Origin of the sequence: Thalassolituus sp. ST750PaO-4 (assembly GCF_020320405.1) — a bacterium.
GTDB lineage: Bacteria > Pseudomonadota > Gammaproteobacteria > Pseudomonadales > Oceanobacteraceae > Venatoribacter > Venatoribacter alkanivorans.
In genome coordinates, this window is the sequence record NZ_JABVCB010000005.1 from 46265 (window position 1) to 103935 (window position 57671).

Consider the following 57671-nt stretch of genomic DNA (forward strand, 5'->3'; position numbering starts at 1 on the left):
ACCACACTCTCAGCGCCTTGTCTGAGGAATTTTTATCCGATAACAGGCCTGTTTAATTAGTGTCAACAGGCCCTAATTCAATAATGCACCCAAAGGCATTACACGAACCTGCTCGCCCGGCGCGACATGACCGCGCTCCGCTTCAAGTACGGCATACCCCTGAGCATCAGCAAAACCATGCAACAGGCCAGAACCCTGACTGCCACACGGCGAGGCCATTAATACACCCGCTTCAGAGTCCAGACGGATGCGCTGAAAGTCCTGCCTTCCCGGTTGTTTTCTGAAGGCTTCAGCAGCGGTTGCCAGCAGCGGCAGTGCCGCCTGAACACGTTCGCCACACAACTGGCGCAATACCGGCTGAGCCAGTTGATCCAGGGTTACGATGGCCGATACCGGATTGCCCGGCAGACCAAAAAACCAGCTGTTTTTTACGCGTCCGAAGGCGAAAGGTTTCCCCGGCTTCATGGCAACCCGCCAGAAATTAACCTCGCCCAGTTCATCCAGCACCTGACGGGTATAATCGGCATCACCGACTGAAACACCGGCGCTGGTGATAATAACGTCGGCTTCCTGTGCTGCTGCAGCAATGGCAGAACGCATGGCCTCAAGGGTATCCGGCAGCCAGGCAAAGTGGATAATTTCAACCGGCATGCGCTCCAGCATCGCCCGTAAAGCAAAGCGATTGCTGTCATAAATCTGATGTGCCTGGCGGGAGTCGCCCGGCTGGCATAATTCATCGCCACTGGAGAACAGGGCAACCCGTAATTTACGGAAGACTTCAGCCTGCGCCAGACCGACGCTGGCTAATAAGCCAATATGCAGCGGAGTTAAACGTTGTCCGGCGGCCAGCATTACCTCACCGCGACGGATATCTTCGCCGGCATGACGCACATGGCTGCCGGGGTGGAGTGGTGCCTGCGAAACAATACGCTCGCCATCTGCCTGCACATCGACCTGCACATCTTCCTGCATGATGACGGTATCGGCGCCGGCCGGCATTTCGGCGCCGGTCATAATCCGTAACGCCTGTCCCGGTTGCAGCACACCACGGAAGGGATGCCCCGCCAGTGCGGCACCAGCCAGCGTTAAACCGGTGCTGCAGAGCAGCTCTGCATCGCGGCTGTGCAGCGCATAGCCATCCATCGCCGAATTATCAAACGCCGGCACGGTTTCCGGTGCATAAAGAGGTTTTGCCAGAATGCGTCCGTCCAGTTGCTGCAGAGCGACACTCTCTTCACCCAGGGCATATCCGGATGTCGCCGCCAGCATCCCGGCAACAGCATCGGCGACAGACTGCATACTCACCCCTTATCTTCACCCTGCTGGTTCACCATCCAGACCGCCGCTTCCACACGGGAGCGCAGTCCGAGTTTTTTCAGCAAATGCTTCACATGAACCTTGACCGTACCGTCGGAAATATCCAGCTCGCGGGCAATAACTTTGTTGCTCATACCCTTGGCAATGCATTCCAGAATTTCAACTTCACGTCCGGTCAGGGCATCCAGTTCAGATGCAGGACGCACCGCCGGACGGCGAATAGCAGCAGCCAGAACCTTGGTCACCGCCTCACTCAACACCATCTTGCCGCCGACAGCCTGCTTAATCTGCTCCAGCAGCATATCCGGGTCGGTATCTTTCAGCAGATAACCATCAGCCCCCTGACCAATGGCGGTAAGCACATCGTCATCAGCATCCGAGACAGTAAGCATAACGATTCTCGAGGTAATGCCCCGGTCGCGTAATTTAGTCAGTGTCTGCAGACCATCCATACCCTGCATATGAAGATCCAGAATAATAAGATCCGGCTCATCTTCAACAGCAAGATCAATTGCTTCTGCACCGCTGCTGGCTTCGGCGATAACCTCAAGGTCATCTTCAAATGCAAGCAGCTGCTTTAGTCCTTTACGCAACAGGGGATGATCATCAACCAACATGATTGTCGATTTTTTGCTATCCATTTTTTTAACCGTTTTCGCTGATTATCGTTCCATACTAAGGCGCACCCAATCAAAGTCAATTGAGATTAAATCGGGTGAAAATCGTTATACCCTTTATGAGGTATGCGTTCTTTAGTATTGCCTGTGCATAGTATCCGGCCCAATATCACCGTCAGGTCAGAGGCATTCGACATGGCGGGAAATAATAAAAACATTCTTATCATCGGCGACAACAACACTTCACACCGGCTGCAGGACAAACTCTCAGCCAGTAATTGTTTCAGCCATATTCACCTGCTGTCACAATCCGACCACCGGTATTTCCCTCGTCACTGCCTTCCTCAGCTGCTTGCCGGTATATTGCCGATAGCAGAAATGGAAACTCCGCCAGAGTGGTATCACGCACGGAAAATCCGCTATATCTGCCGCCATACAGAACCCGACATAAATTATGCTGCCGTCGTCGATACACGTCCTGATGCCAGGCATGTATCGGTACTGAAAACGGCCGGTGACCGGAGTCTGTATATTCCACTGCACACACCTGAAAATATTCAGCTCGCCCAGAACCATTTACAGAAATCCGGCGGTATCACCATCATCGGCAGCTCTGAACTGGCAATCCAATATGCAACCAGTGTTGCCCGTGCAGGATTTCCGGCATATCTGGTTGCCGACAAAGCCGCCCTTATAAACCCCGGGTTTGACAAACATATTCAGCGGCTGATTTACAGAGAGATAAAAAACTCTGGCGTTAAAATAATTCCGCTTGAAGAAAAAAACACCATCCCCAAAACCATACCTGTAATTTACATGCCGCTGAGCAGCAGAAATAAAGAAATCCGTCATGCTCAGATACAAACCCGGAACATAAAAATCTCTTCAACTGACAGTCTGGATCTGCCCGATGGCGGAGATCATTTCACACCGCCTGAATCAATTCTTAATATGTTTGCCTCCCGCTGCTGGCGAAAAACGAACGAGCATTCCGATCAGTTTTCGTTATTGCGGGAACTCTGGCTTGGCAAACCAGATCTGCCACACCGGATTTCGGTAAATAAATTCGCCATTCATTATGCCGGAAGCCTGAATGCCGAAAAGAACAATCAGTGCCTCACAATGCATATTCCGGAGTGTGGCATCTACCGCAAGATCATCATTGCCGGAGATCGCATTATCGGTTTTATTCTTGCCGGTGATGTGCGCGGCAGCGAAACCCTTGCGGATATGATGCTGACACACCGGGACATCCGTTACTGCCGGGATCAGCTGCTTTTCAGCGGACATCAGGCCGCAGTGACCTACCCATAAAGAGGCATGTCACTATCCCGGGAAGCGGATAGTAGCAGCCTACTCATACCGCTATATTCAACTGACGCCGAGCTGATCTGCCTAATGCTCACTCCCCTCATCGGTGAGTTATGGCAGCTCAGCCGTGGCAATACTGCCACCGGGATTCAGGGGAAACCCAGCTTCCTCCCATGCTTGGAAAGGTGTCTTATGCTGACCGACCGTTTTGCCCGGCGCTTTACTTACCTGCGCCTGTCGTTGACTGAACGCTGTAATTTCCGTTGTACCTACTGCCTGCCAGAAGGTAATGATTGTGATACAGCTGAGTCTGATCTGAATATCCATGAAGTCCGCCGCCTGCTGACCGCCTTCGCCCGTCTGGGTACCCGTAAGGTTCGCCTGACCGGAGGAGAGCCGGCACTGCGCCGCGACCTCAGCGAAATTATCAGCTTATGCAAATCAGTACCGGGTATAGAACAGGTTGCCCTGACCACCAATGGCTACAATCTGCAGAAAGAAATATCCGACTGGAAAAAAGCCGGACTGGACGCCCTGAACATCAGCGTCGACAGCCTTGACCCTGCCATTTTTTCACGCATAACCGGGGCCGATCGTCTGCATTATATTTTGCAGGGGATCGATCAGGCCCTGCAGCTGAATTTTCAGAAAGTAAAACTGAACACCGTATTATTGCGCCAGCACAATACCGACTCTCTGCCTGGCTTTTTGCGCTTTATAAAAGACCGTCCTGTATCACTGCGTTTTATTGAATTAATGCGGACCAACGATAATGCCGGCTTCTATCAGGAACAGCATTTAAGCGGTGAATTTATCCGTCAGCAGCTGACCGAGGATGGCTGGCAACTGCAGCCTAAGGCAACCACCGATGGTCCGGCGCTGGAATATGCCCATCCGGATTATGCAGGCCGGGTCGGACTCATCATGCCTTACAGTAAAGATTTCTGCAGCAGCTGCAATCGCCTGCGCGTATCCAGTAAAGGGGAATTATTTCTCTGCTTATTTGCCGACGAGCATCAAAGTCTGCGTGAGCTGCTGCAAAGCGACGATCCCGCACCGGTCGAAGCATTTTTACAACGGGCCATTGGCGGAAAAGAAGAAAGCCACTATCTGCATCAGCAACGCAGTGGCCAGACCCGTCATCTGGCCATGATCGGGGGGTGAGATATGTTCAGTGCCATTATTCTTGCCGGTGGACGCTCTTCACGTATGGGGACCGATAAAGCGCAGTTGCCGATGAACGGCCTGCCGCTATGGCTGTTACAGCAGGTACGGCTGCAACAGGCAGGTTGTGACGATATTCAGCTCAGCCATCCGCAACTGGGCACTCCCGACCAGCAGGCAGGGCATGGGCCCCTGTCTGGCCTGCATACTCTGCTGCCATTCTGCAAACATGAGCGTGTACTGGTACTGGCTGTCGATATGCCCTGGATGACGGCAGCACTTTTGCGCACTCTGATACGTCATTCACAGGAACAGCCGGTTTTCTTTAAAGATCATTATCTGCCCTGCGTGCTGCATAACAGCAGCGATTTACAGTCTTATATTGCAAAACAACTGCATGAAAAAGGACGGCGTTCTGTTGGTGCCCTGCTGTCTTATTGTGCGGCCAGAGCAATTCCCTGCCCATCACCACAGCTGTTGCTGAATACAAATACTCCCGAAGACTGGCAGCTGGCCTGCCATGCTTCGCAAGGCGGTCATTAATATGAGTAAACATACCAGCAAAGAATTTTTCCGCTTAAACATTGCCATTCTGACGCTGTCGGATCATCGCACTCCGGCCGAAGACAGCAGTGGCAATCTGCTGCTGGCACTGGCTCAGGAAAGCGGCCACACAATCCGCGCCCGCGCCCTGTTAAAGCATAACCGTTATGACATTCGCGCCTGCATCAGCGACTGGATTGCCAGCCAGGATATTCAGGTCATTATTATTAATGGCGGCACCGGTTTCTCTGAGGGCAACTGCACACCAGAAGCCATCCGCCCTTTATTTGATGCAGAGGTCGAGGGCTTCGGCGAGCAATTCCGGCAGTTAAGTTTTACCGATATTGGCAGCAGCAGTATGCAGTCCCGGGCACTGGCCGGGATTGCCAATAAAACCCTTATTTTTGCTGTTCCCGGTTCTGGCGGCGCCTGCCGTCAGGCCTGGGAAGCGCTGATCGCACCACAGCTGGACAGCCGCACCGGGCCATGTAATTTCGTTGCCCATGTTAAAAACAGCCCTGTTAATGCCTGTCGTTAGGCCCTAACAGACCCTGGAGAATTTTATGTCAGATCTGACCCATATTGATCAGCACGGTCATGCTCACATGGTCGATGTGTCGGCCAAGGAAAGCAGTCTGCGCAGCGCTTATGCCAGCGCCAGAATCATCACCCGCCCGGATGTTATCGCCCGTATTCAGCAGGCTGAAATTAAAAAAGGTGACGTACTGGCAACGGCACGCATCGCCGGCATTATGGCGGCCAAACGTACCAGCGATTTAATTCCGCTTTGCCACCCACTGGCCCTGAGCAAAGTCAGCGTAGATTTTGTTCTTTCAGAACAGGAAATTCATATCACGACCCTGTGCCGTCTGCGTGGCCAGACCGGCGTGGAAATGGAAGCACTCACGGCGGCATCCGTTGCAGCCCTGACCATTTACGATATGTGCAAAGCGGTTGATCCGGCCATGGTCATCAGTGATATCCGCCTGCAGGAAAAGCAAGGCGGTAAAAGCGGCCACTGGCTGCGTAGCGGAGAATCTGATCATGTTTAATATTGTTTTTTTTGCCGCCCTGCGCGAAACCCTTGGTTGCGGGCAACTTAACTGGCAAAGCGAAGCCAGAAGTATTGCCGGTTTAATACAGGAATTACGCGCCCAGGGAGAGAACTGGGACTCAGCACTGGCCAGGCCCGATCTGCTCTGTGCCCGTAATCAGCAACTGTGTACACCTGACGAAGCAATTACTGCCGGTGATGAAATTGCTTTTTTCCCTCCGGTAACCGGTGGCTGATATGGAACATTTAACCCGGATAAAAGTGCAGCAGGAAGATTTTAATCTGGCCGACGAATACGCAGCGCTGGGTAATCAGGCTGGCTGCGGAGCCATCGTCAGTTTTATCGGCAGTGTTCGCGAGCTGGCCGGCGACTCGTTATTAAGCATGACGCTGGAGCATTATCCGGGCATGACCGAAAAATCATTATTGCAGATCACCGAACAGGCACGGCAACGCTGGCTCCTCGGCAATATCACCATTATTCATCGCATTGGTACATTAAGCGTTAACGAGCAGATTGTGCTGGTACTGGTCAGCAGTGCTCACCGTGAAGCCGCTTTCCGCGCCTGTGAATTTATTATGGATTTTCTGAAAACCCGCGCGCCGTTCTGGAAAAAAGAACAGACAACAGCAGCCGGCTATTGGGTGGAGGCAAAAGACAGTGACAACCAGGCCGCTCAGCGCTGGTCGTCGCCGGAATCATAAAGGCTCCGGAATAACATGGTAGGGGTTGCCGCGCCCATCAATCGCCCGCCACTCTTCTTCGGTCAGCCACAGCGTTGGTTTCTGACCACATAATTCTGCCAGTGCTGCCAGAGCATGAGCCCAGGTGCAGCCGTTTACAAATAACAGCGACTGAGTATCCAGTGTGCCGCCACGGTTGATATACCCCAATGCCCGGGTTCGTTGCGCGCCCAGATCCAGTTGCCGGCAGGTTGCCAGCAGCACCTCAGCCCGGCCATGGGTGAGAAAAACCCGGTAACGCACTCTGGCAGGAAACAATGCGCGCACAACTGCCGGATCAGCCAGCGCTGATTTTTCCCAACGGTCGCGCGCCTGACGGAAACGTCCAGGCTCTAATAAATAAATCAGTGAATGCGCTACACGCTGCTGACGTAAGCGGTCGGAGGCTTTCAGCATTTGCTGCAGTTGCACGGCACCGCAGGCAACCAGCTGCAATTCAGCGCCGCAATGTCCGCGCAGACAGACAGCACCATCCTGAACCAGTTGGGTAGCTTGCCGGGCAGAAAAAAACTGTGGCATCACACTGCGCGTAACCACCAGATTCCAGACCACTCCTAAATCGCCATAGCAGGTGCGCAGGCAGGCCATCGCACTGTTGGCATCAGCAGGAAATACGACCCGTGCCATATCGGCCATTTTAAGCATCAGTCCTTCCGATAAACTGGAGTCCTGATGGCTCTGGTCATGCTCGCCGTTTTCCCAGATCAGCGAGGTTGTCACAACCGGGAAGCCAAGCCAGCCTGCTGCATCACCCGCTTCTTTTTGTTGGCGTGAAAAAATAATGGCCTGCCGCAAAGCACACAGCATTTTTATGGCAAAGGCTTCATAGGCAACGACCAGATTAATACCCGCCTGATTCGCCAGACAGGCACTGACAACGGCCTCTTCATTCAAAGCCGTAATAACACAGCCATCGATAGCTTCTGCGGCGGTAATTTCCGGGCGGGTAACGCGGTGACGGAACTGATCCAGCGTCTGGCTCATACCATTGCCGCGCAGCTCATCAGGATTACCAACCCGGACCCGCAAGCGCGGATTAACTTCGGTTAATTCAATAAAATAACGATCAATAGCCGCCATAGCGGATTCCCGCCGGTCAGCCCATTCCGGTTCAGGGCAATTAACGGCCAGCATAGGCGTGCTTTTTTGTTTAGGTTGCCCCAATAAAGAAGCGGCTTCGCGCCATTGCGCATCCGGTTGCAATAATGCTTTTGCTCCCCGATGAAAAAAGGCCAGCGCTTCCGGATTTTCTGCCGGATAGGCTCCCAGCGGCAAACCATACGCGGCGCCAGTGCCGGCCGCAGGAAAGCCAAACCCTTTTACCGTTTCAGCAATACAGTAAGGCAAGGCAACCGGATATTGCGCTTCGCCCTGACGGATACGTTCAAACGCCTGGGACAGCTGAATTTCCATATAATAAATGGCGCACATAAAGGCCGCAGGGTCCCGCCCATCAATCACAAAAGGCGCGAAGCCCTGATTACGTAAATGACTGACAAACCAGCTGCAGCCGCCCTGTTGGGCAATGGTCGTGCGCTGATCAATACGCCGGCCATTGGCAATCATTACCGGCGCAATCAGGCCGGTGTCTTCTCCACGCCACCAGCGCGCGGCCCAGTCGGTACCGCGCTGTTCTTCAAATGCTCCGTCACTTAAAAAAGCGACCAGACGCTCTCCCGGCAGCGGCATATGCGCATATTGCATTCCGGCAAAGCCCAGATAACCACCCTCCATTCGCGCACCGGCTGTATGCACGTTAACGTGAGCGCCCAGTGTTGATATCCGCTGCCCGGTATTATCGAGGCGGGTGTCATAACAATCGGCGACAAAGCGACTCAGGCCTTCATCATTTAATGGATACTGCTGACGGCGTTCAGATGCTGCGGTGCCGGTCAGCAATTGCAAAGCATCAATGGCAGCAACACAGTGGCCCTGCCCCATCAGCCAATCCCGCGGCTGGCCGGTAAAATGATTTAACGCCAGCAAACCGGCATAGGCCGGCACCATATTCAGAGCGCCGCCGGTATGTCCGCGTGGGTGGGTTTTAAAATCCTGAGGCGTGAGATTACGGCCATCGGTATAGACTCGGCGGGCATAGGTCATATGCACCACCAGCCACATCGCCTGCTGGGTCAGGCAATCCAGAGCACGCAAACGCTGAAAAAAATATCCGGTATCAGCAATTAATCCTTTTTGCAGCAATGACTCAGCCATCAGGTGTGCCTGAATCTGAGTAGCCGGGCGGTGTTCAATCACTCCCAGACCTGCAGCCCAGAGCGCCAGTTCCGGATTCTGATCACGCAGATTCTGCGCTTCATGATCCAGATATTCCGGAGTCATCGGGTGACTGGTTTGCTGGTATAAATTAAGCGTCATAGCAACTCCGTGTCAGGAGTCTCTGATGAAACGCGTTTTGACATCGCCGATCTATACCCCGCAGGGGATAGACCGGCGCAGACCATGACACAGATCAGCTGACAGCCTGTAAACGCTGACGATTACCCGGATTTTCCTGACGTTGCTGACGGTGATAGTGACGGATGGAATGTTCCTTACGGCGCCCGGCACTGAACGCAGAGGTACGTTTCAGGTAACCGATAACCCGGGTGCCATAGTCAATATCGTCAGAACCACAGGCCGGGCAATATTCCAGCGTCCGCTTATCAATTTTTTCACATTCGTTACAGATGGTGATTTTGACGTTTACGCAGAAATAATTACAGCCGGTACGGGCCGCAATATTCAGTAAGGCCAGATAACCGTCTTCACTCAGTTTTTCTTCCAGATTCAGATGCAGTGCCGATCCACCATCCAGATAATCAAGTAACTCACGACCATGCAACTGGAACTTATCCAGCACATTGGTTTGCTCATCTTCGACCTGATAAAAATAGGAGTTGTAGCAATCCCGCTGCACACGATAGCCATCGGATTTATCCCAGCGGGCATTTTTGATGCCCAGATTTTCAGCCGGAACAAACTCTGTATTAAACATATAACCATACTCAAGCTTAGCGGCCTTATTGGCCTCATAAATCACTTTCAGATGATCTCTGACAAAGTTTTTATACGCCTGATTATTACCGGCAACCAACCCCTGCGATTCAGCAGCCTCGACCATACCGTTAATGCCGATAGTCAGGAATTGCTTGTCCAGATTAATAAATCCGGCGTTGTAAACCGTCAGCATTCCGGCCTGAAGGTACTCTTCCATTAAGCGACGATAGGCCACCTGATAACGCTGCACCTTACTGATTTCTTCGGCAAGATCACGGCCATCCTGAACCAGTCGGTTCATATTAACTGTAATTACATTAATAGAACCGGTTGCCACACCACCGGCTCCCAGCGAGTAGGAAAATGTATTGTCGCTGATTTCACTGCGTAAGCGGCAGCAGGATGCCAGGCTGTCTGCACTGTCGGAAAGATAAACGAAGAAAGAGCTGCCCCGGTTCAGATGAGCGGCCATACTGCGGGCAAAGTCCTGATCTTTACACTGCCCTTTTTCGGTCAGCATGGCCACGGTGACAACCGGAAAGGTGAGGATGCTTTTGCTGCGCTCAGCATTAAACCAATCCAGGAAAAAATGCTGAAGTTTATCCAGCGTCTTCCAGCAGGGCTTGCTGAAATCAGGGAAGACGAACTCACCAAACATGCTATCGAAATAGTTTTTGTCGTATAGCGAAAGATTCCAGAACACACTCTGATAACCCCGGGCAGCGGCGGGCTGATTGATGGCATACACAACATGCTGAAGATGGTTGGCAATCTGCTGACGGTGGGTATTCAGATAATCATCGCCATAATCTTTGCGGGCAAAATAGTCGAAGTAAGTTAAAAATTCGACCGTAGCCACCGCGCCAGCGAACTGGCTGCTGACAGCGAAGACAAAATTTACGAATGAACCACAGAACGATTCAATATGCTTCGGTGCCTGAGATTCGCCACCAAGCTTAGTCAGCCCGTCCAGTAAAAACGGATACATAGTTACCGATACACAATAGGGCTTCAGGCTGGTTTCATCATGTACATAAATCTCATGGTTCTCTATCTGGCGGATATATTCCTGTGCCAGATCATCCCCGAATAAATCGGCAATTTTTGCTGAAACCTGCGCACGGTTAATCTGCACAAAATAATCTTTCATCATCTCCGCTTCGAGCGTGGCGATATTCTTTTCGGTCACATTGGCATTGGCATCCATCCGTGAGCCGTCGGCGGCATTTTGTGCAGCCAGATAATGTTCAATAAAATCCAGCTTATGCTTAATGTGCTCTGCGCTCAGTTTCAGCATGATTCCGCTCCTTCAGAGTAGGCAATTGTTATTGATGAAATTTATGATTCAGGCAGCGATTGCTGCGTAAATCCATAAAACGCTGATTTGTTAAGGGAGACTCCAGCCCCCCGAGATCCCGTAACCAGGGACCGGTTTTCAGATAGGTCAGCTCAGCCTGCAGGCACGGAGCAACTGTATCGAGCCCGGTATAAAGACAGGTATTCAGTCCTTGCCGGCGGGCCAGCTTCAGCAACAGTAACAGCTGCGCTTCATGCCACTCTCCACCCATAAACAGCACGCAGCTGATCAGACCGGCGTATGTCTCCAGACGCTGCCGGAAGTACTCTTCGGACAGCGGTTCACCCGCCATCGCGGGCCAGGTATCTGCACTGTGGCAACCGGGACAACGCAGCGGACAACCGCTGATGGTGTAGGCCAGAGAGACTTCTCCCGGCACTTCCTGGAAGACCACCTGTTCACGACTGAAATACATAAAACCCCATATGTAGTGCCTTAAACAATAAACAGACACAAGATATGGACAGAGACTAACGAGAGACGGCCGAATAAAATTGATCCATATCAATTTTATTTGCAAACTACTCCGACATGGGTATCCGATACAGAGAACGGATGATCAGGAAAAGAGCCGTCAGCGCAATGGCCATTTATGGCGCAGTGGCAATGCAGAAAGAAAAAAGCCGGGTTATTACCCGGCTAAAGAATATTGGCACAATGACTTAGCCCGCGCGGCCGTCCGGCCGTGGACCAAGCAAAATGCGCGCATAACAAAAGACGAAGAGTATAAAAGCGCTACTCCACAACAAGGCCGACAGGCTGTAAAACAGCAAAGACTGCTGTGGCCAGATAATCACTCCCAGAGAACGCAGCAGCGCAGCCAGCAGCAGCAGCGCAAACGACAGTGACATTAACGGCCTTGGCTGCAGTGGCCGGCCGGAGTGCCCCAATGACACGCGGGCAATCATGGCCAGAATCATTCCGCCAACCGCTCCGGCGGTCAGTGCATGCAAAGCCGCACTGAAGGTGACCGGCCAGCCAAGGTAGTGCATCGCCAGCAACAAGAGGCCAAGTGGAATAAACCAATAGGCAAGATGTAATGACCACAGCAAGGGGATTTTCCAGGTAACCCCGATACGTAAGCGGGCAATCCGCAGCGCCTGACTGGCTGCCGTCAGCACCAGCAGCAACGCCAGCACAAAGGGTGGTAATAACAGATCAAGACGCAGCAGATAAATCACAAGCAACAACCAACTCGCCCCCAGCACCAGTTTTTCCAGCCAGGGAAGCGCTTCTGTTTTCGGCGTCATACTGCCATTGGCGGTAAACATCGGCATTACCCGACCGCCAATCACTGTAATCATTAATATCAGCATCCAGCTGACACTGTGACTACCCCACTGCACCAGTGACATATCCTGCACCGCATTGCCCCAATGCATCACCGCATTGGCAAAGGTCATCAGCAACAACACAGGTACAAAGAAATAATTCCGCTGTTGTTTAACAGCAAACAGCAGTCGCCAGAAAAACCAGGCGACCAGCGGCATAAATGCCATATCAACCAGGGCGGTAAACCACCAGGGCAAAAGATCACCGGCTAACATACACAGCCGGCCAGCGAGCCATAAAAGTGTCAGCAATAACAGTGGCCGGCCATGGGTTGCCCGCTGCCCGGTCCAGTTTTGTACGGCGGTCAGTAAAAACCCTGCGACGATGGCCAGGGCAAAACCAAACAGCATTTCATGGCTGTGCCAGAAAATACTGCCGCTACCCGGCAGCAGAATAATCCCCTGTAACGCCAGCCCCCAGAGCAGAATGGCCAGAGCACTGAATGCCGCCCCCAGCAGAAACATCGGCCGGAACGCCTGGCCCCACAAAGGGTGGGCGGGTACAGAGGATATATTCATAACACTCCTTAGAGCTTTGGCTTTCAGGCCTTCAGTTCCTGCTCAATCTGCCTGTCGACTGACGATACATAGTATTCGTCAGAGAAAGCGGATTCCGGTTCTTTCAGCCACATCAGGCAAACAAGCCAGCTGATAAAACCACCGGCAGCGATAATAAAGAAGAACTGATTCGCATCCACAAAGGTATAGATGGTCAGATAAAACACTGCCCCCACATTACCATAAGCACCCGCCATACCGGAGATCTGTCCGGTCAGACGACGTTTAATGGATGGAATAATACCGAAAGTGGCACCTTCTGCTCCCTGTACGAAAAATGAAGTAAATACCGTAATCGCAACGGCAATAACCAACGGCCAGGAAGAATTCAACAGCCCCATCAGTGCAAAGCCTATCGCAATGCCCAGCATATAACTCAGCATCACAAAGCGACGGTTACCCAGACGGTCGGAAACCAGCCCACCCATAGGCCGGGCAACCAGATTAACGAAGGCAAAAGAAGCGGCAATTAAACCCGCAGCGGTCGGAGACAGACTCCAGGTTTTTTCAAAGAACATCGGCAGCATAGAAACAACCGCCAGTTCTGCACCAAAATTAGCGAAATAGGTACTGTTCAGGGCTGCCACACTGTTAAACGGATATTTATCGTCTTCCGGTACACCCTTTTTCAGAATCGGTACATTTACCCGCAGAATCTGCACAATCTGATAAACCACAATGGCAGCAATAACGGCATACGCAATAGCCGCACCTGTCGCATCCAGATAACCCAGTTTCTGGATACGCCATACCAGCACAGCCAGAATACCCACCAGAGGAATGGTCCACAGAATCAACTTAACCATGTCACCCCAGCTGCTGACCTCGAGTGCAGCGGTTTTCCGCGGTTTACGATGCACGGTTCCGACCGGACCATCGGTAATGGCAAACCAGTAATAAACGCCGTAAGCCGCCATCACAAATGCACTCTGTGCAATTGCCCAGCGCCAGCCGTCATCACCGCCATACATAGTGATGGCAATCGTTGGCAAGGTCATAGCTGCTGCAGCCGAACCAAAGTTACCCCAGCCGGCATAAAAGCCTTCGGCAAAACCAATATCTTTAGGTTTGAACCACATTGCAGTCATATGAATACCAACCACAAAACTGGCACCAATAGAACTCAGCACCAGACGGCTAACCAGTAATTGGGTACGGGTTTCGCCAAAAGCAAACGCCAGCGCCGGAATGGCCATGGTTACCAGCAGCACAGAGAACACCCGCCGCGGGCCAAAACGATCCAGCGCCATGCCAACAATAATCCGTGCAGGAATGGTCAGCGCTACGTTACAGATAGCAAAAAGTTTCAGGTCTTCTGCGGTCAGCCAGTTAACGCTTTTCAGCATGCTGCTGGCCAGCGGAGCCATATTGAACCAGACGTAGAAGGTGATAAAAAACGCAATCCAGGTCAGGTGCAGTGCTTTTATTTCAGGATTTTTAAATTTAAAGACGTCTGCAACTTGCATAACGATCTCCTGTAATGATTTCTACATGCTGGGCAGAATGAGTAATGGACACTGCGCCCGTCTGGTTAAAAATGAACTGACGCTGCCAAAGGTCATATAATCGAGTTCATCCACAAAGTAGGTCAGTGAGCGGGCGATAAAGCCGCCGTCCGGTTCATGACTGTGACGGGCAATAACAAGGAGATCCGGGCGTAACTTCTCTGTCGCCGCGAGTAACATTTTCCGCGCGTCACCATCCAGAAGCAGAGTTTCAGCGCTTATTTTCTCGTTCTGACATAACGTCTGAGCCTCAGCCAGAAAGCCTTTCAGCTCATCAACTTCGTCATTAAACAGCGCTTCGTTGTTCTCGGTGATATCGCGGGGATTCTCGGCAACCGCAACCAGAATAAGCTGCGGTTTAAGCTCCCCAAACATGGTAATGGTTCGTGCCAGCGCCAGCTTCGCATTACGCGAACCATCATAAGCAATCATGATTTTCATACCATGCACTCCCGTTCATCAGCGCAGAATTCTGCGCTTCTGTGAAACACAAACCGGATCAGGTCCATGGCGGTTATGACCCCCGCGACATTGCCATCACGGGTAACAAACACGCGGTGAATATGTTTTTCAAGAATGGTATCAGCAACGACTTTGATATCGTCATCGACATCAATGGTAATAACATCGGGAGTCATGATCTGATAAACCATGCATGACTTATTAATGTCTTTTACCCAGTTTTTCAGATCCTCTTCCGGCACTTTCATATCGTATTCGCGCCGGTAAAGACGACTCAGTGCAGCTTCCTTCTCATTAATATCAAGACTATTAAAGCGAAAGACATCACTGACGCTGACAACGCCAACAAGTTTATGGTCATCAGCAACAACAGGAACAGCAGAGATATCATGGCTAACGAAGAAGTCAGCAAGACGCTGTATAGTCCATCCTTCATGGGCAACAAAAACTTCACCATTGATAAGATCTCCGGCTTTTAAACTCTTATTTCTCATAAAGTCACCTGAATTAAATGTTTAATATTGAAATCAGAGGTCTTAAGGGTTATAGATTTCTGAGCTTTTTCTCAGATAGAACCACCAGTTAATAACCAGACAAAGTGCATAGAAGACAGCAAAGCCATACATTGCCAGCTCAGGAGTTCCGGCTTTAATCTGAGCACCCATCACTTTAGGAGCAATAAAGGCACCATAAGCAGCAACCGCAGAGGTCCAGCCAAGAACAGGGCCTTTCATTTGCTGATCAAAAATCACACCGATACTGCGGAATGTTGAGCCGTTACCAATGCCGCTGGCTGCAAACAACACAATAAACAGCAGCATAAACACCATGAAGTAGTCATTAGGGTTGGAAGAATTGTAGGCCTGCATCATTACATAACCTGTTGCAACCGAGGCTGCCACCATTACAGCGGAGATAATCTGCGTAACAATAGAGCCACCGACTTTATCGGAAATCCAACCACCAACCGGGCGGATTAATGCACCAACAAAAGGTCCGATCCACGCCCAGGTAAGAGCGCTCGGAGCGTCAGGATTTACCACACGGATCATTTCGCCATCCACGCCGGCCTGCATCATTTTTCCGAAGATAACGGTAATAGACAGAGGTAAAGCAGCAGAGAAACCGATAAAAGAACCGAAGGTGAGGATGTAGAGCACGGTCATTGACCATGTATGTTTGTTGCGGAAAATTTTGAACTGGTTTTTGATATTAGGCTGAATACTTCCGGGAATCATACGCAGAAGGATCAGAGTCAGAATGATAGTGAATGGCAGAGCCAGCCACATACCAATCATTCCCATCATGTAGATACCAACCGCTGCAGTAAAAAGAGCAATGGCATACAAGCCAATAATTTTTCCGAAGGCAGCTAAAGGATGTCCTGGTTCAGGAGTCACCACGTTCAGATTATTCATACCGAACCAACCGGCAAAGGCCAGTGGAATCAACATTAACAGCCAGATAAAGCCGGCATTCTGAATCCAGGTTTCTGAACCTGCCTCAATACGACCGACCAGAGTTCCGCTGGCAGATTGCAGAACCATAGGGTCACCAGCCAGAGGACCAAACAGACCGACAGTCATCACCAGCGGAATCAATATCTGCATAGTGGTCACACCGAAATTACCCAGCCCGGCATTCATGCCCAGACCGTAGCCCTGCTGGCTTTTCGGAAAAAAGGTACTGATATTACTCATGGAACAGGCGAAGTTGCCGCCGCCAATACCAGACAGCAATGCCATTAACTGAAACACCCAGTAAGGGGTTCCGGGTTCCATCAGCGCCATACCGGTACCCAGCGCCGGAACCATCAGCAATGCTGTAGTCAGAAAGACGGTGTTACGGCCACCGGCAATGCGGATCATAAAGGATGCCGGAATCCTCAGCGTTGCCCCGGATAAGCCAGCAATGGCAACCAGAGAAAATAACTGCTCGGTACTGAAATCAAAACCGAGATTTTTCATCTGCGTGGTGATCATTCCCCACATCAGCCAGACGGCAAAGCCAATCAAAAGGCTGGGAATTGAAATCCACAGATTCCGGCTGGCAACCTGCTTCCCCTCCTGCTCCCAGAACGCCTTGTCCTCCACGTCCCATTTTTCAATGTAAGCTGAACCTTTAGTCGCCATGATATTCCCCTGTTAATCAGATCATGACTTCATAATCACCCTGTCTTAATAAGGCAGCAATAGGCGGAAAAACTGCAAAAAAAGCGCTTATTAAAAGCTCTACCCATAAGGGGATTGGGGATTTATGACACAGATCAATCAGATCCGGAGAGTTGATGCTGAAAGCTGATTATCGACAGTATTCAAGGGCATAGGGAGTACCTACTTTGGGCAATATCTACCCAAAAAAAACGCCTGCAGAGCAGGCGTAAAGGAGGAGGCTTCACCTAAAAAGAAAGGCCGCACCAGAGCCAGAACTTATCAATATCAGAATTATTTCCAGAAGCATCATAGCCTGCATACTTAAGCCCGCTACTAATGTTTTTATTAAAGGAGTAGAGAAGCTGAAGATTCAACTCTGAACCAAGATCGTCCCCACCTTTATCAGTTGAATATTCATGATATGCAACCAGAGCTTTGATTCCATTAACATTTCCAGAAACCCGAACATAAGAATCAGAAAGACCATCATCCTTTGTAAGCAGGAATCCATCCGCCCAGCCATTAAAAGCATGCTTGGTTGCCAGCGGAGTCTGGAAACCGTACTCACCATCGTCACTTCCCAGGGTTTCATTACCAAGAGTAAGGTTGACGCCCTGCAGGGTTGCTCCGGCTTCAACATGATAATAAATCGCGTCTTTATCACCGTTTTTATATGCCGATTGAGTAGCAATCTCAGCCAGATAATTGACCTTGATATCATCCAGCGATTTCTGACCAGCCAGGCTGACGCCATAGGTATCGTAATAAAGATCGGAATCGTCAATATCAACCAGATAGGCATAAGTCACCAGTTTACCGGCCGATAGTTTGTCAAAGGCAAGATTCAGTGCATGCCCGGTGATATCCCTCTCTGAAAAATTGATATCATTGACCTGATTAATATAAGCGTAGGTAACCCCAAGACCGTCTTTTTTATACTGCAGAAGCGCAGCGTCATAAGTCTGCTCATTCTGCCGCCAGCCTACGTTGCCGATAAACCGGGCGTTATCCAGAATAATACGCTGACGGCCAACAACAGCCGTTAACGCTTCTTTTGTGTAAGACAGCTGTGCCCGGTTGATTTCGGTATTGACCGGATCAGCCACAGGATCATAACCGCTGCTCTCAGGTGCATAGTCGTCAATAATGCTTCTGACATCCTCGATTTCAGCAAGAGCCTTCAGCCCACTGTAGTTATCTGTCTCATAACCAATGCGGCTTCTCAGTGTTAATGCGGTGGCCGACTTTGTCAGGTTGTCCGTATCATTTGTCTCATAGCGAAGGCGAAAATCGGCCGGAAAGTTTCCGGGAACACCGTCGATGCTCTGAGACAAAACCACGGGGGAAGCCAGTAATAAAGCACTGGCCAAAGAACTTAGTTTAAAGATCATCGTGCTCTCCTTTTGCAAATGAGCACTGAGTACCATTTTATCACTGCATCAATGGCGAATCTGATACAGAGAAATCGAAACCTTCTAACTGGGTTTCTTGAATAAGGGATTGAATGTACTGAGCCGTTGCTTTTGCTTTTACTTTGTCATTCAAATACTGTCGTATACGGGCCTCGACCTGCTCATAAGGCAATGGATTTCCCGCAATTTTACGTTCAATAAATACCACATGAAAACCATAACGGCTTTCAACAGGTGCAGGTAACAAGCCTTCGTTTGCAGTAAATACCTGACGTTCAAATTCCGGAACGGTTTGTCCGGTACTGATCTGCCCAAGGCTGCCACCCGTTTCTTTCGACGGACAGGCTGAGAACTGTCTGGCCAGGTCAGAAAAATTTTCTCCGGCGCGTAATTTATGCACCAGTGTTTCTGCCAGCGTTTTACTGTCAACACGCTGTACTTCATCATCCGGGGCAGCAGCCAGAAGGATGTGGCGCAATTCCAGCAAAGGTGACGTGGTAAAACGCATGGGATTTTTTTCAAAATACAGACGGCACTCATCCTCCGTTGCTTCCGGAAGATAAACATCCTGATCAAATAGTTTCTCAATGAAATCGTCCTGGCCGGCCTGACTGCCACTGTCAGAAACAGGCAAACCCAGAGAGCTTGCCCGCTGACGGAGAATTTCACCAATAACCAGAGATTCTGCTGCTTTCAGCATCGCCTGGCGCTTGCTTTCGGCCGGGTGATACTGCATTTCTTCCAGAATGGCCGACTCAGGAATAGTAACATCATTTACTTTAATCATTACTGACTCCGCGTGGCCCGTATTCGTTGTTTTAACAGCGAATACGGACCTTATCTCATGTATTAACGGGCAAAACGCTTACGTACAATCTGGTGCTGACGGGTGACATATTGCACCGGTGCGCTGAGCATGTGCACCAGACGGCTGAACGGAAAGACAACAAACAGTGTCATCCCCAGCATAATATGCATTTTGAAAATCCAGTGTACGCTGGAAATATTTTCCACAGCGTCAACCAGATCCAGTGTCATAATATTTTGTGCCCACATCATCAGTTTCATCATTTCATGACCGTCGAGATGACCCGCAGAAACACCGATCGAAATCAGCCCAAGAATCAGCTGTGCATACAGTAAGAACAGAATAACAATATCCATTTTTTTACTGGTCGCACGGATACGGGGATTGAACAACCGGCGCTGAATCAGAATGGTAAGACCGATAAAGCAGATCAGACCAAAAAGGCCGCCAGCCCCCATTGCCACAAGCTGCTTCATTGGCGCGGTCACACCAATAGCATGCCAGATTTCAACCGGTGTCAGCAGACCAAATAAATGGCCAAAGAAAATGCCTAATACACCTACGTGAAACAGAATACTGCCCATGCGCAGCTTTTCTTTTTCCAGCAATTGACTGGAGCTGGCTTTCCAGGAGTATTGCTCCCGGTCATAGCGGATCCAGCTGCCGATAAACAGAATTGCCATTGCGACATATGGATAAACACCGAATGCCAATGTATTGAAATAGCTCATAGTTGACTCCTTTACACCTGGCCCGCTGAAGATGTTTTTAGCAGTTCGGTATTCAGCGGAATATACTGATCCCGCCGCTGCCCCTCTGCCGGACGATTGTTACTGCTGCAGGAGGATTCTGCGTTATCCATAAAGTTGACCATTTCCTCTTCCCAGACTTTATCCAGCGCCTTAGGCGTATTGTCCGGAACTTCCCCGGCAATCTGGCCACGCAGATCATTGAGATCCAGTGCCACTTCACTGAGACCAACCAGAGCATGGAATAAAGAAGCGTAATCAGATTCCCGCTGCTCCAGACGACAGGCCAGCAATGCCAGAATATGAGAAACCTCCTGTAAGCCCAGGCGGGCATTGTCATTGCCCTGGGTGCTGAGAAAATCAAGGTACAAAGGGATGTAATCCGGAAGCTCTTTTGTACTGATTTCCAGACCGGCTTCTTTGTATTGATTCATCAGGTCAACCATCGCCTGACCACGATCACGGGACTCGCCATGTACGTGTTCAAACAACAATAAGGACAGTGAACGACCACGCTCAAACAGGCCGTCATACTCTTCCTGCCAGTCAACAATGTCATCGCGGCAACGGTTTTCAATAAAAGCCGATAATGACTCAGCATGTTCCGCCGGCAGTTCGGAGCTGGCCACCACGGCCAGCAACGCATCCTTTTCCGCAATCAGTTCTGCGGTCGGATAATCAATCAGTAATGAAATCAGGCGAAGTATTTTCATGTTTATTCCTCTACCACAACCGGGATAACCTGACGCACACCGGCAGATTGAGATCCGAACAGGTTCACACTGTTGTTACCATCACCACAGCCATTACCGAAGCTGAAACCGCAACTGCTTTTCAGGTCATAAGCGTTTTCGGCATAGGTGGTATGGCTGCTCGGGATAACGAAGCGGTCTTCGTAATTAGCCAGCGCCATATAGCGGTACATTTCTTCCACCTGAACGGCTGTCAGCCCTACCTGTTGCAGCACATCCAGATCTTCCACACCGTCCACCTGCTGTGAACGCTTGAAAGCACGCATAGCGATCATGCGCTCCAGTGCCCGCTCAACCGGTTTTTCATCACCGGCTGTCAGTAAATTAGCCAGATAGCGCAGTGGAATACGCAGTGATTTCAGATCCGGAATCACACCATTCATACCGACATGACCTGCCTGGGCAGCGGTCTGAATCGGAGACAGTGGCGGTACATACCAAACCATTGGCAGAGTGCGGTATTCCGGATGCAGTGGCAGAGCCACTTTCCAGTCCATTGCCATTTTATAAACCGGAGAGCGCTGGGCCGCCTTAATCCAGTTGTCACTGATGCCTTCTTTACGGGCAGCTTCAATAACTTGCGGATCTTCCGGATCAAGAAACAGATCAATCTGTGACTGATACAGATCTTTTTCATTCGGTGTCATGGCTGCCGCTTCGATTTTGTCAGCGTCGTACAGCAATACACCAAGATAACGGATACGACCTACACAGGTTTCCGAGCAGACGGTCGGCTGACCGGCTTCAATGCGCGGGAAGCAGAAAATACACTTCTCGGACTTACCGGATTTCCAGTTGTAATAAATCTTTTTATACGGGCAGGCCGATACACACATGCGCCAGCCGCGGCATTTTTCCTGGTCGATCAGAACGATACCGTCTTCTTCACGCTTGTAGATGGCACCCGATGGACAGGCCGCAACACAGGCAGGATTCAGACAGTGTTCACACAGACGTGGCAGATACATCATGAACGTTTTTTCAAACTGTCCGTAAATATCTTTCTGCACAACATCATCAAAGTTTTTATCCGCTTTACGCTTTTCGAATTCGGTACCGAGAATTTCTTCCCAGTTCGGACCCCATTCGATTTTCTCCATACGCTGACCGGTAATCAGCGAGCGTGGACGGGCCACAGGCTGATGCTTTTTATCCGGCGCGTTATGCAGATACTGGTAATCAAAATCGAACGGCTCGTAGTAGTCGTCAATTTCCGGCAGATCCGGGTTGGCGAAAATATTCGCCAGAACCCGCAATTTGCCGCCAATTTTCAACTGCAGCTTGCCGTTAGCGTCACGCTTCCAGCCGCCATTCCATTTTTCCTGATTTTCCCATTCTTTCGGAAAACCAATACCAGGCTTGGTTTCTACGTTATTAAACCAGGCGTATTCGACCCCTTCGCGGGAGGTCCAGACGTTTTTGCAGGTGATGGAGCAAGTGTGACAACCAATACACTTATCCAGATTCAGCACCATGCCGATTTGAGCTCTGACTTTCATATAATTACCTCACTCCACCCTTATTTGGTGTCCAGCCAATCGACTTTATTCATCTTGCGCACGATGACGAATTCGTCACGATTGCAGCCGACCGTACCGTAATAGTTGAAGCCATAGGCCTGCTGAGCATAACCACCGATCATATGGGTTGGTTTCATCACCGCACGGGTAACCGAATTGTGAATACCACCGCGGGTGCCTGTTGTTTCTGCTCCCGGTACGTTTACGATCCGTTCCTGTGCGTGGTACATCATGCTCATGCCTTCAGGCACTCGCTGAGAAACAACCGCACGACAGGCAATGGCACCGTTAACGTTGAAGACTTCGATCCAGTCGTTATCTTCAATACCGGCTTCTTTGGCATCGACTTCACTCATCCAGACAATCGGGCCACCGCGTGACAGTGTCAGCATCAGCAGGTTGTCAGAGTAGGTGCTGTGAATACCCCATTTCTGGTGTGGCGTAATCCAGTTCAGAACGATTTCTTTATTACCGTTTGGCTTTTTGTTCAGAACAGGCTCAACGGTTTTCAGATTAATCGGTGGCTTGTAAGCACACAGCTGCTCACCAAAATCGCGCATCCATTCATGATCCTGATAGTACTGCTGACGGCCGGTAACGGTACGCCATGGAATCAGTTCGTGAACGTTGGTATAGCCAGCGTTATAGGACACATGTTCGTCTTCCAGACCAGACCAGGTTGGTGACGAAATAATTTTACGTGGCTGGGCAACAATATCGCGCCAGCGGATTTTCTCTTCTTCTTTCGGTATCGCCAGATGGGTGTGATCGAGGCCGGTAAATTCACCCAGAGCTTCCCAGGCTTTAACAGCCACATGGCCGTTGGTTTCCGGAGCCAGGGTAAGAATCATTTCACAGGCATCAATCGCGGTATCCAGTTTGGCCATACCTTTATTAATACCTTCATCGGTATGGGTGTAGTTCAGCTGCCGCAGCAGTTTCACTTCATCTTTGGTATCCCAGCTGATGCCTTTACCGCCATTACCGATATTTTCCAGCAGCGGACCGATCGAGGTGAAACGGGCATAAGTATTCGGATAATCACGCTCAACCACATTCAGATGTGGCATTGTTTTACCCGGTACCGGTTCGCACTCGCCTTTCCACCAGGCTTTTACACCATAAGGCTGCGCCAGTTCTGCCGGTGTATCGTGATGCATCGGAATAGTGACCAGATCTTTTTCCACACCCAGATGGCCAACACAGACGCGGGAGAATTCTTTGGCGATGCCTTTAAAAATTTCCCAGTCAGAACGTGCTTCCCAAACCGGATCAATAGCGGCACTGAGCGGATGAATAAACGGATGCATATCCGAGGTATTCATATCGTCTTTTTCGTACCAGGTGGCCGTCGGCAGAACGATATCGGAATACAGACAGGTGGTGGACATACGGAAGTCCAGTGTTACCCACAGATCCACCTTGCCTTCTGCACCCTGATCAACCCATTCAACATCTTCCGGTTTCTGACCGCCAAACTCGCCCAGATCCTTACCCAGCAGACCATGCTTGGTACCCAGGAAATGTTTGAGCATATATTCATGGCCCTTACCGGAAGAACCCAGCAGGTTAGAACGCCAGATAAACATATTGCGCGGGAAATTCTGCGGATTATCCGGCTGCTCACAGGCGAATTTAAGATCGCCTTTCTTCAGCTGATCAACCACATAATCCTGCACTTCCTGGCCAGCCGCTTTGGCTTTATCCGCCAGGTGCAGAGGGTTGGTTCCCAGCTGTGGCGCAGAAGGCAACCAGCCCATACGTTCGGCGCGGGAGTTAAAGTCGATAATGCTGCCGGTCCAGCGCTCTTTTGGCGCCAGCGGTGAAATCACTTCGCTCATGTTGAGCTTTTCATAGCGCCACTGACTGGAGTGGTTATAGAAGAACGAAGTACCGTTCATATGGCGTGGCGGACGCTGCCAGTCCAGTGCAAAGGCCAGCGGAGTCCAGCCGGTTTGCGGACGCAGTTTTTCCTGCCCCACATAGTGGGCCCAGCCACCACCAGTCTGACCAACACAGCCACACATCATCAGCATATTAATGAGACCGCGATAGCTCATATCCATGTGATACCAGTGGTTCAGTGCAGCACCAACGATAACCATGGAACGGCCACGGGTTTTATCGGCGTTATCGGCAAACTCACGGGCAACGCGGATCACATCGGCACGGTTAACACCGGTAATAGCTTCCTGCCAGGCAGGTGTATAAGGCACGTCATCATCATAACTGCTGGCACGGTTGCTATCGCCGATGCCGTTATCCACACCGTAATGCGCCAGCATCAGATCAAATACAGTTGCTACCTTAGCGGTTGTACCATCGGCCAGTTCAACCGACTTAACCGGTACTTTACGCAGCTGAATTTCATTGTGCTCAGTGTGCTGGAAATACTGATATTCGTGCGGTGCACCACCAAAATATGGGAAAGCAACATCAGCAATACCGTCGTTCTGATCTTTCAGTGATAAAACCAGATCAACATCACCACTGCGGTCTTTCTGCTCCAGGTTCCACTTACCTTTTTCGCCCCAGCGATAACCAATAGAACCGTTCGGACTGGTCATACTGCCGTTGCTGTTAAGGGCAATGGTTTTCCAGTCAGGGTTATTATCTTCGCCCAGATTGTTTACCAGATCGGCTGCCCGCAGGAAGCGTCCACCGGTCAGATGGCCATTGCTTTCTTCCAGCATGACCAGCATCGGCATATCGGTGTAGCGTTTGCTGTAGTCGGTAAAATAAGTGCTTGGCTTATCAACGTGGAATTCTTTCAGGATGACATGACCGAAAGCCATAGCCAGTGCCGAGTCGGTACCCTGACGCGGAGCCAGCCAGGTATCGCCGAATTTAGAAGCTTCAGAATAATCCGAAGTAATAATGCAGGTTTTGGTACCCTTATAACGAACCTCAGTCAGGAAGTGCGCATCAGGCGTACGGGTCTGAGGAACATTCGAACCCCAGGCAATAATATAATTGGAGTTATACCAGTCGGCCGATTCGGGCACGTCGGTCTGCTCACCCCATATTTGCGGAGAGGCTGGCGGTAAGTCGCAGTACCAGTCATAGAAACTCAGGCAGTTACCACCGATCAGCGACAGATAACGGGCACCGGCAGCATAGGAAACCATCGACATTGCCGGAATCGGCGAGAAACCGGAAACACGATCAGGGCCGTAAGTTTTGGTGGTATAAACGTTGGATGCCGCAATCAGCTCATTGACTTCATCCCAGCTGGCACGGACAAATCCACCCAGACCGCGACGCTCTTTGTAGCTTTTTGCTTTTACCGGATCAGAAACAATAGATTCCCAGGCTTTTACCGGATCACTGTGCTGCGCTTTGGCTTCACGCCAAAGTTTCATCAGCTGACCACGGACTTTCGGATACTTCAGGCGGTTAGCACTGTAGATATACCAGGAATAACTGGCACCACGCGGACAACCACGGGGCTCGTGGTTCGGTAAATCCGGACGGGTGCGCGGGTAGTCGGTTTGCTGGGTTTCCCAGGTAACCAGACCATCTTTAACGTAGATTTTCCAGCTGCATGAACCTGTGCAGTTCACACCATGGGTAGAACGCACGACTTTGTCATGCTGCCAACGCTGACGATAACCTTTTTCCCAACTGCGATCCTGATCCGTTGTGGCACCATGGCCATTGGCGAAAGACTCTTTACGAGTTCTGAAAAACCGAAGTTTCTCCAGTAGGTGACTCATAGCTAACTCCTGATGTGTCCCGAAAGACCGGCTATAAACATACGGAGATATACTACTCAGATTGCACCAATTAACGATGGGGCCGGGCCGGCGTCACTGGCCGGAAAACGTCGTGCTGCACACAAAAATACTCACAAAGTGGTAAATGAATTATTTTTCAAGCCATTGATTTTAAAGGAATTTATTTTTTACCCATAAAAAATACTGCGCTGAATCAATCCTGCGAAAGCAAGGGGAGTAGCTAAAAGTAATCCTATCTAATAATAAGCATTCGCATATAGTTCGGTAATAACAGCCATATCCCTGAGTACATACTGCAGGTAAGATAACCTTTCAGTCGTATTTACCGTTTTCAAACTATGAAACAGACATCGGTTATTACCCGGATCAATCTCGCAATGAGCGCCATTATTCTGATGGCGATATCAACAATTCTGGTTTCTTACTGGCTCTCAGATCAGACCGATAATGATGCTTATGCCATTAACAGTGCAGGCTCTTTACGGATGCACAGCTATCGCCTGCTGATAGATCCCGAAGCGGTAAATGACAATAAAGAAATCATCCGCAGTATTTTCAATAACCCGATAATGAAAAATGTCGTCAGAAATGCCGAATCAACAGAGTTCTTTAACGAGCTGGGTGAGCGGGGAATATTACTGGCCGATAAAATCAGTGATTCAGAAACAGAAACCGAAGAAAAATTAAATCTTGTTCATGCCTTTGTTGATGACCTGAACCGCCTGGTATTGATTATTCAGCATAACGCCGAAGGAAAAATACGGACGTTAAGAACTTTCCAGATTATTGCGTTTTTTATTACCGTGATTCTGTCGGCCATTGTTATCTACTGGATACATCTGCGCTTTACCGTACCGCTGAGTGAGCTGACCAATACCGCCCGCCAGATCAGCCGTGGTGATTTTTCCTGCAATATATCACCACCGGAAGGTACCGATGAGCTGAGTGTGCTTTCCCGTTCTTTTGAACATATGTGTAAAGCCATTTCTTATATGTATGAATCGCTGGAGAAACAGGTTGAAGAGAAAACAGCCGAGCTGCAGAACAGCAATAAAACGCTCAGCTTCCTCTACAATCTGGCCAGACGAACCAGTACCCATGAAATCAGGAAAGAAGATTTTAATAACATCCTGAAAGAGCTTTCCGTCGTAACAGGTATCGACAATATTGAACTCTGCCTGCTGACAGAAAGCGGGGATATTCCATATCTGCAGATTAATGGCAGTAAAGAGCTGGATGATGACTGCCGCTCACGCAATTGCCGAGACTGCCTGACGCAACCTGCCGACAATGCATCCCAGATTAACTTCCCGATCTCAAGAGAAAGCAGAGACTATGGTGTTCTGGTACTGAACAGTCATCCGGAGTCTCTGTTGCGCTGGCAGCGTGATCTGTTTACCTCCGTTGCCAATCTGTTTGCTATTGCAATGAGCCTGCAGAGTGAAGAGGAAAACATCCGCAGGATTACGTTGATGAAAGAACGTAACGTTATCGCCCGTGAACTGCACGACTCTCTGGCTCAGGCTCTGTCTTATCTGAAAATTCAGGTAACCCGCCTTAACCGTGCCATCGGCAGTTCTGACTTTGAAATAATGATGGACGTCTCTGCTGAACTTAAACAGGGTCTGGATTCTGCCTACCGGCAACTGCGCGAACTGCTGACAACCTTCCGCCTTAAAGTCGATGGTAAAGGATTACTTGATGCGCTGCAGAAAACCGTAGATCAGTTCCACGAGCAATCCAATATGGAAATATCCCTGAATTACGATATTTTTAATATCCCCTTATCACCTCAGGAAGAAATTCATTTATTACAGATAATCCGCGAAGCCAGCCAGAATGCCATCCACCACTCTCATGGCAAAAACATACACATCAGCCTTTGCAGTAATGACCAGCAAGAAGTAACGCTGGAAATCGAAGACGATGGCATCGGTATCAATACTGATCCGGAAAAACGTAACCATTATGGTATGGCGATTATTCAGGAGCGGGCTTATCAGCTTTCCGGCAACGCGGAAATTAAACGACGTAACGAAGGGGGAACCGGCGTCTATTTCAGCTTTACCCCCGAGTCTGTGCGAAAGTCTGAACCTGAAACCGGAGCCTGAAACCCTAGGGCCTGTCGACACTAATTAGACAGGCCTGTTATCTGCTAAAAATTTCACAGGCAAGGCGCTGAGAGTGTGGGATGTTCAGCCATAACCCTTCGGGCTGAGGCCAGTTTTCCCCATTAACGTCGTCGTTCGTCATTCATTTAGCCCGCTACCCACCTGCCCGGAGCAGATGGGCGCGAAGCCCGCAGGGTCAGGAACATGGATGTTCCTGACAATATCACTCCTCTCTCCTTGTTCTGAGAAAAACTAGCTCTCAGCAGGGCCTATTCAATTAGTGTCGACAGGCCCTAGTCAGGGGTAAATGGGGCTCCACTGCCACGCCCTGTTCAGAAAATGGCAGCGTGCATTTACAAAATCCAGTACAGGGCCTCCAGCGCCACCGCCACCTGAATACGGTTTTCGGCCAGCGGCCGTGGCAGCATATCTTCGGCTTTTGCCAGCCGTCTTAATAAGGTGTTGCGGTGGGTGTGCAGTCGTTTTGCCGCTTCAGTAGCATTACAGCCGCACTCCAGAAAAGCGTGCAATGACTGGCGCACCGCCGCCGGTGCCTGCGCCAGCTCGCCCAGTACGTGCCCGGAATAATGCTGAATGGATTTTGCATCCTTGGATAAAAAAGCCATTAAACGCACACGGTCGTAACTCACCAGCTGCACGTTGGATTTTAACCGCCCCAGAACCCGCTGCGCCGCCTGTGCATCCAGATGCGAACGGCGAAAACCATCCACGCCGTTGCCGCCTTCGCCATAACTGATGCGGATGTTTTCTTTTTTCTTTAACACCATTTCCAGCACTTTTTCGTTCACCGGAAATTCTGCTGCCGCCCACACCCAGATCAGTGACGGGCTGACGATGATTTTTAATGAGGTTTTTTGCTGACAGGCTTTCTGGAATGCGGTGGCCAGATGCTCCAGATCAGAAATTTCGGTATCAATTTCCTCACTCCAGATAATGGCGCTGTGATGAGTCTGCGCAAAAGGATAATTCAGCAGCCGCTCGGCGGCGGCCAGGTCCATCGCCTCGCCGGCCACAATCTGCGAAATAAGCTCGCGCTGTTCTTCCAGCTGGCCGCTTTTACGCGCCTCTGCATCCTGTTTCATACGCTGGATACCCAGCTGCAGACTGTCATCAATAAAGGTGTTGATTGATACCGAAGAAATCTCCAGCAGTTGCTGTAATTCCAGCGGGTCCTGAGTCAGCTGGAAAACAATCTTCATCCAGTATTGCCAGGCAATATCCTGCACCGAGCGCGCATTACTGAGCAGCACCTGAGCAGCCTGAGTCGGAAAAATTTCACTCAGCCCCAGCACCGCCTCTTCCACCAGAAAAGCACTGACCGGTTGATCGGGCCGTTCGATGATGGCGTTCAGCCAGTGAATGGTACCGGCACGGATAGCGCGCCGCTGACGGGCCGATAACAGCGGGTCGACGTACTGAGTCTCTGCCCCCACCGTTTTGAAGTTGCCGCCTTCCAGCTCGTCCAGAACCTCAGGACTGGTCGCCAGTTGCAGCGCCAGCTCTGCGCCTGTGCGCATCAGCTCAAGAATCCGTGGCGATACGCTGGGCCAGCGCTGCCGGCTACTGACGGCCAGTTTCATAAAGTCTCCATTGTTACCGCCTGTGCAAAGTGCACCAAATATACCCACATCAGTGTTGTTTTGTACATTGATGAGCCGGAGTTCCGTTCATAAGATGACCAGACTCAGCGAATAGCCAGATCAGACTGGCAGCCATCTGCCCGGCGTTCTGATGCCTGCAGGTGCTGTAGTACAGACCAGCAGACGCGCGCAGACGTGTAATGGCAAACAATAATAAGAGGCCAATCCGTGAAAAATTTTACCGACAAAGTGGTTGTGATTACCGGCGCCGCATCCGGCATGGGACGGGAATACGCACTGGAGTTTGCCCGCCTCGGCGCACTGGTTGCCATCACCGATGTCAACGCAGAACAGCTGGCTGAAACCCACAACATGGTGAAGGCCATCACCCGTAAAAACAGCCTGAGTGAAGTGCTGGATATTGCTGCCGAAGAGAGCGTAACGGACTTTGCGGGTAAGGTAAAACGCGAGCTGGGTAATGCCCACATCATTATTAACAACGCCGGTATCGGCGGTGGCGGCGCACCGGTCTGGGTGCAGGATAATGGCCAGTATCACACCACCATGCAGGTGAACTTCTTTGCCGTGGTGTATATCACCAAAGCTTTTTTGCCACAGTTGCTGACCAATCAGGAGGGTGCAGTGGTGAATGTGTCCAGCGTGTTTGGCCTGTTAGGAACGCCCGGCACCAGCGATTATTGCGCGTCTAAATTTGCCGTACGCGGTTTTACCGAATCTCTCATGGTTGAGCTCGCCGACACACCCATTTCAGTACATCTGGTGCATCCTGGTGGTATTAAAACCAATATCGCCAAACATTCGAAAAACGGCGCCGAATTCGAAGAAAAATATCTGAAAACCGATCCGCTGTTTGCCGTACGCGAAGTAATTAAAGGCATCAAAAGCGGTAAGCAACGCATGATTTTTGGTTATCAGTCGTCGTTGCTGCGTTTCCTTACTTTGCTGCCACTGAAACTGCGCAACCGCATATTGCACCGCGAAATGGGCGATATGCGCGACCCGGAGCACTACGCGGTGCTCGAACAATACTCCACATCCTCATCACGAAGCTGACAGAAAAATAACCAATGGCATCTGTTAAACAGGGAGACATTATGAATACAAAATTTCAGCCAAGCATTGAAGCGCGCAAAGATATCGATTTCGGTCTGGACGCCGACTTCCCGAAATACTGGAATGGCAACGACCCGTTCAGAACCCGCGTAATGGATGCACTGCAGCTCAGCTTTCCCGATGGTGAGCGCTATTTTATTTCCAGCGTACGCGCCTTCCGCGACCGCATTACCGACCCGAAACTGCAGCACGATGTAAAAGAATTCACCATGCAGGAAGCGCAGCACGGTATTGCCCATACCAAATTCAATGATCTGCTGGCGGCACAGGGCATGCCGATGGAAACTATTCTGAATGAGCTTAAGGAATACATTAAAAGAGATCAGAAAAAGTATTCCGACGAATTTAATCTGGCGCTGACTGCAGCCTACGAACACTTTACCGCACTGCTGGCAGAAACCTTTTTCTCACGCAAAGAAGTAACCGCCGACATTCATCCGAAAATGCGCGCCCTGCTGGCCTGGCATGCGATTGAAGAAATGGAGCATCGCTCGGTGGCCTTCAACGTAATGAAAACCGTCGCTAAAGTTGGTTATATCAAACGCTGTACGGCAATGGTAATCGCCACCCGCCACACCACCAAAGTGATGTTTGACTACGCCGATGTACTGCTGAAAACCGATGGCTATAACTGGTTCCAGCGCCGCATGATGTTTATTAAAAACCTGAACTGGATGTATGGCCGCAAAGGTATCCTGTCATCCATGCTGCCAAAGCTTTTAATGTACTTTAAGCCGAGCTTCCACCCGGAAGATATTCCGGTAATTCACAACTACGGTGAGTGGGTTCGGGTATACGACTCAACCGGTAACCCGCATCAGGCCTGTGATGCGTTGCTGGCGGCGGCGTATTGAGGAGAACTCAGGAATGGAGTCTGAAGCCCCGGAGATTTGCTCCGGGGCTGAATTTAAAGCGCAATCACTTCAACATCAAAGGTATCCGCTTCATCACAAAATGAAGTTGTTAAAAAGGGAGACTCAATCACTTTAAGCTTCGGCAGGTGACGAATATCCTGCGCAGAGTGCATATCAAAATAGTCTTCACTGCCACTCCAGAGCGGGGCCAACTGGCTATAAATTTCATCACCACCATCTGCACAAAGCTCAGTGATATCGGCTAACAAATGCTGGGGAATACCGAGCTTCTGGAAATAATCTCTGACCTCCGGCATCACCTGACAGGCTTGTTCACTATCAGGATCCATATGAGCGTTTTCCGGCTTTTTGACAAATTCCCAGACATCAAAAGCCGGCCTCAGGGTTTTGTCTTCATACATCAATTTCTGAATCACCATCAGTTTGAAACCCAAATCAGCAAATACGGATACCAGCCCGGACTTTTGCATCAGTTTTTCCCGCGCACTGCTGTCGTATAAGGCTTTATCTTTAAGATCGATTTTAAGCTTCGACTTTAATTTTTTAAGCGCTGGCGGAAGATCGGTGAATGGATTGTTTCTGACATTCACCTTTTTTAATGCCGGCAGATCGGTCAGCCACTCCGGCAAACTGGCCAACTGACACCCCGACAGATCGATTTCCTCAAGAGCAGTCAGCCTGGCCATACTTTCAGGCAACTCACGGATCGGATTATCACTGAGATCCAGCGTTTTCAGCGTACTCAGCTGACCAATAACACCGGGCACCTCGCGGAACCGGCACTGTTTCAACGACAGCGCGGTAAGGGCTGCAAGACTTTCCAGCTCATCCGGCAACTGCGTGAGTGGTTGTGCTTCCAGAGTCAGCTCCTGCAGCTGCGACAGCAATGACCAGCAGCCAGGAACAGCTGTCATTGCCGTATCACTGACCGTCAGATAGCGCAGCTCGGCAAAACCGGATATCAGCGCTGCGTCTTCTGGAGGCAGAGACAGCTGGTTGATCGTCAGTTCTGCCAGCGAGCGGTTGGCTTGCAACAAGCTGATAAGCCCCTGCTTTTTACTCAGTGATGAATTGCTGCAGCTAAAGTGCCGAAGCTCCTGCTGTAGTGCCAGACCAGCACAATCAATTACAGAAAAAGCATACGATAAATAATTCAGCCCGGTATAAGCACTGAGGTCGACGCACTCAGCATAATAAGCAACATACAACGCTTTGACGTCGTCCGGGTCTGCGCCAGAAAGTGTATTGGCATAGAAAATATTGTCAGAAAACTGGTCGTACAAATGACTCATTTGAAATCCATTACCGGAGGCATATTTCACGCAGTATATGGGATTTCCATACAGGCATCGCAGACTAATCAACAAAAATGTCAGTTATGGGGAATGTCTGGAGGATGACCGTCGTCGCAAGCTTCTCCGTTCTCTCCGTTCGCAAGCTCACTTCGAGTCGAACCTCTTACCTCTGCCTCCGGAGGGCACAGCCTTAAGAGTCATTAAATCGCATCCAATTGATTTTAAAAGGTTTTATTCTCAATTCTTTCCAATATTCTTTTCAATTTTATACATCTTTACAAAATTTTTGGTCACAAAAGTTGGCATCACGTTTTAGGTTTTTTGACCACTACCCTCACTTTGGCCGATGTACTTTCTACCTGTTTTCATCAATTTTATGTTCCCGATTATGAAATCCCCCTAAGGGGATAAACTTGCCTTTATCCTCCATGGGGGATATTGTAAGTTCTATCCCTTATAGAGGATATTTCTGATGAAGATCACATCTCCACGTGGATTGGCAGACGCGCTCCAGCAAGCCCGTAAACAGCAGAACCAAACACAGCAGGCCATAGGCGAGTTGGCGGGCACCAAGCAGAGCACAGTGTCTGCTTTTGAAACCTCGCCGGAACATGCACGGGTCGAGACCCTGTTTAAGTTGCTGTCGGCACTTAATCTGGAATTGGTTCTGGAGCCCAGAAGGCAAGCGCCTGCCAGCAGCTCCGCTAATGGTCAGGCCTCGGATCAGGCTTGGGATCAGGAGTGGTAATGGCGGATTTAACGGTTGCTATGAATGGAATAGAGGTGGGCAGGCTCTCTATGGATACCTCCGGGGCCATGTCTTTCCGCTATCTGGATAGCTGGTCTGAGCGGCCAGGTGCGCGGGCGATATCCCTATCGCTGCCATTAAAACGAGAGATTTTTGCGGGTGAGCGGGTATTTAATTTCTTCGACAACCTGCTGCCGGATTCTGATGCCATCCGTGCCAGAATGCAGGCACGATTCTCAGCATCATCCAATCACCCATTTAACCTGTTAGCAGCCGTCGGTCGCGACTGTATCGGTGCAATTCAACTGTACCCTGAGTACGAAACTATGCCGGATGTGCAGCAACTAACGTCAGCTCCACTTTCCGAAGAGCAGATTGCTGCGATGCTGCGCAGTTATCAGCGCGCACCACTCGGCATGGAAATAGATACAGACTTTCGCATCTCGTTAGCCGGTGCTCAGGAAAAAACTGCACTGCTATGGCATAACCAGAAATGGCAATTGCCCATTGGCAGTACGCCGACCAGCCATATCCTGAAATTGCCCATTGGTTTTCTGGAACCACGTAATATCGATCTGCGGCAGAGCAATCATAATGAGTGGCTGTGCCTGGAAATATTAAAAGCGTATGGCATTGATGTGGCGAAGGCTCAGCTCGCCAGTTTTGAAGATCAGAACGTGTTGATTACTGAGCGCTTTGATCGCCGTTGGTCAAAGGATGGCAGTTGGCTGATGAGATTGCCGCAGGAGGATTTTTGTCAGGCGCTTGGCGTATCGCCCGCGCTGAAATACGAGAATCATGGCGGCCCAGGAATAAAAGAAGGTATGGAGTTGTTACGCGGCTCCCAACAGGCAATTCATGACCGTGAGACCTTCTTTAAATTGCAGATATTGTTCTGGATGCTGGCGGCTATTGATGGCCACGCCAAAAACTTCAGCCTCTTCATTGAACCGGAATCCACTTTCCGCATGACGCCGATTTACGATGTGCTCTCTGCCTATCCGCTGATGCGGGCAAATTCGCTGCCTGCTGCCAAGGCCAAAATGGCCATGTCGGTGAAAGGAAAAAGCCGGCATTACCATTGGCAACGTATCGAACCGCGCCATTTTATGAGCACCGCCAAAGCGGTGGGTTTTTCGGTACAGAGAGCACAGCAGTTATTAATAGAGTTGGCGGAGAGTACTACAGCTGTTATCAGCAGGGTTGAGATGCTTTTGCCACATGATTTTCCGGAAGTAATCGCGGACTCCATCTTTAACGGACTGCAGGAGCGTGCTGATTTTATTCGTGAGGTGTAAGGTCGCGTCCTTCACAGGCGCGCGGATCGAAACCAACGTGTTACAAATACAGATGAGGCAACGAATCGTCGCGTCCTTCACGGGCGCGCGGATCGAAACAGACTGTGCTGGCGACTGGCACAAAGCAGCAAGAGTCGCGTCCTTCACGGGCGCGCGGATCGAAACTTTTTGCGCTTAGTCATACCGTCCTCACCTATCCGGTCGCGTCCTTCACGGGCGCGCGGATCGAAACCAATAAAAGCCAGCTCGCCGTTAAAGTAAACTCGCGTCGCGTCCTTCACGGGCGCGCGGATCGAAACAGAGAATGATGCATCAGAGAGTGGGGCTACGTACAGTCGCGTCCTTCACGGGCGCGCGGATCGAAACTGCAACGACTGGCTCGAACACGAATACCACACGCGTCGCGTCCTTCACAGGCGTGCGGATCGAAACATTGCACCCGCGACAACAAAGGCGCGATCATGGGGTCGCGTCACTCACGGGCGCACAGATCGAAACGGGAATGATGTCGCGTTCTTCGCGGGTATTTAGATGGCGTCTTTGCTGCCACAAAGATCTAAGACCTAAGCATCGGCAGTTAACTTAGCTGAGGCGTGGTGGCTATCCCAGATGTCGATAACATCAACACCATTTATGAACAGCGGTCTCCTGAGACAATCTCCAGATACACTGCTTGCATATTGCTCTGACAACGATTATCTGAACTACGATACCAAATGAAACTTTAAAATGTGGCCAAATCAAGACAGCTATCAAAATTAACAGCAATTAGAAAACTGGATTTTTAACGTGGGCACAAAATGTGCCACATTTTGGACACAAGAGGGATTTTGTTAGTAATTACTATTGCCAGAACGGCTTAGGAAGTGGCCCGCCCGAGAGGATTCGAACCTCTGACCTCTGCCTCCGGAGGGCAGCGCTCTATCCAGCTGAGCTACGGGCGGTTTACGTATGAGCAACTTGAGGCTCAGGTCGTAAGTGCCCGCATTGTATACGTTTTTTTCGGGCGGCTCCATAGGTGGAGCTGGCGCGGCAAAACAAGCGGCAGAGCGGCAGTTGTCAGCGCTCTGCCGCGGTCATTACAGCGCCTTCATTACAGCACCGGGTTACCGCAGCCGGCCGGGATGGTGAGGGTCTTGCCATCCAGCTGAATACGGCAGTCGCTGCTTACGTTGTCTGCAGCCTGCATGGCTGGCAGGTTGGCTGTGGTCAGCAGGTCGGCAGCATCGGCCCGTGGTGTGGTGGCAACCACCTGATTACCGGGCAACGGGCTGCCATTACGCAGGTGGGCATACATCTGGTCGAGTGCCTGGCCAAAGTAATAATGCAGGCCGACGTAGCGGGTTTTGTAACCCGGAAACAGGCCATTCAGCAGATCGAGGTGGTGGGCATTGAGCACTTCCACATAGCGCAGATCAGCATTGGCTTTGCTGCCCTGACTCTGGTTAATGGCGAAGTACGGCCGCGATGAATGATTCAGCGGAATAATGGCATCGGCACGCCCATGCACAATGACCGTCGGTACGTTCAGCTTACGCGGGTCAGCGCTTACTTCGGCGATACCGGCCGCTACACGCTGGGCTTTGGTTTGATCAGCAGCGTTAGCTCCTGAAGCCAGATCGCGCAGGCACAGGTGTCCGGCGAGGTTCTGGTCGGCACTTGCGGCGCGGTCTTCGCTGCCGGTTTTATTGTCGATCAGCACGATACCGCCGGTTGGTGGAATACCGTTGCCTGAGGCAAACAGGTCGGCCAGCTGGGTGGTGGTGGCGGAAGTCGGCGCCAGGGGTCCAAATGCCATTGAGAAGTCACACAGATTATCGCTTACACCAAAGCGGCCATAAGCATTGGCATAGGTAACGGCAATGGATTGCGGCACTTTAATGGTGCTGTTGGCGTGCTGGGTAAAATCCTGTTCCGGCACCAGGCCGTAATCGCGCAGCTGCTGCTGTGCATCGGCTGCCAGTTCGGCATCGTCGGCACCGCTGATCAGACCGGCGCTCTGCAGCGCATGGCAACGGGCAGCGCTGCCACTGCCCACGGCGGCAGCATCGGCACCCACACTGGCGCAGGGCTGCAGCACACTGAGCAGGCTGGTGTAGTCGTACAGGCTGCGGCCAAGCTGATTCCACTGATAACTGCCCTGCTGCACACTGTAACCGGCGGCCAGCGACTGAGCTGGCTGTACATTAGGTTCCGATACCACCACAGCGTCAATCAGGCCGCTGCTGTCGAGTTCAGCGGCACGCAGCGAGGCGCCACCACCGTTGGATACACTGGCGGCAATCACCAGCGTGTTGTTACGGCGCAACACCTGCAGGTTTTTACCGGCGTCATTTTCACGGCCGAAATTCTCCGGCAGATTCAGCACATACATCGCGGCCTGAGCTGCCTGCAGCACAAACAATCCCCAGTCTTTTTCCGGGTTGGCACCAGAGTGCGCGTGTTTATAAGCCACACGGGCAGGATAAGTGGCACTGAAATCATCCAGACCGGCATCGCTGGCGGTAAAGTGCGAGGCCGTACCAGCTGCCGTTGCGCTGGCCAGAGTACCGTCGGCCAGTATCACGGTATCGGAGTCCAGATCGTGCGCGCCGTTACCGGTGCCTTTATCGGTCAGCGCTACCGCGCAGCCGTTATTCAGACCCCATTCGGCCGAGGTACCGATGGCTCCGTATACCCCGCGCGAACCGGATGAAGCGCCCACCACCAGACAGGCATTATGCGGATCAAAGCTGGCAGGAATCTGCACGGCAACGGTCACGTTACGCTGCACACCGTCGCCACTGTCGGTGAGGAAAACGTATTCTTTACCGGCGATTTTTCCGCCGTGAGCCTGCACTTCTCCCCGGTAAATATTAGGGCCGTACAATCGCCCGAAGCCGCCTTCGGTGGTGGTATCAAGCAGCGCGCGGTAATTGCTGTAAATGGCTTTACGGCGCAGCTCTGCGGCCGTCGGATGTTGCGCGTCGGCATAGGCCGGTGCAGCACCCTGTAAACCACTGACGCCAAGGCCAGCGGTCAGCAAATCATCACTGACGCCATCGTATTCTACCGCCGTCAGTGTGCCCTGAATAAAATCCGGGCGGATATTAAATGGGGTGTTATTGTCATCGCCGCCACAGGAGGCCAGCAGAACAGCACCGGTGAGGGTCAGCAGGTGAATGGGGTATCGGGCAAACATAGGCAATCTCCGTTGTGTTTATTGTTTTCCGGATACCCGCCGGGACAGCACCTCCGCCGGGTATAAACGGTACGGCGAAATCAGAGGCGCAAACCGCCATCAACCTCGACAATGCGGCCACTGATATATTCATTTTCCAGCAGGTATTGCAGCGTGTGGGCAATATCATCAGCCTCGCCCATACGCTGCAGCGGAATCTGACGGGTCATTTTTTCCAGCGCTTCCGGTTTCATATGCGCGGTCATATCCGTAGCAATAAAACCCGGTGCAATAGCGCAGACACGCACGTTGTAACGGGCCAGTTCTTTCGCCCATACCACCGTCATCGACGCCAGTCCGGCCTTGGCCGCCGAGTAATTCGATTGCCCCATATTGCCGGCCATGGAAATACTGCAGATATTAACGATGCAGCCGCCCCGCTTCTGGCCAACCATCTGTGTGGCCGCCGCACGGGTGCAGAGAAAAGGCGCGGTCAGATTAACGTCAATAACCGTCTGCCACTGGCTGAGACTAAGGCGTTCCGTTACTTCGCCATCACGTACTTTCAGCAGCAGACCATCGCGCAATACGCCGGCGTTGTTCACCAGTGCATCCAGCTGACCAAATTCGCGCACGATAGCGGCAAAGGTATTTTCCACCTGTTGTTCGTCCGCCACATTGCACGGATACGCCGCACAACAATCCGTGCTGTAACCATGCTCCTGCGCGGCTGCCGCACAATGGGTAAGCGCTTCGTTAAGCTTGTCGGCATTTACGTCCAGCAATGCGACACGGGCACCGCGGGCAACAAGACGGCAGGCCATCGCCAGACCGAGTCCCTGGGCGCCGCCGGTAATAGCAACCACTGCATTGGCAATATTCATGAGCTCTCCTTTATCGGTAATAATTAACTGCGTACTGCTGGCCGCAGCTGCAGACGCATAGGCTGCGAACGGAAAATCGCTGCCGGCATCGGTCGCAGGTCATCAGCAATTAATGGGGTAAATGGCAGAAAGCGCAGTACATCGCGCTCAAGATCAACGCCCGGTGCCAGCTCACATAATTCCAGCCGCGCTGTACCATCGGTTGCACGCTGCAGGCGGAATACACAGCGCTCGGTGATATACAGCACACGCTGATTCCGGCTCAGTGCATAAGCACCGTTAAAGGTCAGGTGTTGCACCTGGCTGACAAACTTGCCCAGCCCTTCACTGCGCTGGCAATCAACCTCGCCATGATGAATCTGCGGTTGCACACCGCCGGCAAAAAAACTGCCGAGGAAAAACACTTCGCGGGTGTTCTGGCTGATATTAATAAAGCCACCGGCACCCGCCAGGCGTGAACCAAAACGACTGACATTCACGTTGCCGCAGGCATCGGCTTCGGCCAGACCAAGAAACGCCTGATCCAGACCTCCGCCATCGTAAAAATCAAACTGCGCCGGCTGATCAACCACCGCCTCAGCATTAGCGACAGCACCAAAACTTAAACCGCCGGCGGGCAGACCACCGATACCACCGGGCTCAATGGTGAGTGTCAGCTGGTTTAAAACCTTTTCTTCGCTGGCTACCCGCACCACACTTTCCGGCATCCCAATGCCCAGATTCACCACTGCCTGATCACGTAATTCCAGTGCCGCGCGACGGGCAATAATTTTGCGGATACTGAGTTCATCGCTGGGCAGATGATCCGACACACGCACGTCACCGCTGTAGGCCGGATTATAAAATTCAGCAAAGGTCTGAAAATGCTGATCACCACTGGCGAGCACAATGTGATCGACCAGAATACCGGGAATAACCACCTGCGACGGATGCAGCCGGTGCTGCGATGTCAGGCGCTCAACCTGCACAATCACTTTGCCACCGCTGTTACGTACGGCCTGTGCCAGCGCCAGACTTTCCAGTGGCAGCGCTTCTTTTTCCATGGTGATATTGCCGCGCGCATCGGCAGTAGTGCCGCGTAAAAATGCAACGGTGATAGGAAAGCTTTTATAAAACAGAAATTCTTCTTCACCGATGCAGTGCAGCTGCACCAGAGATTCCGGACTATTGGCATTAATACGTCCGCCATCATGACGCGGATCGACAAAGGTATGCAGACCAACCCGGCTCAGCAGGCCAGGTTTTCCGGCAGCGATATCACGGTATAAATGCGAAATAATGCCCTGCGGTAAATTGTAAGCCTCTATTTTTCCTTCCACCGCCAGTTTTCCCAGCGCCGGAACCAGACCCCAGTGACCACCAATAACCCGCCGGACCAATCCTTCGTGGGCAAAATGGTTCAGCCCTTTTTCTTTACCATCCCCCTGTCCTGCGGCATAGACCAGCGTCAGCCACTGAGGGGATTGCTCCTGCAGAAAACGTTTTTCCAGAGCGATGGCAAGTTTCTCCGGAAAACCAATACCCACAAAACCGGAGGTCGCCAGCGTATCGCCATCCTGCACAAGAGCAGCCGCTTCAGTGGCACTGATAAGTTTCGGAAAATCCTGATAGGACACAATAAAGACTCCGGAAAACTGAAAAATGGCAGAAAAATAACGCTCTGCAACATCACTGAATTCTAGTTTCCGGCAATACTGATAAATATCGTACTTTGGTACGACCAGCGAAAATAAATGAAAAATAAAATCATAAAAAAGCCGGACATATTACTGCCCGGCCTTTTTTATTATGAAAAATTAATTACAACGGCCAGCCTGATACACACCTGTGCTGCCTGATTTAACCCAGGTGTACACACCGGATACCGCTCCCAGAGAATCATTCCCGCCAGTGCTGTAATACCCCATGCTGTAATACGCACGCCCGGCCTGCTGGTGTGCAAGGTTGGTGCTGTACCAGTCATCGCAGTTATCGGGCTGCGGATCGGGGTCAGACGTACCATTACAGGCTGCCGGTTTTTGTGCATACCAAAGCCCCGCTTCACCTTCGGTCAGGGTAACACTGCCCCAGCTGTCGTAAGCGTAACCAATATCCTGCTGGTCACCATTACTGACAGCGCGCAGACTGAAACTGCCGCCTGCAACCGCACGTCCGGCACTGATATGCGCAGCCGGACTGGCGCTTATTTCGCTGCAGGTTTCCAGAGGTGCATCAGGGTCAATCACTGTAATAATGCGGCGTACCGATTTACTGCCCGCGTTGTTTTCTGCACTGTAATCGCAGTGGTATTCGCCAACAGCGGCGGTATTTACATTACAGGTGGCAGTAACCGTTAATGTACCACTGGCATCACTGCAGCTGGCACCGGCATCACTGAATACGGCTCCCAGATTCAGTTGTTGTGGATTATCGCCATAAATAACACATACCGGCTTACCTGTAGTGCCACCGCCATTACCTGTCTGGCGGTCAAAGAAATCCCAGATAATATCCGGATAGCTGGGGCCGACCCGTACCGACCACTTACCGTTATTGCCGTCTTCACCACCAACCCAGTAATGGCCATGATCGGTATCCTGAGTGTTGGGCGTAGCCGCCGGGCCATTCAGAAAAACCGTTTCAACTACCGATGCACTGCCGCTGCTGCCATCCAGCGTGTAGGTATTGTGTATGCAACCATAATTATTCTGGTAGTACGGCGAACAGTCCTGGCTATCTGCCAAGGCTGCCGTCGGATTAGTAAAACCGCTGGCACCAAATACCTGCAGGTGGGCATCGCGGATATTACGTCCGGCCTGTGCCAGTACGGTGCAGTCATTTTCATTTTGCAGCACCATCAGAGGAATAACCCGGTTACTGTCTATTTCGTTGCGCATATCCTCAGCAACCCGTGCAACCGAGTGAAAAGTGGCATAACCCGGACACTGGCCGCTGAGCGATACCGAAGCAGAATCTTCACCATAAGGCAGACCGGCAACCGTTGCTGCGGCAGTCCAGTATTCATTATGTGCCGTTGCTGCAACAACGGTCATGGCACCACCGGAAGAAAGACCGGTAATAAAACGGCGCTGCGGATCAATGCTGTAATCAGCTTCAACACTTTCTGCAATACGTTTTAAATCTTCTACTTCACCACCACCCTGATGGCGTTCGTTATCGAACCAGAAACCCCAGCAGTTTTCATTACGCAGGCCGTCGTAACGGGTAATAAAAGGAGTAACCAGAATAAAACCATAACGGTCGGCAGCTGCCGTCAGCCCCCAGTCGTTCAGTACATCATTCTGATTCTGTTTGCAGCCATGCAATGCCATTACCATCGGCGCAGCACTGCTCAGGCCATCCGGCTGATACACACTGTACTGACGATTTTTGGAACCACTGTAGCTTTCAGCGGAAAAGGTATAATCGGTTCTGGTTCCGGCTTCAGCCAGCATACTGCCTCCCAGTAACAGGGCGGCGGTATAAAACCAGGTTATTTTTTTAATCATGATTCTGCTCCATCGTTATATTTATTGGTGCGCACACAAAGAAAGCTTTGGTGTAACTTCATACTAGGAAGCGATGGCAGCAGGCACATCTTACTTTGGTAGGTTCTCCTCCGGTCATATCCGGCGAACAACACAGTAAAAAAAGCCCCTGGCGAATAAGGAAGGAGAGCTGACACAAACAATGCCAGGGGATGCGACGGGCGCGAAAAATCTGAGCCGGGGGAGACAAATCCCCGGCTCAGTAAAGAACATCAGAATGCCAGTTTGGCGAACAGATGCAGACGACTGAGTTTGCGGTCTTCAGTCTGGGCATTACCTTCAGCCTTGGCCTTGGTCGCAGAAATAATTTCGGCACCATAGCTTAATGGCTTGTATGGGTTGTAAATCAGGTTGGCATGTACCGAGCTGAAATCACCCATGTCTTTACCGTCAATTTCGCTGCTGGTCTGGGCATAGCGCAGGGTAGAACGCAGGGTATCGGTAAATACATGCTGGTAGGCGACTTTAAAGCCGGTCTGTTCCGACAGTTCAATGCTGTCGCCAGAGAAATCATAGGCTGCTACATCACCAAAGTTCATATAGCCACCAAGCCCCTGACCGGAGATGACTGCAAATTTAACGTTATCTCCTCCCAGATTAACCCGTCCGGAAAAACGTGCCGCAAGGGCCATTGCAGAATCGTCTTTAACGCCGGTATCGTCATTCAGTTGCTGCGCTAATACACCGGCAGACAGATGACCAAAAGAAGTTTTCATGGTGTATTTAGCCACCAGATCCGGCATTACCGGGTCTGCGGAGTTTTTCGGTTTTTCTGCTGCCAGATCCAGAGTCGCATCACCCATCTGGACGCTGTAACGGATCAGAGGCTGACGGGTAAAAATACGTGCTGCCGGGCCACCAAAATCAGCTGTTTCGGCCAGCGCGCCCAGATCCATAAAGGTGGACCAGGTCTGACCGATGGTCAGGTTATTATGCTGCATATAGGCATGACGCAGGTTAAACACATTCTGGCTCGGGCCCGAATACATATCGCCTTCAATCACTGCTTTCAGATCACCCACCGGAGTACCGGTGCTTTTTGAGGTGAAATTCAGGCGTGATTCCCAGGCTGACATATACAGATCGCCTTCTTCATCATCGGCTTCATCGGCATTCAGTGTCAGCAGCGCCTGCTCCCGCAAGCCACCCGTGGCGTCATTTTCAGAATTAAACAGCATGTCTGCTTTTACATAGCCGCTGAAGGTATTTTCAGTTTTAACTTCCGCCTGTGCGGCAACCGCACCAAACAGAGCTGCAGTACATACCGCCAGCGCCAGACGGTTGGCCTTATTGTTATTTTGCATCATGTCTTCCTACCCTTTAGATGATGTGAAATTACGGATCACAAACAACCAGTCTGTATCCGCACAGTGCAGGTAATTCCTGCGGAGCACGATTAATATAGGGCGGGGAAAGTAACGGGTATCCCGTAAAATAGTAGGGACTGTTGTGGTTTATGAGCAGAAAATGCCAATCTGCGCCAGACCGTACTTATCATTGAAAATTCGTTACCAAAACAACCTACTTTAGTAGGTAGAGGGGGTGTTAGTGTATTGCCTGCAGGTCAGGACGACGGTTAGAGTCATAGCCGGATAACGATAAAAACAAGGCGGGCCCATGTATCAGATACTTATTGCGGACGATCATCCGCTGTTCCGTACAGCGTTGCGTGGTGCGCTTGCCGAGCTGAAAGAACCCTGCAACATCAGCGAATGTGAGACTTTCGATCAGGTTCAGGAAAACCTGCGCTCAGGCGATACCGATCTGTTGTTACTCGATTTAAAAATGCCCGGCAACAATGGCCTTATGGGGTTAATGCGTATTCGCAGTGAGCACCCGCAACTGGCGGTTGCTGTTGTCAGCGCCAGCGAAGACCAGTCTGTTATCGGCAGTATCCGCAGCATGGGGGCGCTGGGATTTATTCCCAAGGCATCATCACCAGTGGAGATCCGCGCTGCCGTTGAGCATATTTTTTCAGGTGGTATCAGCTTTCCCGAATTCAGCCACACGAAATCTGATCTGGCCGAAAAACTGCGCCAGCTCACACCGCAGCAATTACGCGTATTACAGTTTATTGCCGAGGGTGCACTGAACAAACAGATTGCCTACGCCCTGAATATCAAAGAAACCACGGTTAAATCCCATATCAGCGATATTTTCCGAAAACTGAATATTAATAACCGCACTCAGGCTGCGCTGATTGTGCAGGAGTTGGCGATTCCGGATTGATGCTAACGGATATTTTTGCGGTGCATGCCGCCCAAAGAAGGACCAGTTGAAGATTTCCCCTGGCAAAGCCTCTAGCTCTTTGCTTCATTCAGCTACAATAGCATCCTACTTCCTTTATTGACTTAATTCCTTATGCTGTACAGTATGTAATCAATCAGTAATTTTTGTTTAAATGGATGTCGATAAAATGGCAAAATTGAGAGTGTTCATTAGCTCTACCTTCTACGATTTAAAGTACGTTCGATCTTCAATTGAAGGATTCGTTGAAAGAATGGGTTATGAACCAACGTTATCAGAAAATGGGCGAATCGCATACGACCCTGATATTCCTCTTGATGAATCTTGCTATCGCGAAGCATCTACTGCAGATATATTTGTTCTTATCGTCGGCGGTCGCTATGGATCATTGGCCAGCGATGATAGAACAGAATTAAGTGGAGACTTCTACGAACGTTATGAAAGCATTACAAAGAAAGAGTATGAGTCTGCGGCAAAACGTGAAATACCTATGTATATTCTCGTAGAAAGTCAGGTTATGTCTGAATTTGAAACATATAGGAAGAATAAAAATAATAAGAATATTGATTATGCGCATGTTGATTCAGTCAATGTATTTAGATTTCTTGATATAATTTTATCTAGACGCCGCAACAATCCTGTCTATCAATTTAGTCACTACAATGAAATTGAAAGCTGGTTAAAAGAACAGTGGTCTGGGTATTTTAGAGAACTAATCAATAGGAGATCAGAAAGTAAACAGCTGCTCTCATTAAATGATAAAGTTGCTGAACTTTCAGCTATTAATACTTCACTTCAAAGATACTTGGAAGAGGTCGTTTCAAGTTTAAGCACTCCAGAAAAAGCTCAGGAAATTATTAAGAGTGAACATAAGAAGCTGCTCGAAGAAAAGGTCATTCGCGAGTTTTCTAGTATATCATTGGTTAGGGAGCTTGTTGACTTCGGAAATCTCAATTTGGAAGAAGTAATAGAGGCATATGGTAGCGCAAAATCCTTAGAGAACCTCGCAGAAATGTTGGGAGAAATTTCTTCTGGGTTTGTGAATGCAGACGCGGCGGTAGATCATTGGAAAAGAAATCCAGATGTTGTGGATAGGATAAATAACGGAAGGTCTATTCTTGGTAAAAGCAGGCTGGATTTTGAGTAGTTTTTATAAACCTTTGGTTATTAATTAAAAAACTGGTGACCGGGTAGTTTTGTTTAATGTACAACTTTGACTCCTAGCGCCATCCGGCGCTAGTGCTTCTATTGCCAGTTCCATGTGACATTTTCTACTCTCTATACCCCATTATCTGATTTAACACCGCACGCAACGCCATCGCCTTAACCGGTTTTTTCAGCAGCTGATAATCCAGCGCCTGAATGCGTTCTTTTACTTCGTCGGTATAGTCGGCGGTAATGACCAGACAAGGTACCGGCTGCTGCCAGTGTGGTTGCAGTGCGGCCATAGCGTCCAGTCCGGTTTTACCGAAGTCCAGATGATAATCAACAATCGCCAATGCCGGAGTACGCCCCTGCAGCTTCTGTAGCGCTTCTTCGTCGTTAATTGCGGCCACAACCTGATAACCCCAGTCAGAGAGCAGCTCACTCATGCCTTCGGTAATCTGCCGCTCATTATCAATACACAGAATCAGCTGATCCGTCGATAAACTGACCTGTGCTGCGGCAGGAGTTTCCGGCTCAGGCAGCTGCTCAGTAATAGGAATAGCCATTGTGAAGACACTGCCACGGCCAAGTTCAGACTGCGCCTGAACCGGGTGCTGTAACAGTTTGCACATACGCTGCACAATCGACAGCCCCAGGCCCAGCCCCTTACTGCCATTATCTCCCTGACTTTCGACCCGGTGAAATTCTTCAAAAATCATATGCAGGTCATCCGGCGGAATACCACGGCCACTGTCCAGTACCTGCAGGCGCACATGATCACGACTGCGGCGGACGCCGATCAGTACACGGCCACGATCGGTGTAGCGTAATGCGTTGGCCAGCAGGTTCTGCAGAATACGGCGTAGCAGTACAGGATCTGACTCGACCATCAGCTGGCAATCAATAAAACGTAACTCAATACCTTTGCGCTGAAATAACGGCCGGAATTCTTCAACCAACGAGCGTAAGACAGAAGACAGGCGGAATATCTGCACATTGGCACGCACAATATCGGCATCCAGTTTGGATATTTCCAGCAGCTCATTCAGCAGCGATTCCGCAGAGCTGAGTGAGTGTTCCATATTCTGTGCTACCGGCAGAATATCGGTGCTGAGTTCCGGACAGCGGCTTGCGGCTTTCTGTAACTTATTGATGATGGATGCAGAAAATAACGACGCCGAATTCAGCGGCTGTACCAGATCGTGACCGGCTGCGGCCAGAAAGCGGGTTTTATTACGGTTGGCACGCTGCAGGTCAGCATTAAGAGCCGTCAGCTCCTGCGTCCGTTCCTCAACCCTGTCTTCCAGAATTTCGTTGGCCTTACGCAACTCATCTTCAATATTGCGGTATTCGGTAATATCACTGTATACCGTGATATACAGGTTGGTTGAGATCGGATTACCGATTAATTCAATATAACGGCGATCGGCGGCGCGGCGTACATAATGCAGCGACATTCGGTTTTCAATCTCGCTCATGCGCATCTGCACCTGAGCTTCCACATCACCTTCACCATAACCACCGGAGCGGGCAATAAAGCGCACCACCATTTCTGCAGAAAGCCCTACGTATAAATAACCCGGGGGAAAATCATAAAGATTGGCAAAGCGCTGATTCCAGGCCACCAGGTTATGATTTTCATCGACGACAGTAATGCCCTGCACCAGACTGTGCAGCACGGAGTTAAGCAGGTCGCGGTTAAACAGTACAACTTCGCTCACCTCTTCCATAAGGCTGTTCAGGTGGGCGAATTGCGGCGATTTATCATCCACCAGATTGTGCAACAGCAAATCGGAGCCACGCCGACCAAGCACAGAACTGAGTAAGCGGTCGGCCGCTTTCAGCATCGATTCGCTGACCACGCCACGGGTAATCAGCCGCCCGGTTACCGGATTGGAAAAGTCTTTAAACAGGGCATCGATTTTTGCCGGATTAATAAAGCGCTGCAGCAGTGCTTTAAGATCATCGGTACGGATTGCATAACGCCGTGGAGCGACATTACGCTGCCCGGAAAAAGGTTCAACAAAGCGTTGCGCCTGCTCAATATCAGAGAAACCCGGTTTGTAATACAGCGAGAATATTACCAGAGCCAGAGTATTGGCCATCAAACTCCAGAAGGTGCCATGCACCACCGGGTTCATATTATCAAAGCCAAGCAATGCCTGGGGACGTAAAAACTCAAGCCCGAAAGGGCCATCCATAAAACCGCTGTGAACCCAGCCTGCATTAGCTAATACAGGTAAGAACAAACAGTAAAACCACAACAGAAATCCACTCAGCAAACCGGCATAAGCGCCCATGCGGTTCGCTCCCTGCCATATCAGACCAATCAGAATCGGAGGGGCAAACTGAGCAATAGCGGTAAACGACAGAAGACCGATTTCCGACAGGCTATGGAACTGCGACAACATACGGTAATAAACAAAAGCAAAAGCCATAACAATAACAATGGCAATGCGGCGGATATTCAGTACGCGCTCTTTAATATCCCGCGAGTCGCCCTGCAGACGCAGCTTGATCAGCAATGGAATAATGATTTCGTTACAGATCATGGTGGCCAGGGTGATAGAAGCAATAATCACCATCGAGGTGCCGGCCGACAAGCCACCAACATAGGCAAAGGTGGCCAGCTCAGTCTGACCAAATGCCAATGGCAGCTGTAAAGTAATAAAGTTAAAGGATTCCAGCACATCGCCGTGCATAAATGCAGCCAGTGCCAGCGGCAGCAGAAACAGGTTAATCAGCAACAAATACAGCGGAAACATCCAGCGTGCTGTTTTTAAATCCTGCTCACTGCGGTACTCCACCACAGCGACGTGAAACTGGCGCGGCAAAGCAATAATCGCAATACCACCGATAAGAGCATGGGTAAGATAAACGCTTGGGTTCTCGTAGGTAGTCAGTACTTTGTGCAGGTGTTCATTGGCTAATGCTTTGCTGAACAGATCGCCGAAGCCATCATACAAACCATAAACCGCAAAAATACCCACGGCACTCAGGGCAAATAATTTCACCAGCGATTCAAAGGCAATAGCCAGCATCATGCCCTGATGGCTTTCACTCGAGTCCACTGTGCGGGTACCAAACAGAATACTGAAAATGGCCATAACGGCAGCAATAAACAGTGTCGGATCGCTGTACCAGCTGAGCTGAACAGAGGTGGTGTCAGTAATAATCTGAAAGCTTCCCGATACCGCCTTAAGCTGCAGGGCAATGTAAGGCACTATGCCAAGAATACTGAGTACCGAAATCAGTACAGCCAGTCCACGGCTATGACCAAAGCGTGCTGAAATAAAATCCGATATGGTGGTGCTGTTTTCCTGCCGGGCAATCTGAATAATACGATCAAGGATTTTCCAGCCGACGGTAATTAAAACAATCGCGCCCAGGTAGGTTGGTGCCAGCAGCCAGCCATGCCGAACGGTCTGCTCAACCGTTCCATAGAAGGCCCAGGTGGTACAGAATATTGCCAGAGTCAGGCTGTATACATAGGGCTGCCATGAAGACTTCCGGATACGGTCACCCAGAATAGCCAGAACAAACAGAAAACCCACATAAGCCAAAGAAATAAGACCAACCAGCCATATACTGCTCAGATAATCGATCAAGTGGCACCTCATCTTATTCTTTCAGTCCGCCCCTGCACCATATAACAGGCCCGGCGTTTCGTCACAGATATAGTGACAATTATGGCTGACTATTTCCGTATTTTTTTGTGCATGGCGATATCTGACTGCCCGCCACCTACTTTAGTAGGTATTGCACTTATTTTAATTGTCCCTACCAAAGAAGGATGGAGTGAAAGCCAACCGGTTCATATAGTTTTTTTAATCCTGATCTGTCAGATAACTGACTTTTCAGATTAAAGGAAAATAATAAATCCGGAGTCTGATATGAAAACCATGATCAAGCCATTACTGACGGCTTCCGCTCTTGTACTCTGTGCCGCTGCGGTTCATGCAAAACCTGTATTACTGAAAACACCCATTGCTTTCGGCTCCAACCTGCCGGCCCTTGGAACCCCGATCACCTGGGTATCTGAGCAGCTGCCTCTGGTATCCGGCGGTCAGATTAAAATGAAAATTTACGAGCCGGGAAAACTGGTTGCGCCACTGGAGATTCTGGATGCAGTGTCCAGCGGTAAAGTGAACTCCGGTTATTCTATTGCCGGTTACTGGGCAGGAAAAATGCCGGCTGCTGCAATCTTTTCTACCATTCCGTTCGGCCCTGAAGCTCCGGAGTTTGCCGCTTGGATGTATTACGGCAATGGCCTGAAGCTGTACCAGAAAATGTACGATGACGGCGGCTACAACGTACACGTTGAGCCCTGCGCCCTGATCAGTCCGGAAACATCCGGCTGGTTTAAAAAACCGGTAAACAGCGTCGATGATCTTAAAGGCCTGAATATGCGTTTCTACGGCCTTGGCGGCGAAGTTATGCAGAAACTGGGAGTCTCTACCTCTCTGATTCCGGGTGGTGAAATTTTTGGTGCTCTGGAAAAAGGCGCAATTGATGCCACCGAATTCTCACAGCCAGCCATCGACGAAAAGCTGGGCTTCTATAAAGTGGCTAAATATAACTACTTCCCTGGCTGGCATCAGCAGGCCACGGTATTCGAACTGCTGATCAACAAAGATACCTGGAACGGCATGAGCGATAGCCAGCGCGCACAGATTTCCACAACCTGTAAGGCATCCGTAACCAACTCCGTAGCGGAATCTGAGTACATTCAGTTTGAAGCCATGAAGAAAAATGCCGAAGTCCGTGGTGTAGAAATCCGTACCTGGCCAAAAGAAATGATGGATCAGTTCCGTTCAGCATGGGAAGAGGTGGTTCAGGAACAGCGTAAAGATCCGACCTTTGCCGTGGTTTATGACGATCTGAAAAACTTCCGCGACAACTACAAACTCTGGTCAAGCCGCGCCTTTATCAACCGCGACTGAATCCTGCCTTAAACCGGCACAGAACCCTGTGCCGGTATTTCTGTTTTTAAACGGGTAATGTTATGAATAATGATCTCCGGCCACCTTCGACCGTGCTGCTGGCGGATGCGGTCGATCGTGTATTACGTAAAAGCTGCGAATACCTGTCCTGGGTATACGCCATTCTTATTGCCGTTATTCTGTTGCAGATAACCCTGCGCCGTGGTTTCAGCGCCGGCCTGATTGCACTGGAAGAACTGCAATGGCACCTGTATGCCATTGGCGTACTTTTTGGTGTTATTTACGCACAGGCGACCAACAGTCATGTACGGGTAGATGTCCTGCAGGCACGCTTTTCTGCCAGAGCGAAAAGCATGACTGAAATAGCCGGAATTCTGTTACTGGCGATGCCTTTTCTGTTCGTCGTGTTTATTCACAGTCTGGATTTTGTTGCCGAATCCTGGCGCATCAATGAGCGCTCTCTCGCCCCTGCCGGTCTGCCCTGGCGCTGGCTGATCAAGTCGATGATCCCTGTTTCAGTCGGCCTGATGATGCTTACCTTTATCAACCATCTGTATCGCGAGTCTGTATTACTGATACGGGGTAATAACTATGGAAATTAATGAAATTCTGATAGTGGCGATGTTCGCCAGCTTTATCCTTCTGCTTTTTTCCGGATTTCCTATTGCCTGGGTTCTGGGTGGTGTCGGCACATTGTTTGCCGCTCTGGCGTATATGAGCGACATGTATCTCGATACCATGATAGGTATCGACTTTAACTCCATCGGTCTGGTCGTCAGCCGTATTTATAAGATCATGGACAACTGGATTCTGGTTGCGCTACCCATGTTTATTTTTATGGGAAATATGCTGGATAAATCCGGCGCGGCAGAAAACCTGATGCAGTCCTTTCAGGAATTATTTGGCCGGGTACGTGGCGGTCTGGCTATTACGGTTATTCTGATCGGGATTATTCTGGCCGCCTCTACCGGTATTGTCGGTGCTTCTGTTGTGCTGCTGGGGGTAATGTCACTACCCGCTATGCTCAAACAGGGCTACTGTAAAACCGTTGCCGTTGGTACCGTTGCCAGCGCTGGCACACTGGGCATTCTGATTCCGCCCAGCATTATGCTGGTTATTATGGCGGATCAGCTGGCACTGTCTGTCGGTGATCTGTTTATGGGAGCCGTCGTCCCCGGTCTTCTGCTGGGCGTGCTGTATATTGTCTATGTGCTGGGCTGGGGCATCATCCGCCCGCATTCCATGCCACTGGCAGAAGATGTACAGCCGGTAACATGGAGAGTCTGGGTTAACGTTATGCGTTCCGTGCTCCCCACACTGCTGATGATTATTGCGGTGCTGGGCAGTATTTTTACCGGTATAGCAACGCCAACCGAAGCGTCTGCTGTTGGTGCCGCCGCCGCGATTCTTCTGGCCTGGCATAACGGCCGTCTGAGTATCAATGTGGTGCGTGAATGCCTGCACAATACTTTCAGCGTCAGTGGTTATATTTTTGCGATCTTTATCGGTGCAACCATGTTTGCGCTGGTGCTGCGCGAGCTGGGTGGTGATGAGTACATTGAATCTTTCCTGACCTCTTTGCCCTTTGGCCCTTATGGCATCATTCTGTTTGTGCTGGGCATTGTTTTTCTGCTGGGTTTTGTACTCGACTGGATTGAAATTACACTGATTGTATTACCGCTGGTCGCTCCGGTAATTAATGCTCTGGAAATTTCGATTAATGGCTATGGTGTGATTGATCAGCCGATTATGGTGTGGTTTGTCATGCTGGTTGCCGTGACGTTGCAGACATCCTTCCTGACACCACCGGTTGGCTTTGCACTGTTTTATCTGAAGGGTGTATGCCCGCCAGAAATCAAACTCGGTACAATTTACCGTGGTGTTATTCCGTTTATCGTACTGCAGTTACTGGGCCTGACACTGCTGATTATGTTCCCGTCACTGGTGAACTGGTTCCCGGCCATGGTTTACGGTCAGTAAGCCGACGCTGCTATCCCCGGAAGCTTTTGGTTTCCGGGGATATACCAATCTTTTAAATCTTTCCTTCCGGAAAAATACAGGCAATCAGCAAAAGACGCTGCTGCCCATTCCATGATATTTACTTTCCTGCAGGCGCACATTACCGTCATGTATTTACTGTCCCGACAGTGAATATTACATACGCAGGAGTCTGTTATGCCGAAAATAGCCCAAACCCCCGAGCCACCCTACTACGCTGTTATTTTCAGCAGTCACCGCACCGAAGGAGATAACGGTTACGCTGAGATGGCTGCACGCATGATTGAAACAGCAGCAAGACAGCCGGGATTTCTTGGTATTGAATCAGCAAGGGAAGGTCTGGGTATTACGGTATCGTACTGGGACAGTCTTGAGGCTATCCATCGCTGGAAGAACGACGCCGATCATAAAGAAGCACAACGTCTTGGCCGCGGGCAATGGTATTGCAGATTTCGGGTGCGGATAGCAAGAGTGGAACGAGAATACGGAATGTAATGCGGCATCAGGTAACAGTAAAAATGTTTACTCTGAGCCGCTCAGCGGAAACATGCCGGATTTATTCAATAAAGGTAGTCTGCGAAGCCGTCAGCGACGACAGGTGAATGTTCCAGTGCTGCATACCTTTACGGCTGTAAACATAATGACCACTGAGTGAATTCAGAGGCTTAATACTGGATATCGGAGTGCCGTTAAGAATCATCATTGCCAGACGTGAAGCAGTAACGCCTTCCTGATAAGCCGAGACGGTAAAGCCACCGGCGGCTTTATGCTCACCAACAAAAATATCCCACAGTGAAAAAATCGGCACTTTCGCCTGTCCCCAGGCTTCATTCATCAGCGCATCCGGGCTGACATGCTGCCCGTTATGATCGTGAATGGTGTGATGGGTGCCGACAATAACAGCATCAATACCGCGCTCAGAAGCAGAGCTTATTGCATGCAGCCATTGCTCGCGGTTATTGGTCATCAGCACATCGACCTGCGTACCATGAATAACCATCGTACGGGCATCACCAAAAAACTCACCGATGGCATTATTCATGGTCGGTGAATCGTCGGTAAGAATCAGAAAGTGTTTGTCGCGTTTCAGAACCTTACGCATATGGCGGACGTTCTGCACAAAGAATGGCCGCTCCAGTACACCGGTAATTAACGGGTTATCGATAAACGGATACTGGGCACGGCCGCCATTAACACCAAGAAAGACCACTGGTATACCCATTCCGGCAATGCTTTCGGCCATCAGCGAGAATGCATTATCGTCACCAATGATCACCAGCTCCGGAGCCAGGCGACGTATGCTTTGCTGTATTTCGGCAGCTTTTTCCGGCCAGTCACTTTTAGCCAGCTGCTTGGTGTCCATTGAATATGCCGTCAGCTGACATTTCTCGCCCATATTATCCTGCAGTGCCTGCAGATACTGCGCATCCCAATTATATTGCGGATGATAACTCTGAATAACGGCCACCTGTTTCAGCGGCCCGGCATTGCTGGTTGCACAGCCAATACAGAGTGCCAGCAGCATATAACGGCTTACTGTTCTTATTGCCATAGTATTCTCTCCGGCAGAAATTAACTCCGGAGTTAACCATGTGGCTGCTGGCCTCAGTATCCTGATTTAGTAGGTGAAGGAGGGGTTAATTGAAGGTAAAGAAAGCGGCCCGGGAATCTGAATTACTCCAGACTTTTATCCAACGCCAGCCGACAAATCTGCACCGGCCCGGCGGCGGATTCGGCGCGACAGACTGTCGATCAGAATATTCAGTGCCGCGGCGACCACAATCAGGAAGAAGGCCTTATCGTAACGGATTTCTTCAAACGCAGAGTCAATATAAAAACCCAGGGTGGCAATACCGAGAATTCCCATCATCGCGCTTTCACGCAGGATGACTTCCCAGCGATAAAATAAAAAGGCAAGAAACCCCGGATATAAGCGTGGCGTATGCAGATACAGGTAACGGTTAATCCCCTTCGGATCATCGGCACGCTGTGGCTGCTGTTCGCTGTGGTTGGCGAGCAGGAACGCAATTAAACCACCGTTATGTAATGCCAGCGCCAGCACGGCCGGTAAGCCGGAAGGCCCGAGCAGTAACAGCAGAATAAAGGCGATCATCATTTCCGGCGTAGAGCGCATAATCAGCAGTAATAACCGCCCCGGCCAGCGCATGGCCCTGCCACTGATCGCCTGACTGGCCAGCGGGTAACACAGCAGTGCAATCACACCGGTCAGTACCAGAGCAATCTGGGTAAGGTACAGCGTCTGCAATAATGCCGGCCAGGCTACCTGACTGAATTCGCGCCAGTACCAGGTCGCGGCTGCGCTCAGATCACCCTGCTGTAATGCCCGTGGCCAGATATCCTGACTGATAAACTGCCACGCATAGCTGCTGCCCAGTGGCGGCGACTGGGGTAACAACCAGAGCGCCAATGCCGCATAGACAGGTAATAACCAGCCACGTAACCAGAAGCGGATACTGGCAATTAATATAAAAAACACCCAGAGCAAAGCCGCGGCTTCGCTGTATTGCCCCTGTTTAAAAGCGGTTTCCAGATGAAAGCCAAGTGTTGGCAAACCAATAAAACCAAGAATGGCGCTGGAGCGTAATGCACACTCAAAACGATAGCGGCAGTAGCTGCGCATCTCGCCCAGACTCTGTGGAATTAAAGTGTAGACATAGCGGCTGATGCGGCTGCTGAAAGGTGAAACAGCCAGCGCAGGCTCTGGCGCCTGGCGATCAAACATTTCGGCAAATACTTTGGCAAATACACCGGTATAAGGAATTAAAATCGCCAGCAAGCCGGTGGTGGCACTGAGGCCATAGAGCTGCATAAATAACAGCCCCCAGAATATTTCGTGTACCGAACGTACCGCCGCCGCCAGCATACGCACCGGCCGCCAGTGATAAAACACCGCCAGCATTAAGCCCAGCGGTACTGAAATGATCAGTGCCAGTAAGGCAAAGGCAACGGTCTGGCCCAGCGCACTGAACAGCGTACTGCTGTCAGCCCAGTAGGGAGTAATAAAGCCCCAGCCAATACGTCCAAGTTCACGCCATGGGTCAGTCGGATAAAGCGCCAGATCGGCCAGAAATATACAAGCCAGGGCAATCGCAATAAATAACAGGGAAATACGGCGCAAACGACGACCGCTGCTGTGTGCCGGGCGCACGCCGGGTAAACGGTTCAGCAGTATTAAAGCGTCGTTATCAGGACGCATAAAAAGCGTCCAGATCGTTGCTGGTTAATGCTGCGGCCGGACCATCGTAAACCAGTTCACCTGCGCGCAACGCCAGCACACGATCAAAATGGGCAAGTGCCAGACGGCGGTTATGCAGGCTGACCAGCAGGGTATTATGACGTTTGATTAATAACTGCAGAATATTTTCGGCCTGCAGCGGGTCGAGGGCAGAGACCGGTTCATCGCCAAGAAATACCGGCTGCTTACGATACAGCGCACGCCCAACGGCCACGCGCTGACGTTGCCCACCGGATAACCGGTCTGGCGAATGCCAGAGTTTATCTTCTAACCCAAGCTCGTTACACAGCTGCTGAATTTCGGCACGTGGGGTATTAAATGAGCGGATTAAATTCAGCAGATTATAAACACTGCTGTGGCGCTCCAGCCCGCCCATAAAAATATTGTTATACACCGACAGCATATCCACCAGCCCGCCCTGTTGTGGGCAGAGGGCAATCTGCTGTGGCTGCTGGCGGTACAGAACATCCAGCAGGCTGGATTTACCGGCACCGGAGGGGCCGATAATGGCTATTTTTTCGCCCTGACGAACAGTCAGGTTAATGTCATGAAGAACGCGGTGCTTACCCAGCGTCAGATCAAACTGCTGTAACTGAAACAGGATAGCGGCATCCGCGTTCACACTCATGGTTATCAGTCTTCCAGCAGGCCAATCGCACGGGCGGTATTTTCAATCGGCGCGTAATCGTCGTTACTGGCCGGTACAAAAGATTCACGCGGGAAGCTGGCGAGCAGGTCTTTATCTTTCATTTCCAGCAGGGCTTTGCGCATTTTTTCTTTAAAGCCGTTGCCGAAACGGGCATCCACATCACCACGGATAGTCCACTGATAATCCGGATAGGTTGGTGTGGTCCAGATCACCTGAATTTTTTCCGGGTCGATATTGCCGGCCGCCAGCTCGTTATCCCAGACGGTGTAATTAACCGCACCGACCTGATAAGCACCGGACTGCACCTGAGCAATGGTACGGCTGTGATCGCCGGAGAAACCAACGCGCGAGAAAATATCCTCTGGTGCTGCGTTAAATTGTTCGCGCAGATAAAACTCCGGCATTAAACGGCCGGAAGTAGAACCTTTGGAACCAAAGGTAAAGGTTTTGCCTTTCAGTGCCGCAGAGAGTGTTTCTTCTGCATTCAGGCCCGCGCTTTTATTGGCAATAAAATAGGTTTTAAAGAACTGATCTTCATAGCCCTGAGCAATGGCTTCAGAACCGGCCACCAGCTTACGCGCCTGCACGCCGGATAAACCACCAAACCAGGCCAGCTGTACCTGATCGTTACGGAATGCGGTAATGGCGGCGGCGTAGGATTTTACCGGAATGTACTTCACCTCAGCGCCGGTCTGTGCCGAAAGATAA

At 50.6% G+C, this 57671-nt stretch carries 46 protein-coding genes, 1 tRNA gene, 1 pseudogene, 1 CRISPR repeat array and 1 riboswitch (1 of these 50 cut by a window edge); of the genes and pseudogenes, 19 read left to right on the forward strand and 29 right to left on the reverse strand.

The features are described from left to right. Positions 1 to 72: 72 nt before the first annotated feature. Positions 73 to 1299, reverse strand: a complete 1227-nt coding sequence (gene moeA / locus HUF18_RS02625; RefSeq protein WP_225691032.1) for a molybdopterin molybdotransferase MoeA — start codon at positions 1297 to 1299, stop codon at positions 73 to 75. A 2-nt stretch (positions 1300 to 1301) separates the two neighbouring features. Continuing rightward, positions 1302 to 1958, reverse strand: coding sequence for a two-component system response regulator NarL (gene narL, locus HUF18_RS02630; protein WP_145467983.1), 657 nt, complete (start codon positions 1956 to 1958; stop codon positions 1302 to 1304). Between the two features lie 171 nt (positions 1959 to 2129). Here narL and HUF18_RS02635 point away from each other — a divergent pair, with 171 nt between their 5' ends. The 7 genes from HUF18_RS02635 (at position 2130) to moaE (ending at position 6711) form a co-directional block, all read left to right on the forward strand. Next, entirely contained in the window at positions 2130 to 3248 is a 1119-nt protein-coding gene (locus HUF18_RS02635) for an FAD/NAD(P)-binding oxidoreductase (protein WP_225691033.1), read from the forward strand. Positions 3249 to 3301: 53 nt separating this feature from the next. Beyond that, a riboswitch (molybdenum cofactor riboswitch) is annotated at positions 3302 to 3449 on the forward strand. Then, positions 3438 to 4409: a GTP 3',8-cyclase MoaA gene (moaA, locus tag HUF18_RS02640; protein WP_225691034.1), complete on the forward strand. Its 972-nt coding sequence runs from the start codon at positions 3438 to 3440 to the stop codon at positions 4407 to 4409. (Overlaps the previous riboswitch by 12 nt.) 3 nt (positions 4410 to 4412) lie before the next feature. Continuing rightward, complete coding sequence (gene mobA / locus HUF18_RS02645) at positions 4413 to 4952, forward strand: molybdenum cofactor guanylyltransferase (RefSeq protein ID WP_145467977.1); 540 nt, start codon at positions 4413 to 4415, stop codon at positions 4950 to 4952. 1 nt (position 4953) lies between these two features. Next, positions 4954 to 5490: a molybdenum cofactor biosynthesis protein B gene (gene moaB / locus HUF18_RS02650; RefSeq protein ID WP_225691035.1), complete on the forward strand. Its 537-nt coding sequence runs from the start codon at positions 4954 to 4956 to the stop codon at positions 5488 to 5490. 25 nt (positions 5491 to 5515) lie between these two features. Further along, complete coding sequence (gene moaC, locus HUF18_RS02655; RefSeq protein ID WP_225691036.1) at positions 5516 to 6004, forward strand: cyclic pyranopterin monophosphate synthase MoaC; 489 nt, start codon at positions 5516 to 5518, stop codon at positions 6002 to 6004. Continuing rightward, positions 5997 to 6242 (forward strand): MoaD/ThiS family protein, encoded by a 246-nt coding sequence (locus HUF18_RS02660; protein WP_145467972.1) that lies wholly within the window; start codon positions 5997 to 5999, stop codon positions 6240 to 6242. Before moaC ends, HUF18_RS02660 begins: the two co-directional genes overlap by 8 nt. Position 6243: 1 nt before the next feature. Then, the gene (gene moaE, locus HUF18_RS02665) at positions 6244 to 6711 is read left to right on the forward strand and encodes a molybdopterin synthase catalytic subunit MoaE (RefSeq protein WP_225691037.1); all 468 of its coding nucleotides are present in this window, start codon (positions 6244 to 6246) and stop codon (positions 6709 to 6711) included. Here the strand turns inward: moaE and HUF18_RS02670 are convergent. The 14 genes from HUF18_RS02670 to HUF18_RS02735 all read right to left on the reverse strand — a co-directional run bounded on the left by HUF18_RS02670 (position 6706) and on the right by HUF18_RS02735 (position 26070). After that, positions 6706 to 9126, reverse strand: a complete 2421-nt coding sequence (locus HUF18_RS02670; protein WP_225691038.1) for a xylulose 5-phosphate 3-epimerase — start codon at positions 9124 to 9126, stop codon at positions 6706 to 6708. The two genes, moaE and HUF18_RS02670, sit on opposite strands and share 6 nt — an antisense overlap. A gap of 94 nt (positions 9127 to 9220) precedes the next feature. Beyond that, complete coding sequence (gene nrdD, locus HUF18_RS02675; RefSeq protein WP_225691039.1) at positions 9221 to 11044, reverse strand: anaerobic ribonucleoside-triphosphate reductase; 1824 nt, start codon at positions 11042 to 11044, stop codon at positions 9221 to 9223. A gap of 28 nt (positions 11045 to 11072) precedes the next feature. Next, positions 11073 to 11519, reverse strand: a complete 447-nt coding sequence (gene nrdG, locus HUF18_RS02680) for an anaerobic ribonucleoside-triphosphate reductase activating protein (RefSeq protein ID WP_145467966.1) — start codon at positions 11517 to 11519, stop codon at positions 11073 to 11075. Positions 11520 to 11766: 247 nt separating this feature from the next. After that, positions 11767 to 12954, reverse strand: coding sequence for an NnrS family protein (locus HUF18_RS02685; RefSeq protein ID WP_225691040.1), 1188 nt, complete (start codon positions 12952 to 12954; stop codon positions 11767 to 11769). A 23-nt stretch (positions 12955 to 12977) separates the two neighbouring features. Then, on the reverse strand, positions 12978 to 14459 hold the full coding sequence (locus HUF18_RS02690; protein WP_145467962.1) for an MFS transporter: 1482 nt from the start codon (positions 14457 to 14459) through the stop codon (positions 12978 to 12980). 21 nt (positions 14460 to 14480) lie between these two features. Continuing rightward, positions 14481 to 14939, reverse strand: coding sequence for a universal stress protein (locus HUF18_RS02695; RefSeq protein ID WP_145467961.1), 459 nt, complete (start codon positions 14937 to 14939; stop codon positions 14481 to 14483). Then, positions 14936 to 15454 (reverse strand): CBS domain-containing protein, encoded by a 519-nt coding sequence (locus HUF18_RS02700; RefSeq protein WP_225691041.1) that lies wholly within the window; start codon positions 15452 to 15454, stop codon positions 14936 to 14938. Before HUF18_RS02700 ends, HUF18_RS02695 begins: the two co-directional genes overlap by 4 nt. 42 nt (positions 15455 to 15496) lie before the next feature. Continuing rightward, entirely contained in the window at positions 15497 to 17092 is a 1596-nt protein-coding gene (locus tag HUF18_RS02705) for an antiporter (RefSeq protein ID WP_225691042.1), read from the reverse strand. Between the two features lie 266 nt (positions 17093 to 17358). Continuing rightward, a complete protein-coding gene (locus HUF18_RS02710) occupies positions 17359 to 18504 on the reverse strand; it encodes an alginate export family protein (protein WP_225691043.1) in 1146 nt (381 codons plus the stop codon). Positions 18505 to 18544: 40 nt separating this feature from the next. Next, complete coding sequence (locus tag HUF18_RS02715; RefSeq protein WP_225691044.1) at positions 18545 to 19312, reverse strand: peptidylprolyl isomerase; 768 nt, start codon at positions 19310 to 19312, stop codon at positions 18545 to 18547. A gap of 62 nt (positions 19313 to 19374) precedes the next feature. Further along, positions 19375 to 20064: a respiratory nitrate reductase subunit gamma gene (gene narI / locus HUF18_RS02720; RefSeq protein WP_145467952.1), complete on the reverse strand. Its 690-nt coding sequence runs from the start codon at positions 20062 to 20064 to the stop codon at positions 19375 to 19377. Positions 20065 to 20075: 11 nt separating this feature from the next. Next, a complete protein-coding gene (gene narJ, locus HUF18_RS02725) occupies positions 20076 to 20795 on the reverse strand; it encodes a nitrate reductase molybdenum cofactor assembly chaperone (RefSeq protein WP_225691045.1) in 720 nt (239 codons plus the stop codon). A gap of 2 nt (positions 20796 to 20797) precedes the next feature. Further along, on the reverse strand, positions 20798 to 22333 hold the full coding sequence (gene narH / locus HUF18_RS02730; protein WP_225691046.1) for a nitrate reductase subunit beta: 1536 nt from the start codon (positions 22331 to 22333) through the stop codon (positions 20798 to 20800). Positions 22334 to 22353: 20 nt separating this feature from the next. Beyond that, the gene (locus tag HUF18_RS02735; RefSeq protein WP_225691047.1) at positions 22354 to 26070 is read right to left on the reverse strand and encodes a nitrate reductase subunit alpha; all 3717 of its coding nucleotides are present in this window, start codon (positions 26068 to 26070) and stop codon (positions 22354 to 22356) included. 398 nt (positions 26071 to 26468) lie between these two features. Between HUF18_RS02735 and HUF18_RS02740 the strand changes: the two genes are divergently transcribed. After that, entirely contained in the window at positions 26469 to 28202 is a 1734-nt protein-coding gene (locus HUF18_RS02740) for a histidine kinase (protein ID WP_225691048.1), read from the forward strand. 353 nt (positions 28203 to 28555) lie between these two features. Here the strand turns inward: HUF18_RS02740 and HUF18_RS02745 are convergent, their stop codons facing one another. Beyond that, positions 28556 to 29803 carry a PucR family transcriptional regulator gene (locus HUF18_RS02745; protein WP_225691049.1) on the reverse strand — a complete coding sequence of 416 codons (1248 nt, stop codon included), beginning with the start codon at positions 29801 to 29803 and terminating at the stop codon, positions 28556 to 28558. Positions 29804 to 30031: 228 nt separating this feature from the next. Here HUF18_RS02745 and HUF18_RS02750 point away from each other — a divergent pair, with 228 nt between their 5' ends. Beyond that, complete coding sequence (locus HUF18_RS02750; protein WP_225691050.1) at positions 30032 to 30877, forward strand: SDR family NAD(P)-dependent oxidoreductase; 846 nt, start codon at positions 30032 to 30034, stop codon at positions 30875 to 30877. A 41-nt stretch (positions 30878 to 30918) separates the two neighbouring features. Continuing rightward, positions 30919 to 31791 (forward strand): metal-dependent hydrolase, encoded by an 873-nt coding sequence (locus HUF18_RS02755; RefSeq protein WP_225691051.1) that lies wholly within the window; start codon positions 30919 to 30921, stop codon positions 31789 to 31791. A gap of 53 nt (positions 31792 to 31844) precedes the next feature. Here HUF18_RS02755 and HUF18_RS02760 read toward each other — a convergent pair whose 3' ends face one another. Then, positions 31845 to 33104, reverse strand: a complete 1260-nt coding sequence (locus HUF18_RS02760; protein ID WP_225691052.1) for a leucine-rich repeat domain-containing protein — start codon at positions 33102 to 33104, stop codon at positions 31845 to 31847. A 475-nt stretch (positions 33105 to 33579) separates the two neighbouring features. Here HUF18_RS02760 and HUF18_RS02765 point away from each other — a divergent pair, with 475 nt between their 5' ends. The 3 genes and pseudogenes from HUF18_RS02765 to HUF18_RS02775 all read left to right on the forward strand — a co-directional run bounded on the left by HUF18_RS02765 (position 33580) and on the right by HUF18_RS02775 (position 35153). Next, the gene (locus HUF18_RS02765; protein WP_225691053.1) at positions 33580 to 33855 is read left to right on the forward strand and encodes a helix-turn-helix domain-containing protein; all 276 of its coding nucleotides are present in this window, start codon (positions 33580 to 33582) and stop codon (positions 33853 to 33855) included. Between the two features lie 20 nt (positions 33856 to 33875). After that, a pseudogene (locus HUF18_RS02770) lies at positions 33876 to 34151 on the forward strand (HipA N-terminal domain-containing protein); the annotation flags it as partial. A gap of 30 nt (positions 34152 to 34181) precedes the next feature. Next, the gene (locus HUF18_RS02775; protein WP_225691488.1) at positions 34182 to 35153 is read left to right on the forward strand and encodes a HipA domain-containing protein; all 972 of its coding nucleotides are present in this window, start codon (positions 34182 to 34184) and stop codon (positions 35151 to 35153) included. 1 nt (position 35154) lies between these two features. Then, positions 35155 to 35651: a CRISPR direct-repeat array (repeat unit 32 nt; unit sequence GTCGCGTCCTTCACGGGCGCGCGGATCGAAAC). Positions 35652 to 36020: 369 nt separating this feature from the next. Here HUF18_RS02775 and HUF18_RS02780 read toward each other — a convergent pair. From HUF18_RS02780 to HUF18_RS02805, 6 genes are all read right to left on the reverse strand, one after another. Then, a tRNA-Arg gene (locus tag HUF18_RS02780) sits at positions 36021 to 36097 on the reverse strand. A 149-nt stretch (positions 36098 to 36246) separates the two neighbouring features. Further along, positions 36247 to 38334 (reverse strand): D-(-)-3-hydroxybutyrate oligomer hydrolase, encoded by a 2088-nt coding sequence (locus HUF18_RS02785; RefSeq protein ID WP_225691054.1) that lies wholly within the window; start codon positions 38332 to 38334, stop codon positions 36247 to 36249. Positions 38335 to 38414: 80 nt separating this feature from the next. Further along, a complete protein-coding gene (locus HUF18_RS02790; RefSeq protein ID WP_225691055.1) occupies positions 38415 to 39197 on the reverse strand; it encodes an SDR family oxidoreductase in 783 nt (260 codons plus the stop codon). Between the two features lie 23 nt (positions 39198 to 39220). Continuing rightward, on the reverse strand, positions 39221 to 40813 hold the full coding sequence (locus tag HUF18_RS02795) for an acyl CoA:acetate/3-ketoacid CoA transferase (protein WP_225691056.1): 1593 nt from the start codon (positions 40811 to 40813) through the stop codon (positions 39221 to 39223). 180 nt (positions 40814 to 40993) lie between these two features. Further along, entirely contained in the window at positions 40994 to 42685 is a 1692-nt protein-coding gene (locus HUF18_RS02800; protein ID WP_225691057.1) for an extracellular catalytic domain type 1 short-chain-length polyhydroxyalkanoate depolymerase, read from the reverse strand. Between the two features lie 251 nt (positions 42686 to 42936). Further along, entirely contained in the window at positions 42937 to 44031 is a 1095-nt protein-coding gene (locus tag HUF18_RS02805; RefSeq protein WP_225691058.1) for a DcaP family trimeric outer membrane transporter, read from the reverse strand. 310 nt (positions 44032 to 44341) lie between these two features. Here HUF18_RS02805 and HUF18_RS02810 point away from each other — a divergent pair, with 310 nt between their 5' ends. Next, positions 44342 to 44953 (forward strand): response regulator transcription factor, encoded by a 612-nt coding sequence (locus HUF18_RS02810; protein WP_145467926.1) that lies wholly within the window; start codon positions 44342 to 44344, stop codon positions 44951 to 44953. A 172-nt stretch (positions 44954 to 45125) separates the two neighbouring features. Further along, positions 45126 to 46118 (forward strand): DUF4062 domain-containing protein, encoded by a 993-nt coding sequence (locus HUF18_RS02815; RefSeq protein ID WP_225691059.1) that lies wholly within the window; start codon positions 45126 to 45128, stop codon positions 46116 to 46118. A gap of 124 nt (positions 46119 to 46242) precedes the next feature. Here the strand turns inward: HUF18_RS02815 and HUF18_RS02820 are convergent, their stop codons facing one another. Then, positions 46243 to 49725 (reverse strand): hybrid sensor histidine kinase/response regulator, encoded by a 3483-nt coding sequence (locus HUF18_RS02820; RefSeq protein ID WP_225691060.1) that lies wholly within the window; start codon positions 49723 to 49725, stop codon positions 46243 to 46245. A 285-nt stretch (positions 49726 to 50010) separates the two neighbouring features. On the opposite strand from HUF18_RS02820, the gene HUF18_RS02825 reads away from it, so the two are divergent. From HUF18_RS02825 to HUF18_RS02840, 4 genes are all read left to right on the forward strand, one after another. Beyond that, positions 50011 to 51060 (forward strand): TRAP transporter substrate-binding protein, encoded by a 1050-nt coding sequence (locus tag HUF18_RS02825; RefSeq protein ID WP_145467921.1) that lies wholly within the window; start codon positions 50011 to 50013, stop codon positions 51058 to 51060. Positions 51061 to 51122: 62 nt separating this feature from the next. After that, the gene (locus HUF18_RS02830) at positions 51123 to 51662 is read left to right on the forward strand and encodes a TRAP transporter small permease subunit (RefSeq protein ID WP_225691061.1); all 540 of its coding nucleotides are present in this window, start codon (positions 51123 to 51125) and stop codon (positions 51660 to 51662) included. Continuing rightward, the gene (locus HUF18_RS02835) at positions 51652 to 53040 is read left to right on the forward strand and encodes a TRAP transporter large permease (protein WP_145467917.1); all 1389 of its coding nucleotides are present in this window, start codon (positions 51652 to 51654) and stop codon (positions 53038 to 53040) included. The genes HUF18_RS02830 and HUF18_RS02835 overlap by 11 nt, the downstream gene beginning before the upstream one ends. A gap of 195 nt (positions 53041 to 53235) precedes the next feature. Then, the gene (locus HUF18_RS02840; protein WP_225691062.1) at positions 53236 to 53553 is read left to right on the forward strand and encodes an antibiotic biosynthesis monooxygenase family protein; all 318 of its coding nucleotides are present in this window, start codon (positions 53236 to 53238) and stop codon (positions 53551 to 53553) included. Between the two features lie 61 nt (positions 53554 to 53614). Here the strand turns inward: HUF18_RS02840 and HUF18_RS02845 are convergent, their stop codons facing one another. The 4 genes from HUF18_RS02845 to HUF18_RS02860 form a co-directional block, all read right to left on the reverse strand. Further along, positions 53615 to 54610 (reverse strand): ABC transporter substrate-binding protein, encoded by a 996-nt coding sequence (locus tag HUF18_RS02845; protein ID WP_222428507.1) that lies wholly within the window; start codon positions 54608 to 54610, stop codon positions 53615 to 53617. 135 nt (positions 54611 to 54745) lie between these two features. After that, positions 54746 to 56275, reverse strand: a complete 1530-nt coding sequence (locus HUF18_RS02850) for a PhnE/PtxC family ABC transporter permease (RefSeq protein ID WP_225691063.1) — start codon at positions 56273 to 56275, stop codon at positions 54746 to 54748. Further along, entirely contained in the window at positions 56265 to 56942 is a 678-nt protein-coding gene (locus HUF18_RS02855) for an ATP-binding cassette domain-containing protein (RefSeq protein WP_225691064.1), read from the reverse strand. The genes HUF18_RS02850 and HUF18_RS02855 overlap by 11 nt, the downstream gene beginning before the upstream one ends. A 5-nt stretch (positions 56943 to 56947) precedes the next feature. Next, positions 56948 to 57671, reverse strand: partial view of a putative selenate ABC transporter substrate-binding protein gene (locus tag HUF18_RS02860; protein WP_225691065.1) — the 3' portion only. 140 nt of this gene lie beyond the right edge of the window; the window shows 724 of its 864 coding nt (coding positions 141-864); its start codon lies beyond the right edge, outside the window; its stop codon occupies positions 56948 to 56950.

Bases quoted from the DNA above. Each gene is read 5' to 3' on its own strand.
- moeA (WP_225691032.1), bottom strand. From the start codon at position 1,299: ATGCAGTCTGTCGCCGATGCTGTTGCCGGGATGCTGGCGGCGACATCC.
- narL (WP_145467983.1), bottom strand. From the start codon at position 1,958: ATGGATAGCAAAAAATCGACAATCATGTTGGTTGATGATCATCCCCTG.
- HUF18_RS02635 (WP_225691033.1), top strand. From the start codon at position 2,130: ATGGCGGGAAATAATAAAAACATTCTTATCATCGGCGACAACAACACT.
- moaA (WP_225691034.1), top strand. From the start codon at position 3,438: ATGCTGACCGACCGTTTTGCCCGGCGCTTTACTTACCTGCGCCTGTCG.
- mobA (WP_145467977.1), top strand. From the start codon at position 4,413: ATGTTCAGTGCCATTATTCTTGCCGGTGGACGCTCTTCACGTATGGGG.
- moaB (WP_225691035.1), top strand. From the start codon at position 4,954: ATGAGTAAACATACCAGCAAAGAATTTTTCCGCTTAAACATTGCCATT.
- moaC (WP_225691036.1), top strand. From the start codon at position 5,516: ATGTCAGATCTGACCCATATTGATCAGCACGGTCATGCTCACATGGTC.
- HUF18_RS02660 (WP_145467972.1), top strand. From the start codon at position 5,997: ATGTTTAATATTGTTTTTTTTGCCGCCCTGCGCGAAACCCTTGGTTGC.
- moaE (WP_225691037.1), top strand. From the start codon at position 6,244: ATGGAACATTTAACCCGGATAAAAGTGCAGCAGGAAGATTTTAATCTG.
- HUF18_RS02670 (WP_225691038.1), bottom strand. From the start codon at position 9,126: ATGACGCTTAATTTATACCAGCAAACCAGTCACCCGATGACTCCGGAA.
- nrdD (WP_225691039.1), bottom strand. From the start codon at position 11,044: ATGCTGAAACTGAGCGCAGAGCACATTAAGCATAAGCTGGATTTTATT.
- nrdG (WP_145467966.1), bottom strand. From the start codon at position 11,519: ATGTATTTCAGTCGTGAACAGGTGGTCTTCCAGGAAGTGCCGGGAGAA.
- HUF18_RS02685 (WP_225691040.1), bottom strand. From the start codon at position 12,954: ATGAATATATCCTCTGTACCCGCCCACCCTTTGTGGGGCCAGGCGTTC.
- HUF18_RS02690 (WP_145467962.1), bottom strand. From the start codon at position 14,459: ATGCAAGTTGCAGACGTCTTTAAATTTAAAAATCCTGAAATAAAAGCA.
- HUF18_RS02695 (WP_145467961.1), bottom strand. From the start codon at position 14,939: ATGAAAATCATGATTGCTTATGATGGTTCGCGTAATGCGAAGCTGGCG.
- HUF18_RS02700 (WP_225691041.1), bottom strand. From the start codon at position 15,454: ATGAGAAATAAGAGTTTAAAAGCCGGAGATCTTATCAATGGTGAAGTT.
- HUF18_RS02705 (WP_225691042.1), bottom strand. From the start codon at position 17,092: ATGGCGACTAAAGGTTCAGCTTACATTGAAAAATGGGACGTGGAGGAC.
- HUF18_RS02710 (WP_225691043.1), bottom strand. From the start codon at position 18,504: ATGATCTTTAAACTAAGTTCTTTGGCCAGTGCTTTATTACTGGCTTCC.
- HUF18_RS02715 (WP_225691044.1), bottom strand. From the start codon at position 19,312: ATGATTAAAGTAAATGATGTTACTATTCCTGAGTCGGCCATTCTGGAA.
- narI (WP_145467952.1), bottom strand. From the start codon at position 20,064: ATGAGCTATTTCAATACATTGGCATTCGGTGTTTATCCATATGTCGCA.
- narJ (WP_225691045.1), bottom strand. From the start codon at position 20,795: ATGAAAATACTTCGCCTGATTTCATTACTGATTGATTATCCGACCGCA.
- narH (WP_225691046.1), bottom strand. From the start codon at position 22,333: ATGAAAGTCAGAGCTCAAATCGGCATGGTGCTGAATCTGGATAAGTGT.
- HUF18_RS02735 (WP_225691047.1), bottom strand. From the start codon at position 26,070: ATGAGTCACCTACTGGAGAAACTTCGGTTTTTCAGAACTCGTAAAGAG.
- HUF18_RS02740 (WP_225691048.1), top strand. From the start codon at position 26,469: ATGAGCGCCATTATTCTGATGGCGATATCAACAATTCTGGTTTCTTAC.
- HUF18_RS02745 (WP_225691049.1), bottom strand. From the start codon at position 29,803: ATGAAACTGGCCGTCAGTAGCCGGCAGCGCTGGCCCAGCGTATCGCCA.
- HUF18_RS02755 (WP_225691051.1), top strand. From the start codon at position 30,919: ATGAATACAAAATTTCAGCCAAGCATTGAAGCGCGCAAAGATATCGAT.
- HUF18_RS02760 (WP_225691052.1), bottom strand. From the start codon at position 33,104: ATGAGTCATTTGTACGACCAGTTTTCTGACAATATTTTCTATGCCAAT.
- HUF18_RS02765 (WP_225691053.1), top strand. From the start codon at position 33,580: ATGAAGATCACATCTCCACGTGGATTGGCAGACGCGCTCCAGCAAGCC.
- HUF18_RS02775 (WP_225691488.1), top strand. From the start codon at position 34,182: ATGCCGGATGTGCAGCAACTAACGTCAGCTCCACTTTCCGAAGAGCAG.
- HUF18_RS02785 (WP_225691054.1), bottom strand. From the start codon at position 38,334: ATGTTTGCCCGATACCCCATTCACCTGCTGACCCTCACCGGTGCTGTT.
- HUF18_RS02790 (WP_225691055.1), bottom strand. From the start codon at position 39,197: ATGAATATTGCCAATGCAGTGGTTGCTATTACCGGCGGCGCCCAGGGA.
- HUF18_RS02800 (WP_225691057.1), bottom strand. From the start codon at position 42,685: ATGATTAAAAAAATAACCTGGTTTTATACCGCCGCCCTGTTACTGGGA.
- HUF18_RS02805 (WP_225691058.1), bottom strand. From the start codon at position 44,031: ATGATGCAAAATAACAATAAGGCCAACCGTCTGGCGCTGGCGGTATGT.
- HUF18_RS02810 (WP_145467926.1), top strand. From the start codon at position 44,342: ATGTATCAGATACTTATTGCGGACGATCATCCGCTGTTCCGTACAGCG.
- HUF18_RS02815 (WP_225691059.1), top strand. From the start codon at position 45,126: ATGGATGTCGATAAAATGGCAAAATTGAGAGTGTTCATTAGCTCTACC.
- HUF18_RS02825 (WP_145467921.1), top strand. From the start codon at position 50,011: ATGAAAACCATGATCAAGCCATTACTGACGGCTTCCGCTCTTGTACTC.
- HUF18_RS02830 (WP_225691061.1), top strand. From the start codon at position 51,123: ATGAATAATGATCTCCGGCCACCTTCGACCGTGCTGCTGGCGGATGCG.
- HUF18_RS02835 (WP_145467917.1), top strand. From the start codon at position 51,652: ATGGAAATTAATGAAATTCTGATAGTGGCGATGTTCGCCAGCTTTATC.
- HUF18_RS02840 (WP_225691062.1), top strand. From the start codon at position 53,236: ATGCCGAAAATAGCCCAAACCCCCGAGCCACCCTACTACGCTGTTATT.
- HUF18_RS02845 (WP_222428507.1), bottom strand. From the start codon at position 54,610: ATGGCAATAAGAACAGTAAGCCGTTATATGCTGCTGGCACTCTGTATT.
- HUF18_RS02850 (WP_225691063.1), bottom strand. From the start codon at position 56,275: ATGCGTCCTGATAACGACGCTTTAATACTGCTGAACCGTTTACCCGGC.
- HUF18_RS02855 (WP_225691064.1), bottom strand. From the start codon at position 56,942: ATGAGTGTGAACGCGGATGCCGCTATCCTGTTTCAGTTACAGCAGTTT.